We start from the raw sequence: 56,920 nt of genomic DNA, 5'->3' as shown, positions 1-56,920 counted from the left end.
GGATCGTTTTTCCAGCAGAGCTGCCGGCTAGCTGCGACAGTCTGTGCACCGGAAGGGCGTCACTCGCCGCGCTCACGGTCGAGCGCCTCAGTACGTCGACGGCGGAGGCGGAAACGCTGCGGACGCCGGGCGGAAAATTGCTGTGTGCTACCGCGTCACCCAATTGACGTTGACGTAAACGTGATGTAGTCGGAGCGCATGGCTTCGTCTCCCGCTTATGCGATGATCGAACATCGCCACGACCGCGACCATTTCACGATCTCGGATCTGTCCGAGGAGTTCGGCGTCACCGCGCGGGCGCTCCGCTTCTATGAAGATGAAGGCCTGATCGCCCCCGAGCGACGCGGCACGCAGCGCATCTATTCGCATCGCGATCGGGCTCGTCTCGCCTGGATCCTGCGCGGCAAGCGCGTGGGGTTCAGCCTGAGCGAAATTCGCGAGATGATCGACCTGTACGATCTCGGCGACGGGCGCCGCGTGCAGCGGCAGGTATCGATCGATCGCTGCCGCGCGCGCATCGCGCTGCTCGAACGGCAGAAGCAGGACATCGACGCCGCCATCGCCGAACTCACCGAATTCGTGGAGGTCGTTTCGGCCGTCCACAACACCGAACAGCAAGGATAATCGGATGCCCCAGTATACGCCCCCCGTCCGCGACACCCGCTTCCTGCTGGAGCATGTCGTCGGCTTGCAGAACTACAGCAACCTGCCCGGCTTCGATGCCGCCACCCCCGACGTCGTCGAGGCGGTGCTGGAAGAGGGCGGCCGTTTCGTTGCCGAGGTTCTGTTCCCGATCAACCAGTCGGGCGATCAGGAAGGCTGCACCCGCCACGAGGACGGCAGCGTCACGACGCCCAAGGGCTTCAAGGAAGCCTATAAGCAATATGTCGAGAGCGGCTGGGCGACGCTGGGCAACCTGCCCGAACATGGCGGGCAGGGCATGCCGCACGTCGTGTCGATCGCGTTCCAGGAATATATGATCTCGTCGAACATGGCCTTCGCCATGTATCCGGGCCTCACCCACGGCGCGATCGCCGCGCTGATCGCCAAGGGCAGCCCTGAGCAGCAGGCGATGTACGTCCCCAAGATGGTGTCGGGCGAATGGGGCGGCACGATGAACCTCACCGAGCCGCAGTGCGGCACCGACCTGGGCCTGATCCGCACCAAGGCGGAGCCGCAGGCGGACGGATCGTACGCGATCACCGGCACCAAGATCTTCATCTCGGCCGGCGAGCACGACCTGACCGACAACATCATCCACCTCGTCCTGGCCAAGACGCCGGGCGCGCCGGACAGCTCGAAGGGCATTTCGCTGTTCGTGGTGCCGAAGGTGCTGGTGAACGACGACGGTTCGCTGGGCGAGCGCAATGCCGTCACCTGCGGCTCGATCGAGCACAAGATGGGCATCCACGCCAATTCGACCTGCGTGATGAACTATGACGGCGCGAAGGGCTGGCTCGTCGGCGAGGAAATGAAGGGCCTTGCCGCGATGTTCATCATGATGAACGCGGCACGCCTCGGCGTCGGTCTGCAGGGTCTCGCCATCGCCGAAGTCGCCTACCAGAACGCCGTGCAGTACGCCGGCGACCGCCGTCAGGGCCGCGCGCTGACCGGCCCCAAGGAGCCGGGCGAAAAGGCGGACACGCTGTTCGTCCACCCCGACGTGCGCCGCATGCTGATGGAGGCGAAGGCCTGGACCGAAGGCCTGCGCGCGCTGTGCCTGTGGGGCGCGCTCCAGGTCGACCTGGAGCATAACGCCGGCACCGAGGAAGAGCGCGAGATGGCGGGCGACCTGATCGGCCTGCTCACGCCGGTCATCAAGGGCGTCGGCACCGACAAGGGCTATGAGATCGCGACCAACGCGCAGCAGGTGTACGGCGGCCACGGCTACATCCAGGAATGGGGCATGGAGCAGTACGTCCGCGATGCCCGGATCGCGATGATTTACGAAGGCACCAACGGCGTGCAGGCGATGGACCTCGTCGGGCGCAAGCTCGCCACCAAGGGCGGTCGCGCGGTGCAGGCGCTGTTCAAGATCGTGACCGAGGAAACCGCGGCGGCCGAGGGCGTCGAGGCGACCGCCGGCATCGCGGCAGCGCTGAAGAAGGCGTTGGGCGAACTGCAGGCGGCGACGATGTGGTTCATGGCCAATGGCATGAAGAACCCGGAAAACGTCGGCGCGGGCGCAGTGCCCTACATGCACCTGATGGGCATCGTCGCGACCGGCCTGATGTGGCTGCGCATGGCCAAGGCGGCCGCCGAGCAGAGGGCGGCGGGCGAGGGCGATGCGGCCTTCCTCGACGCCAAGCTGGTCACCGCGCGCTTCTTCGCCGAGCGCATCTGCCCAGACGCCGGCGCGCTGCGTCGCAAGATCGAAGGCGGCGCAGAGAGCGTGATGGCGCTGCCGCCCGAAATGTTCCGCGCAGCATAACCGCGTTTTCCTCCCGCGGCGCAGCCGGGGGAGGGGGACCGTTCGGCGCCAGCCGAATGGTGGAGGGGGCGTTTCCGCAGTCACTGAGGGCGCGGTATCGTCCCCTCGGTCAACGCCCCAGTGTTGCCAACTCACTTTCGCGGGGAAGGCTTGATCTACGGCAGGCGGTCCGCCAGTGCGCGGATCGCCTGTCCTTCCAAGGCGGCGACCGTCTCGCCGTCAATCACGACGGCGTGTTCCGGCCGCAACACCGCTTCGTTCTGCAAGCCGTTGTCCAGCGCCAGCCAGGCTCGCACCGCTTGCTCCAGACTGGTCACCTCCGCCAGTTCCGAGCCGCCGCGGTCGACATTCGCCAGCACCGCACTCATTCGCCAGTCGATGCCGCTCATGCGAGATCATTCTCGCTGATCACCACCAGCGCCTGATCGGGATCACGCGCCAGCGCGTCGGCGGCGAGCGTCTGGATCCGCGCGCGGTGGCGCTGGAACAGCGGCAGGGCGTCGAATGTCGCATCGCCGGCCAATGCTTCCAGCACGTCATAGCGCAACGCGAAGGCATAACGCTCGCCGCTCGCCTCGCCGGCAAATTCGACCTGGCGGTCGGCGGTGTTGTCGAACACGCTCACCGTATCGATCGTGACTCGGTCTTCGGCCATCATCCAGTCCTCGCATCGGGGGTAAGCCGCCGACGGCGGCGATAGAGCAGGGCGCCGATCCCGGCCGCGGCCATCGCGGCGGTCGCGGTGATCGCCGGGTGCAGCGCTGCGTTGGTATACGTGCTCGTCTGGCGCGCCGCGGGGTGCTCGCCGGACCGCACCCGGCCGGTATCGGTTGAGGCAAACAGATTGGCGGGAGCGGGCTGCGGCTTGGCCAAATCGACAAAGCTCTTCGCTGCGATCGGCGCGAGACGTTCGAACAGACGGGGAAAATGCGCGGCGAACAGCGCCTGCGCCCGCCCGGCGCCGCCGACGGTAATGTCGCGCCGCGGATGCGTCGCGCAGAACAGGATTGCGCGCGCCACGACCTCCGGTGCGTAGACGGGCGGTGGGATCTGCGCCTCGCCTGCCTCGTGGTTCACCGCATGCTGTGCGATCGGGGTGTCGATCCCCGACGGCTTCACCAGCGTGACCGTGATCGGTACGTCGTCCGCGGACAGTTCGATCCGCAGCGCCTCGACATAGGCTTTGATCGCATGTTTGCTCGCCGCATAGGCGCCCATGATCGGGCTGGGCAGATCGGAAGCGATCGATCCGATCGTGATCAGGGTCCCGCCGCAGTCCCGTAGATAGGGGATCGCCGCCTGACAGCCGTTGACCACGCCGAAGTAATTCGTGTTGAACAGCGCGCGATGTTCGTCGAGGGGCAATCCGGCAAGCTTGCCATAGATCGCGCTGCCCGCCGCATTCACCCAGGTATCGATCCGCCCGAAGCGCTGCTGGGCATGTGCCGCTGCGGCTCGCACCGCGCCGGCATCGGTGACGTCCGCGGCATAGCAATCGGCGGTGCCGCCAGCCGCAGTGATCGTCCGCACGATCTCGCGCAACGACGCGTCATCGCGCGCGACCAACACGACCCGTGCACCCTGTTCCGCCGCCATCCTGGCGGTGGCGAGGCCGATCCCAGAGCTTGCGCCGGTAAGAACGATCACCTGGTTGGCTAAGGGTTTGGGCGTGGCGGCCACGATGGTGTTCTCCTGACGGGGCCTATGAACACCAGCCGATCCCGCGTGGTTCCGTTAACATTATGTCATGATGGGCGTATTCCTCGGCGCCTGCGGGGAACTCCGGCCATGTGCGGCGGGTTCGCGCCGACATGACCGATCAGGACCGCCAGACCGCCGCGAGCAAATATCCCTTGCTCGCTCATCCCCATATCCAGCTGCACGGGACGGTCGACGACATGATGTACGCCCGTTTCAAGACGCAGCTGGCCGAGGCGCCGGTGGACGGGCCGCTCGTCGTGTCACTGACCACACTGGGCGGCGATCCTGAAATGGGGCGCGCCATGGGGGACGATATCCAGCTGCTGCGCGACTATACGGGGCGCGAGACGCTGTTTCTGGGCAAGGTCGCGGTCTATTCGGCGGGCGCCACCTTCATGGCGGCCTTCCCGGTAGAGAAGCGCTTTCTCACCCGCGGCACGCGCCTGATGCTGCACGAACGGTTGATGAGCAGCAGCGTTCAGCTCTCCGGTCCGCTGACCACGCTGCCCGCCGTGCTGAAGGCGAAGCTGCATGAGATCGAAGAGTCGATCAAGATTCAGGAGGAGGGCTTTCGCGAGATCGTGCGCGGATCGTCCGTCTCGTTCGAGGAGCTGTGCGAAAAGGCGCCATCCAACTGGTATATCGAGGCGGAAGAGGCACGAAGCCGTGGCCTGGTGCTCGACATCATCTGACGGTGCCAAAGGGGTTGCGTCCGCGGGCCGACAGGCATAACCGCAATCGCAGCATTTCGAAGGAGCGTCACGGCGATGGCCGAGTTCACCCTGCCCAAGAACAGCAAGGTCAAGGCGAAGGGCAAGGTCCATAAAGCGACCGGTGACGCCAAGCGGATCAAGACGTTCAAGGTCTACCGCTACGACCCCGACACGGGAGAAAACCCGCGCTACGACACGTTCGAGATCAACCTCGATGAGTGTGGCCCGATGGTGCTCGACGCGCTGATCAAGATGAAGGCTGAGCAGGACAGCTCGCTCACCTTCCGTCGCTCGTGCCGCGAAGGCATTTGCGGATCGTGTTCGATGAACATCGATGGCCGCAACGGCCTTGCCTGCACCACGGCGATCGAGGACGTGAAGGGCGAGGTGAAGATCACCCCGCTGCCGTCGATGGACGTGATCAAGGATCTCGTCCCCGATTTCACGCACTTCTACGCGCAGTACAGCTCGATCAAGCCGTGGATGCAGACGGTCAGCCCGCCGCCTTCGGGCAAGGAGCGGCTGCAGTCGCCGGAGGATCGCGCGAAGCTCGACGGCCTGTACGAATGCATCCTGTGCGCCTGCTGCTCGACGTCGTGCCCCAGCTATTGGTGGAACGCCGATAAGTTCCTCGGCCCGGCGATCCTGCTCCAGGCCTATCGCTGGCTGGCCGATAGCCGTGACGAAATGACGGGTGAGCGCCTCGATCAGCTGGAAGATCCCTTCCGCTTGTATCGCTGCCACACGATCATGAATTGCGCGAACACCTGCCCCAAGGGTCTGAACCCGGCCAAGGCGATCGCCGAGGTCAAGAAGATGGAAGCCGAGCGCATCCTGTAAGGATCGTGGACGCGCCGGAACCCCCCGTCTTCTCGTTCGACGACGATCCCGAGCTGCCCGGCTGGAAACGCTGGCAGCTGCGCGACGGGGGGCGGTTCAATTCGACATTCGATCCGCTCCACGTCCGGGTGGAAGATGGTATCGCGCGCGTGCGCACGACGCCGCGCCGAGAGCATTCGAACATGCGCGACCATGTTCATGGCGGCGCGCTGTTGGGGTTCATCGACATTGCGTTGTTTGCTGGCGCGCGTGGATTGGGCGTGTTGCAGGCAGGCGGGGCGGTGACGCTCGATCTGTCGGCGCAGTTCATCGGCGGCAGCGCAATTGGCGAGCCGCTGGAGGCACGGATCGAGCTGCTCCGCGAAACCGGCCGGATGCTGTTCCTGCGCGGGCTGGTCGTGCAGGACGGCTGGCCGACGGTCGCGAGCTTCACCGGCACCCTGCGCAAATCGACCCCGCCGCCGTCGTTGCGGTGATTTGCTATAACGTCGGTACTTCTCTCTTCGTCACCCCGGACTTGTTCCGGGGTCCACTCCGCGGCGAGGGGATTGGCTAGAGGCTCTAGCGCTACGCCCGCGGCCCGGTACATCCTTGAATACGTCCGGCGCGACGGTGGAGCGAATGGCCCGCGCAAAGACCATCACGAAAGCCTGACATGACCCAAGTCCTCGCCGCCTATGACGCGCTGATCGCCGCAGGCGAATTGCGTCCGGATGCAGAGCAACGGGCGGCCGCCGTGCGTCTCGATACGCTGGCCACCGAACTCGAAGCGCCGAAAAAGGCCGGCCTGTTTGCCCGCCTCACCGGTCGCAGCGGCATGGCCCCGCGCGGCGTCTATATGTTCGGCGATGTTGGACGCGGCAAATCGATGCTGATGGACCTGTTCTTCGCGAACGTGGCAGTCGAGCGAAAGCGACGGGTCCACTTCTCTGAATTCATGCTCGAGGTCCACGGGCGCATCGCGATCGAGCGGCGCAAGGAAACCGGCGATCCGATCGCCCCCGTCGCCGCGGCGCTCGCCGAGGAAACGCGGCTGCTCGCCTTCGACGAGATGATGGTCACCAACTCGCCCGATGCGATGATCCTCAGTCGTCTGTTTACCGCGCTGATCGAGGCGGGCGTGACGATGGTCACGACCTCCAACCGTGCGCCCGGCGATCTCTACAAGAACGGTCTCAATCGCGAACACTTCCTGCCCTTCATCGCGCTGATCGAAGGGCGGCTGGACGTCGTGACGCTGAACGGTCCGATCGACTATCGCCGCGATCGGCTTGGCCAGCAGAATACCTGGCTGGTGCCGAACGGGCCGGAGGCGACCGCGAACCTCTCCGCCGCCTTTTTCCGCCTTACCGACCATGAGGTGACCGAGCCGATCCCCTCGGAAGATCTGGCAGTGCAGGGGCGTACGCTTCACGTGCCCAAGACGCTGAAGGGTGTCGCCGTCTTCTCTTTCAAGAAGCTGTGCGGCGAGGCGCGGGGCGCAGCCGACTATCTCGCCATCGCCCGCCGCTATCACACGGTGATCCTCGTCGGCATTCCGCGGCTGGGCCCCGAAAATCGCAACGAGGCGGCGCGCTTCGTCCAGTTGATCGACGCGCTGTACGAACATAAAGTGAAGCTACTCGCCGCCGCAGACGCCGAACCGGATGCGCTCTACCCCGAAGGCGATGGGCGTTTCGAATTCCAACGCACCGTCAGCCGCCTCGAAGAAATGCGATCCGAGACCTATCTAGCGCAGGGGCATGGCAGCGCGGGAGATCCGGCGTAACGACCCCTCCATTGCGAAGTGCGCCACTTGCGCCGCGCTGGTAACTATGGACGCTGAACAGACAAGACGGGCGGGTCGAGATGTTAACGACCTCCCGTTACGCGTGTCGCAATGGCCCGGCCCCGCGACCGCATGCTCGACGTTATCCGCGGCGCGGCGATCCTTTTGGTGCTGGTCTTCCACCTGCGCGTCGCGACCGGTGTCGAGGCGATTGACCTTCTGATCCGACCGGTCATCGACGTCGGTTGGGTCGGCGTCGACCTGTTCTTCGTCTTGAGCGGGCTGCTGATCGGCGGGATCGTGCTGGATCAGATCGATTCCCCCGGAGGCTTTTCGCGCACGCGCTTTTTCGGGCGGCGCGCGCTGCGATTGTGGCCCGTGCTTTACCTCTACCTTGGCACCATGCTCGTAATCGGCGGGGCGGAGGCGTGGGGGATGGTGCTGCCGGTCACGCTCCACGTTCAAAATTACGCAGTGGATATTCCCAGCCACCTTTGGTCGCTTGCGGTCGAGGAGCACTTCTATCTGCTTCTCGCTTTTGGCCTACCTTGGGTATGGCGGCGGGGAGGTCCCCAGCTTTTGGGGGCGGCGCTGATCGTGCCGATAGTCGGATGCCTGCTGCTGCGGCTGGCGGCGCTCGATCGGGGCGTATTGCCGGTCGAGGTGCAATGGCAAACGCCGTATCGGATCGATGCCCTGGCGGCAGGCGTGCTGCTCGCTTTGACGGAACGGTACCGGCCCACGGTTTTTCTGGCTCTTCAAGCGAAGCGGGGGCTGTGTCTTGCGGGGGCTGCGATTGGATTTGCGTGGCTGGCGACACATACCGATTTGCGGCTGCGTTACGGGCTCGGCTTGACGGTCGCTTGGATCGCAGCCGCGCTCGTCATCGTCGCGCTGCGGGGCCATCGGATTTCACACGGGGCCGCGCCCGCACGACTGCTCATGTGGCTCGGCGCCATCTCCTACCCGGCCTATGTTTGGCACGTCAGCCTGGGACGACTTGCGGACGCCATCGCAGAACCGCTGATCGACGTGCCGCTCGCGCTGACCGCATGGCGATATACGATGGTGCTTGGCGGGGCGGCGGCGATCACGGCTTGCGTGGAGCGACCGTTCATGCGGCTGCGCTGGCCGGAGGCGCGCCGCGATCTTACTCAGGAAATCTCGCCAGCGACGCCTTAATGCTATTGCGAACGGTTATCGTCAATTATCTTAACAATCGGCCGTTATGCGGTTGTGCCCTCGCCCCAATGGGCCTATGCGGCATGACCAATTCATGCCCTCATCACGGAGAAGGATTGGATGGCTCGCAAGAAGATCGCGCTGATCGGCGCCGGTAACATCGGTGGCACGCTCGCGCACCTCGCCGCCCTGAAGGGGCTGGGCGACATCGTCCTGTTCGACGTTGTTGAGGGTGTTCCCCAGGGCAAGGCGCTCGACCTGTCGCAGTGCGGCCCGGTCGAAGGCTTCGACGCGAATATCAAGGGTTCCAACGACTACGCCGATATCGCGGGCGCCGATGTGATTATCGTCACCGCCGGTGTCGCGCGCAAGCCCGGCATGAGCCGTGACGATCTGCTCGGCATCAACCTGAAGGTGATGAAGGCGGTCGGCGAGGGTATCGCCGCCAACGCGCCTGACGCCTTCGTGATCTGCATCACCAACCCGCTCGACGCGATGGTCTGGGCGCTGCGCGAGTTCTCGGGTCTGCCTGCGAACAAGGTCGTCGGCATGGCGGGCGTTCTCGACTCGGCGCGCTTCAGCCACTTCCTCGCCGAAGAGTTCGGCGTGTCGGTGAAGGACGTGAACACTTTCGTGCTCGGCGGCCACGGCGACACGATGGTCCCGGTCCTGGAATATTCGACCGTCAGCGGCATTCCGGTCAGCGACCTGATCGAAATGGGCTTCTCGACCAAGGAAAAGGTCGACGAGATTATCAAGCGCACCCGCGGCGGCGGCGGCGAGATCGTCGCGCTGCTCAAGACCGGCTCGGCCTATTACGCGCCCGCCACCAGCGGCATCGCGATGGCCGAGGCGTATCTCTACGACCAGAAGCGCATCTTGCCTGCCGCGGCGCACCTGTCGGGTGAATATGGCATCGACAACCTCTATGTCGGCGTCCCCGTCGTGATCGGCGCCGGTGGCGTCGAGAAGGTCGTCGAGGTCAAGCTGTCGGACGAGGCGAAGGCCAACCTCCAGGTCTCGGTCGACGCGGTCAAGGAACTGCTCGTCGCCTGCAAGGGCATCGACAGCAGCCTGAACTAAACGCTTCCGGCGCGGGCGACGTGATGTTGCCCGCGCGTTTTCTACCCCTTGCCTGCGGCGGGGGTGTTTCCATGTCTGGAGCCTTCATGAGCATCCTCGTCAACAAGAACACCAAGGTCATCACGCAGGGTATGACCGGTGAGACCGGCAGCTTCCACACCAAGGCGGCGCTGGATTACGGCACGCAGATGGTCGGCGGCGTGACGCCGGGCAAGGGCGGTAGCGAGCACCTGGGCCTGCCGGTGTTCAACACCGTCGCTGAAGCCAAGTCGAAGACCGGTGCAGACGCATCGGTCATCTACGTCCCGCCGCCCTTCGCCGCGGATTCGATCCTGGAAGCGATCGACGCGGAGATCCCGTTGATCGTCGCTATCACCGAGGGCATTCCGGTCCTCGACATGGTCAAGGTGAAGCGCGCCCTGTCGGGTTCCAAGTCGCGCCTGATCGGTCCGAACTGTCCGGGCGTGCTGACGCCGGGCGAGTGCAAGATCGGCATTATGCCGGGTTCGATCTTCAAGAAGGGTTCGGTCGGCGTCGTGTCGCGCTCGGGCACGCTGACCTATGAGGCGGTGTTCCAGACCTCGAACGCGGGCCTCGGTCAGACGACCGCGGTCGGCATCGGTGGCGACCCCGTCAACGGCACGAACTTCATCGACGTGTTGGAGCTGTTCCTGGCAGACGACGAGACCCAGTCGATCATCATGATCGGCGAGATCGGCGGCGACGCGGAAGAGCAGGCGGCGCAGTTCCTGATCGACGAAGCGAAGCGCGGCCGTAGCAAGCCGATGGCGGGCTTCATCGCGGGTCGCACGGCGCCTCCGGGCCGCCGCATGGGCCATGCCGGCGCGATCGTGTCGGGCGGCAAGGGCGATGCCGAGAGCAAGATCGCAGCGATGGAAGCGGCCGGCATCAAGGTCGCAGCTTCGCCGAGCGAGTTGGGGTCGACCCTGCTGCAAGTGCTGAACGGCTAAGGCGTATCTCCCTCTCCCATCGGGGGAGGGAGGGAGCCGTCCGCAGGACGGCGGAAGGGTGAGGGCATTGCGCCCACTCACCCTCATCCTCCCACCCGCTACGCGGGCGGGCCCCTCCTTCTCCCGGTGGGAGAAGGGCATAGGAAGAAGACCATGGGCTACGAAGGTCAGGATTTCGGCGATATCGCGGCGGGCGTCAGCCCGGCGTTCATCGAAGCGCTCTATGCCAAGTATCAGGCCGACCAATCGTCGGTCGATCTGGGCTGGCGCAGCTTCTTCGAGGGCCTCGAGGCCGGAACCGGCGGTCCCAGCTGGACCAACAAGCGCTGGCCCCTGACCACGACCGACGACCTGACCGCGGGTCTGGACCCGACGCAGATGGAGCCGGCCCCCAAGCCCGCGAAGGGCGGCAAGCCCGCGCCGGCCGCTGGCGTTGCCCCGTCGAAGGAAGACATCATCAAGGCGGCGGGCGATGCGATCCGCGCGCAGCTGCTGATCCGCACCTATCGGGTTCGCGGCCATCTTGCCGCCAATCTCGATCCGCTCGGTCTGTCGCACCGCGACATGCCGGAGGATCTGCGCACCGAATATCACGGCTTTACCGACGCCGACATCGATCGTCCGGTCTACCTCGGCGGAACGCTTGGTTTCGAATGGGCGACCGTACGCGAGCTGGTCGATACGCTGCGCCGCAATTACTGCGGCAACGTCGGCCTAGAATATATGCACATCGTCGATGTCGAGGAGCGCCGCTTCCTGCAGGACCGCATGGAGGGCAAGGACAAGGCGATCGAGTTCAGCGTCGACGGCAAGCGCGCGATCCTGAGCAAGGTCATCGAGGCCGAGCAGTGGGAAAAGTTCCTCGGCAAGAAGTATGTCGGGACGAAGCGCTTCGGTCTCGATGGTGGCGAGAGCATGATCCCGGCGCTGGAAAGCGTCATCAAGTATGGCGGTCAGGCCGGCGTGCGCGAGATCGTGTACGGCATGGCGCACCGCGGCCGGCTGAACGTGCTCGCCAACGTCATGGCGAAGCCGCTGCGCGTGATCTTCCACGAATTCGCTGGCGGTTCGGCACAGCCCGACGAAATCGGCGGTTCGGGTGACGTGAAGTACCACCTCGGCACCTCGACCGACCGCGAGTTCGACGGGCACAAGGTGCATATGTCGCTGGTCGCCAACCCGTCGCACCTTGAGGCGGCGGACCCGGTCGTGCTCGGCAAGACGCGCGCGATCCAGACGATCGCGAACGACCTTAAGGAACACAGCGCTTCGCTGCCCGTGCTGATCCACGGCGACGCGGCCTTCGCAGGCCAGGGCATCGTGTGGGAATGCCTCGGCTTCTCCGGTATCCGTGGCTACAACACGGGCGGCTGCGTCCATTTCATCATCAACAACCAGGTGGGCTTCACCACCTCGCCGCAGTTCGCGCGCTCGTCGCCCTATCCGTCGGACGTGGCCAAGGGAGTTCAGGCGCCGGTCTTCCACGTCAATGGCGACGATCCCGAAGCGGTGACCTTCGCCACCAAAATGGCGATCGAGTTCCGTCAGAAGTTCCACCGCGACATCGTGATCGACATGTGGTGTTATCGCCGCTTCGGCCACAATGAAGGCGACGAGCCGGGCTTCACCCAGCCGCTGATGTACAACAAGATTCGCTCACACCCCGGTGTCAGCGAAATCTATGGCAAGCGGCTGATCCAGGAAGGTGTGATCGACCAGGCGTGGATGGACGAGAAGGTCCATCAGTTTACGACGCTGCTGGAAGGCGAGTTTGAGGCGGGCGCGAGCTATAAGCCGAACAAGGCGGACTGGTTCGCCGGTCGCTGGACCGGCCTGTCGGCGCCGACCGATGGCGGTACCGAGCGTCGCAACGTAGAGACGGGCATCGAACTGAAGCTGTTCGACGCGCTCGGCCGCACGCTGACGACCGTTCCCGAGGGCATCCAAATCCACAAGACGTTGGGCCGCGTGCTCGACGCCAAGCGTCAGATGTTCAAGACCGGCGAGAATTTCGACTGGGCGACGGGCGAAGCGCTTGCGTTCGGATCGCTGCTGTCGGAAGGCTATGGCGTCCGCCTGTCGGGTCAGGACTCGGGTCGCGGCACGTTCAGCCAGCGTCACGCCGTGTGGGTCGATCAGACCGACGAGCACAAGTATGTTCCGCTGACGACGGTCGAGCATGGCCGGTTCGAGGTGCTGGACAGCCCGCTTTCTGAATATGGCGTGCTCGGCTTCGAATACGGCTATGCGCTGGCGGACCCCAAGACGTTGGTGATGTGGGAGGCGCAGTTCGGCGATTTCGTCAACGGTGCACAGATCATGATCGACCAGTTCATCGCCAGCGGCGAGGCCAAGTGGCTGCGCGCCAACGGCTTGGTGATGCTGCTGCCGCACGGGTATGAAGGGCAGGGGCCCGAGCATAGCTCGGCGCGTCCCGAGCGCTTTCTGCAGCTGTGCGCGCAGGACAATATCCAGGTCGCGAACTGCACCACGCCGGCGAATTACTTCCACCTGCTGCGCCGGCAGATGCATCGCAACTTCCGCAAGCCGCTGATCGTGATGACGCCCAAGTCGCTGCTCCGCCACAAGCTGGCGGTGTCAACCGCGGCTGAGTTTCAGGGTGACAGTCACTTCAAGCGCATCCTGTCCGACACCAACGGCGCGGCGGATGCCGAGACGACGCGGCTGGTGCTGTGCACGGGCAAGGTCGCTTATGACCTGATCGAAGCCCGCAATGCGGCGGGCGATACCGGCACGCAGATCGTGCGCATCGAGCAGCTTTACCCGTTCCCGGGTGATGCGCTCGCCCGCCGGATCGCGCGCATGCCGAACCTAAAGGACGTGGTCTGGGCGCAGGAAGAGCCGAAGAATAACGGTTACTGGTTCTTCGTCGAGCCGCTGATCGAGGAATCGCTCGCGCAGGCGCAGTGTGCGGTGAAGCGCGCCCGCTACGCCGGTCGCGCTGCGGCGGCTTCGCCGGCAACGGGTCTGATGAAGCGGCACACCGCCGAGCAAGGCGCGCTGGTGGCCGATGCGCTCGGTCATAACGTTCGCGAGGAAATCCGCCGGACCCGCAGCGAGGGCTCCACCACCACCGCCCGGCCGACCCAGTCCCCGAGCAGCTAACCACTTTCCCCGTTGAAGACCCCCTCCCCGGGGAGAAGGATGCAAGAGATGGCAACCGAAGTCACTGTTCCCGTTCTGGGCGAATCGATCACCGAAGCCACCGTCGGCGAATGGCTGAAGCAGCCCGGCGACCCCGTGAAGGCCGATGAGCCGATCGCGAGCCTTGAGACCGATAAGGTGTCGGTGGAAGTGCCGTCGCCGGTCGCGGGCGTGATGGGTCAGCACGCGGTGCAGGTCGGCGATACCGTGCAGGTCGGCGCGATGCTCGCGACGATCGAAGCCGGCGGTGGTGCGGCCGCAGCGACTGCCGCTGCGCCGGCTCCGGCAGTGACGCCAGCGGCGCCTGCTCCGGCTGCGGCTCCTGCTCCTGCTCCTGCTCCTGCTCCTGCTCCTGCTCCTGCTCCTGCTCCTGAGGCATCGAGCGACTCGCCGGCGGCACTGTCGCCATCAGTCCGTCGTGCCGTGCTGGAATACGGCCTCGACCCCGCGTCGATCACCGGCACCGGCAAGGACGGCCGCATCACCAAGGAAGACGTGGCCGCGGCCGCCGCTGCGAAGCCGGCCGCGACCGCCCCGGCACCCGCTTCTGCTGCTCCGGCTGCCGCCCCGGCGGGGGCGCGCAAGGAAGAGCGCGTCAAGATGACGCGCCTGCGTCAGACGATCGCCAAGCGCCTGAAGGAAGCGCAGAACACCGCCGCAATGCTGACGACGTTCAACGACGTCGACATGACCGCGGTGATCGAAGCGCGCGCCAAGTATAAGGACCTGTTCGAGAAGAAGCACGGCGTCCGCCTGGGCTTCATGGGCTTCTTTGTGAAGGCCGCGACGATGGCGCTGAAAGACATTCCGTCGGTCAACGCGTCGATCGAGGGTGACGAGATCGTCTATCACGATTATGCCGACATCTCGGTCGCCGTCTCGGCGCCGAACGGCCTGGTCGTTCCGGTCATCCGCGATGCGCAGGACCTGACGGTCGCGGGCATCGAGAAGACGATCGGCGACTTCGGCAAGCGCGCCAAGGACGGCACGCTGAAGATGGACGAGATGAAGGGCGGCACCTTCACCATCTCGAACGGCGGCGTGTTCGGCTCGCTGATGTCGACCCCGATCATCAACCCGCCGCAGTCGGCGGTGCTGGGCCTCCACCGTATCGAGGAGCGTCCGGTCGTGGTGAACGGCCAGGTCGTGGTGCGCCCGATGATGTATCTGGCGCTCAGCTATGATCACCGTCTGATCGACGGTCGCGAGGCAGTGACCTTCCTCGTCGCGCTGAAGAATGCGATCGAGGATCCGACGCGTATCCTGATCGACCTGTAAGTATCTATATAGACACGTCACCCCGGCGCAGGCCGGGGTCTTTCGCGGGGAGCATCGCTTCCTGCCGCACGAGATGCCAGCGTCCGCTGGCATGACGGTTGGAGGAAATGATGGCAGACTACGACTATGACGTCCTCGTGATCGGTGCGGGCCCCGGTGGCTATGTCGCGGCGATCCGCGCGGCGCAGCTGGGGCTGAAGACCGCATGCGCCGAGGCGCGCGAGACGCTGGGCGGAACCTGCCTCAACGTCGGCTGCATTCCGTCGAAGGCGATGCTGCACGCGTCGGAATATTTCGATGCGGCAGCAAATGGTGCGATGGCCAAGATGGGCATCAAGGTAACGCCGGAGCTGGACCTCGACGCGATGCACGGCCAGCGCCGCGATGCGGTGAAGCAGCTGACGGGCGGCATCGAATATCTGTTCAAGAAGAACAAGGTCACGTGGCTTAAGGGCCATGCGCGCTTCACCGGCAAAGACAGCGTCGAAGTCGCCGGCCAGACGGTGCGCGCCAAGAACATCGTGATCGCGACCGGCTCGTCGGTGACGCCTCTGCCGGGCGTGACGGTCGACCAGAAGGTCGTCGTCGACAGTACCGGCGCGCTGGAACTGCCGAAGGTGCCTGAGCACATGGTCGTCATCGGCGGCGGCGTGATCGGGCTTGAGCTGGGCAGCGTGTGGCGCCGTCTGGGTGCGAAGGTGACGGTGGTCGAGTATCTCGACCAGATCCTGCCGGGCTTCGATGGCGACGTGCGCAAGGAAGCGCAGAAGATCTTCAAGAAGCAGGGCATGGAGTTCAAGCTGTCGACCAAGGTGACGGGCGTCACCGTGTCGGGCGAGAGCGCGACCCTGACCGTCGAGCCCGCCGCCGGTGGCGCAGCCGAGACGATCACCGCCGACGCGGTGCTGCTCGCGATCGGTCGTAAGCCGAACACCGACGGCCTGAACCTCGAAGCCGCAGGCCTGTCGGTCAACAGTCGCGGACAGGTGGAGATCGATCACGACTTCGCGACCAGCGTGCCCGGCATCTGGGCGATCGGCGACGTCGCGCCGGGCCTGATGCTCGCGCACAAAGCTGAGGACGAGGGCATTGCGGTTGCGGAGAACATCGCCGGCCTGACCGGCATCGTGAACCATGACGTGATCCCGAGCGTCGTCTACACGATGCCCGAATTCGCCGGTGTGGGCCTGACCGAGGAGGCTGCGAAGGCGAAGGGCGAAATCAAGGTCGGCAAGTTCCCGATGATGGCGAACAGCCGCGCCAAAACCAACCACGAGCCGGACGGCTTCGTGAAGATCATCGCCGACGCCAAGACCGACCGTGTCGTCGGCGTCTGGGCGATTGCCAGCGTCGCCGGTACGATGATCGCGCAAGCGGCGCAGGCGATGGAATTCGGCGCCACCAGCGAGGACATCGCCTATACCTGCCACGCCCACCCCACGCATTCCGAGGCGATCAAGGAAGCGGCGATGGCGGTGACGGGCAAGCCGATCCATATCTGATGTCGGACGGCGGGGGAGCAGAGCGTTCCCGCGCCGATCTGGAGGCCGAATGGCTGGAGCTGACGCGCGGGATCCTACCGGGTCTCGCGCGTTCGCGTGTCTGGCCGGTGCGGGCGGATCACTGCTTCCAGCGGATTTTGCTCGACGCGGTGGTAGGCGGGGTATGGTATGATGCGGTCGCAGGACGGCCGGCGTATCGGTATATCGATGGTGGTCTGCTGGCGCGGGCGGTGGCGCTGGGGCACGACGTCGCGGAGGGGCGGGTCGATTTGGGGGAGCTCAACCGCCGATCGCTGGCATGGCGGCGGGTACGGAAGGACAGCTCCCCACGCTCCGTCACTCCGGACTTGTTCCGGAGTCCACCGGGTCGCGGGGGCCGCGTTTGAGCCTCTTGCCACCCCGTCGCCGCGGTGTGGATCCCTAGAATACGTCCGGGTGACGTGGTGTGTGGGGCGGTCGCTCAGGCCGCCAGCCGTTTGGCGCCCCCGCCCCGGATCATATCTGCCGCTTTTTCAGCGATCATGATCGTCGGCGCATTGGTGTTGCCGCTGACAAGGTTCGGCATCACCGACGCATCCACCACGCGCAGGCCTGCGATCCCGCGCACCCGCAGCTGAGCATCGACTACCGCCGAGGCGTCGCCATCTGCGCCCATCTTGCAGGTGCCGATCGGGTGATAGATCGTCTCCGCCGTCTGGCGGACCCAGGCGTCGATCGCGGCATCGCCTCGCACCTCCGGCCCAGGCGCCAGTTCCGCGTCGCGGTAGGGATCGAGCGCCGCTTGCGCTGCCACGTCGCGGCCGATCGTCACGGCCTCGCGTAGGACGCGGCGGTCTTCGGGCGTGCTAAGATAGTTCGCCTCGATCAGCGGATCGTCCAACGGGTCGTCCGACACCAAACCGATGCGCCCACGGCTTTCTGGACGGAGCTGGCAGAGGTGGAGTGAGAAGCCGTCTTCGGTCGCCTTCACCTTGCCGTGGTCGCGCATGATTGCCAGGACGGCGTGGATCTGGATGTCCGGGTGGTCGAGGCCCTCGCGCGACGGGATGAAAGCACCGGCCTCGAGAAAGTTCTGACGCCCCACGCCCTTGCCGGTCAGCGCATAGCGGAGGCCTACGCCGAGCTGGCGTAGGCCCTTCACTTCGCTGAACACCGTGCGCAGTCCGCGGCTCCGCCAGTTCATGATGACGTCGAGATGATCCTGCAGGTTGCGCCCGACACCTGGCAATTCATGCACGGTCTTGATGCCAACGCCGCGCAGATGCGTGGGATCGCCGATGCCCGATAGCTGAAGCAGTTGCGGAGACTGAACCGCGCCCGCGCACAGCAGGATTTCGCCGGAGGCCGTCGCCCGGCGACGCTCACGACCGACCAGATAGTCGACCGCCACCGCCCGGCGGCCCTGCACGTCGATACGCGTAGTGCGGGCATCCGTCGCGATCGTAAGGTTCGGCCGGGCCAGGGCGGGGAACAGATACGCCTCCGCTGCGGTCCAGCGCCGGCCATTGGCGATGGTCAGGTCATAGGGACCGAAGCCCTCGGGATGCGCGCCGTTGAAGTCGTCGGTGATCGGATAGCCGGCCTGTCGCCCCGCCGCGATGAAGGCGGCGTTGAAGGGACTGTCGCTTTCGCCTGCCGAGACGCGCAGCGGACCCTCGGTCCCGTGCAGCGGCCCGCTGCGATGGTGCCCCTCCAGCTTGCGGAAATATGGGAGGACATCGTCCCAGCCCCAACCGGCGAGGCCGGATTGCGCCCAGCGATCGTAATCGCGCGGATGGCCCCGCGAATAGATCATGCCGTTGATCGCCGAACTGCCGCCTAGTCCCTTGCCACGCGGCCACCACAGGCGGCGGTTGTCGAGATGCGGTTCCGGCGCGGTCCAGAAGCCCCAATTGTGCTTGCTCTTGGCCTTGATCAATTCGCCGACCCCGGCCGGCATGCGGACGAGCAGGTCGCGGTTGTGGCCACCGGCTTCTAGTAGCAAAACGCGGACCGCGGGGTCTTCGGACAAGCGCGCCGCCATGACACAGCCGGCCGAGCCGCCACCTATGACGATATAGTCGAAGCCTTCGTCTGCCATGCTCTCTCCTCCTGCGCGGCCGTTGCGACCGTCGCATCCGTGGGTGTGCAGAGGAGCGCGATCAGCTCCTCCATCAGTGCGGGCCGATCCAGATCGGGCGCGTGGACCTTGCCGAGACCTAGCGTCATCAAGGCATAGCCACGTACGCGTGCCTGATGCGGCGTCAGGCCATTCGCCTCGAGGCAGTGCGACAAGAAGGCGAGGACCTGCGCGTCGTTGCGTTCGACCGCAGCCTGCGCACGGGGATCACTCTCCGCCCAAGCGCGCATCGCGATCGACAGGCGGAACAGCCCACGGCGGCGGACGATCTCGGCGAGCAGGCGGATGCGATCGACGGGGTTCCGTTCCGCCTTCATGATCGTGTCGAGAATGCTGGCGAGATGCTCCCCGGCAAAATAGTCTGCGAGCCGGCCCTGATAGGCGTCGAAGTCGGTGAAATGGTGATAGAAGCTGCCAGTCGAAACGTTCAGTTCCGCGGCGAGCGGGCGCAGCTTCAGCGCCCGCAGCCCGCCCCGGCGGAGCAGCGACTGCCCCGCCTCCAGCCAATCGCGTGGGGTAAGGTCGGTCGCGCGGAGCGTCCGGTCAGGGGCGGCGGTAGCCATAACCAATGTTATGCAGCTAGTGCGCTGCCGTAAAGCCCTTGGCGATCAGTGCGCGGGTGACGCCGTTGGTCCAGCCAAATCCGTCCTGAAGCGGATATTCGCCACCACCGCCGGGCAGGCGCCGTACAACATTGTACTTTTCGAGCAGCTTGCCGCTGGCGTCATATTCGCGGGTCACGCTCGCCAGCCAATGGGCGGCGATCCGGCGGGCGAGGGCGGTCTCACCATAGCGTTCGAGCCCTGCGATCGCGATCCATTGCAAGGGAGCCCAGCCGTTGGGATCATCCCATTGCTGCCCGGTGTCGACCAGCGTCGTGCGCAACCCGCCCTCGCCGATCAGCGGGGTTAGCGCCTGCGCAGTGGCTCGTGCGCGATCGGGCGTCGCGATGCCGACGAACAGGGGGAAGGCCATCGCCGCGGTGCGGCCGTTGGCGACGGTGCCGGCGTCCAGGTCATAATCGGCATAATAGCCGGCGCCGTTCCAAAGATGGCGGTTGATCGCGACCGCGCGTGCGTCTGCCGCGTTGGTGTAGCGGCTGGCGCAAGGATCGTCGCGCAGCGTCCGGCAGTTCGTCGCGATGCTGCGTTCGAGCCCGTAGAGCAGGCTGTTGAGATCGACGGGGACGACCCGCGTCGTGCGGATCGTTGCCAGCGTCTTGCCATCGGCAAGCCACCGCGAGCTGAAGTCCCATCCGCTCTCCGCGCCCGCGCGCAGGTCGCGATACAGCACCTTCGCATCGCGACCCGGATTGGCCTGAGCGAGCAGCGCGTCCTCGCGATAGCTTTCGTCGCGTGGATCGTCGCGGTCATCCCAATAGCGGTTGAGCAGGCTGCCGTCGTTCAGGCGTACGACGCGCGCGCTGCTCTCGCCGGCACGGAGGCGGTCGGCGCCACGCATCCAGAAGTCGTGCTCGGCCCGCAGCCAGCGCGTGCGCTGCGCCAGCGTATCGGCGCGCTTCGACATGCCGGCGATCAGGTAGAAGAAGGGGGGCTGCGAGCGGCTGAGATAATAGGTGCGCGTGCCGTTGGGGATGCGGCCGTAGCGGTCGAGCAGGCTGCCGAAGTCGACGATCATGTCCTCGACCAGATCTTGCCGGCCTGAGGCTTGCAGGCCCAGCATCGTGAACCAGCTGTCCCAATAATACATTTCGCGAAACCGGCCGCCGGGGACGACGAAGCGTTTCGGCAATGGGAGCGCCGACGAACCCGCGCCGACGCTCGGCAAGGTGCGGGTGAGCTGCGGCCACAGTGCGTCGATATGCGCGGTGAGCGACAGTTTGCCCGAAGGTGGCGGTACGGTAGGCGTGATCGGCAGCGTGAAATTCGCCTGCACGAAGGCTTCGAGCGCCGCGCGATCCTTGCAGGCGCACCGGCGATAGGCGTCCATGATCGCGGCATCGCTGCGGCGCGGTTGGGCGTCGGCGAAGGTCTTCGAATCGGGGAAGACGCGCTGCATCTGCACATCGCGGAAGAGCGCGCCGAAGCGCTGTGCGGGCGACAGCGGCGTGGCGGCGACAAGCAGCGTCGACAAGGTAAGCAGCAGCGGGCGGATCATCATCGGCTCTCCACGATGGTTCTACGGCTCAGCGAGACGCGGCGGGTATGCCGATCGATACGCAGCGCGATCTGATCGTCACCGTCGGCCAGCCGAAGTTCGAAACCGGGCGCGTCGTGCCAGCGGTCTGGCGTCATGACCTCGCCATCGAGCGCGCGCCAATCGGCGTCTGCATAGGCGGTGACCGCGTCCAGCTCGTTGGCCGCGCGAAAGGCGGCGAGGGCGGCGACGAAATCCTCGAGATCGCGATCACGATCCTGCCAGTCGACCCAGCCGATCGCGTTGTCCTGCGCGTAGGCGTTGTTGTTGCCCTGCTGCGTGCGGCCGAATTCGTCGCCGGCCGTCAGCATGATCGTACCGCGCGAGGCGAACAGCGTGGCGAGTAGCGCACGCAGGTCGTCGCCGCGGCGCTGGCGGAGGGTTGGATCGTCGCTCGGCCCCTCGACGCCGTTGTTCCAGCTGAGATTGTCGCCATGGCCATCGCGATTGTCCTCGCCATTGGCGTAATTGTGGCGCTCGGCATAGCTGACGAGATCGGCGAGGGTGAAGCCATCGTGCGCGGCCAGGAAGTTGACGGTGCGCGTGTCGCCGGGGCCGAAGAAGTCCGCTGATCCTGCGATACGGGTGGCCAGGTCACCTGCGCTGCCGTCGCCGCGCCAGAAGCGGCGGACGTCGTCGCGGTAGCGGTCGTTCCACTCCAGCCAGTGCTTGGGGAACTGGCCGAGCTGATAGCCGCCGGGGCCGATGTCCCACGGCTCGGCGATCATGACGCGGCTGGCGAGCAAAGGGTCGGCGGCGATCTCCGCGAAGATCGGCGCATGGGGATCGAAGCCGGGGCCGCGTGCGAGGATCGTCGCGAGGTCGAAACGGAAGCCGTCGACCCCGCACCGGGCGAAATGGCGCAGGCTCTCGAGGATCAGCGCGCGGACCTCCGGTCGGCTGCAATCGAGCGTGTTGCCTGTGCCGGTGTCGTTGACGAGGCTGCCGTCGGGCGCGTGCGCGTAATAGAGCGCCTCATCGAAGCCGCGCAGCGACAGCGTCGGGCCGAGGCGGTCGCTCTCGCCTGTGTGGTTGAAGACGAGGTCGAGGATCACGCCGATCCCGGCGCTACGGAGGGCGGCGACCGTCTCGACCAGTTCGGCGACGCCGCCGGGGGCGAGGCGGGGATCGATCGCCATCGGTACGACCGGATTATAGCCCCAGCTGTTAGTAAGGCCGAGCGGCGGCAGGTGGCGTTCGTCGATCCATGCGACGATCGGCATCAGCTCGATCGCGGCGACCTTCAGCTTCGTGAGATGCGCGATGACAGCGGGATGGGCGAGCGCGGCGATGGTGCCGCGCTGCTGCTCCGGCACGTCCGGGTGCCGCATGGTGAAGCCGCGGACGTTGAGTTCGTATATTAGGCCGCCGGGGGTAAAGAGGGGCGGGGCGACAGGTACGGTAGGGGGCGGCGTGACAACGGCGCGCGGGACCAGCGCGGTCGTATCGATCCCCGGCTCGCCGAGGCGTGGGTCGTAGCGGAACGGCCGGTCGAGCTGGATCGCATAGGGATCGACCAGTAGTTTGGCCGGATCGACCGCCGCGCGATAGCCGTATCGGGTGCCGGCGCCGACGCCTTCGACCTCCGTATGCCAAACGCCGTCCGCACCGGACATGGGTATCCGCCGCTCGCCGGCATCGTCGAACAGGCAAAGCGTAACCGGGGTCGCGCTGCGCACCGCAAACTGGGTGCCGCCGTCCATGACCTCGGCGCCGAGCAACACGCTCACGTGATGACGTCGGGCTCGGTCCGGCCGGTGTGGCGGACGATCCCGGCGATCGCATCCGCCGCAGCGACGATATCGGCCAGCATCTCGCCGGTGTCGCGGTCAAGATCGCCGTCGGCGGGTTCGTAGCGTTCGAGGTAGACGCGCAACGTCGCACCGCTGGTGCCCGTCCCCGACAGGCGGAAGACGACGCGGCTGCCGCCGTCGAACAGGATGCGTACGCCCTGATTCCGGCTGATCGACCCGTCGGTCGGGTCGGTATAGGCGAAGTCGTCGGCCCCAGACACGCGCAGGCCAGCGACCTCAGTGCCGGCAAGCGTATCAAGCTTGCCGCGCAGCTCCGCCATCAGTGCATCGGCGCGATCGCTCTCCACGCCTTCGTAATCATGACGCGCGTAATAGTTGCGGCCGTAGGTCGCCCAGTGATCGCGCGCGATCGCATCAACCGATTGGCCGCGGACAGCGAGGATGTTGAGCCACAGCAGCACCGCCCACAGGCCGTCCTTTTCCCGCACGTGGTCCGACCCGGTGCCCGCGCTTTCCTCACCGCAGATCGTCGCCATGCCGGCGTCGAGCAGATTGCCGAAGAATTTCCACCCCGTGGGCGTTTCGAAGATCCGCAGCCCCTTGGCCGCGGCAACGCGATCGGCGGCGGCGCTGGTCGGCATCGATCGGGCGATGCCCTTCAGCCCCGCAGCATAGCCCGGCGCGAGGTGCGCATTGGCGGCGAGCATCGCGAGGCTGTCGGACGGCGTCACGAACCGGCCGCGGCCGATGATGAGGTTGCGGTCGCCGTCACCGTCCGACGCGGCGCCGAAATCGGGCGCGTCGGGTGCCATCATCGTCTCGTACAATGCGTGGGCGTGGACCAAATTGGGGTCGGGGTGGTGGCCGCCGAAATCCTCCAGCGGCGTGCCGTTGCGCACCGTGCCCTTGGCGAAGCCCAGGCGGTTTTCGAGGATTTCGGTCGCGTAGGGGCCGGTGACGGCGCTCATTGCGTCGAATGCCATGGTCAGGCCGGCGGCACGGATCGCATCGAAGTCGAACAGTCGCTCCATCAGGACGGCATAATCGGCGACCGGATCGACGATCTCGACGGTCATATTGCCGACCTGCGTTTCGCCGATCGTGTCGAGGTCGACGTCCGCCGCGTCGACGGTCAGCCAGCGGTCGATGACCTTGGTGCGCTGGTACAGCGCCTCGGTCACGCTTTCGGGCGCGGGGCCGCCATTGGCGATATTGTACTTGATCCCAAAATCCTCGGTCGGGCCGCCGGGATTGTGGCTCGCGGAAAGCACGAGGCCGCCCAGCGCCTTGCGGATGCGGATCATGTTGCTGGCGGCGGGCGTCGACAGGATGCCACCGCGGCCGATCACCGCCCGGCCGAAGCCATTGGCGGCGGCGATGCGGATCGCCTTCTGGATCACCTCGCGATTGAGGAAGCGGCCGTCGCCGCCGATCACCAGTGTCGCGCCTTGCTTGCCGTCGATGACGTCGAACACCGACTGGACGAAATTCTCGGCGTAATTGGGTTGCTGGAACACCGTCACCTTTTTGCGGAGGCCCGAGGTGCCGGGCTTCTGGTCGGTGTAGGGCTGGGTCGGGCAGGTGCGGATCATGCGTGTCCTGTCAGGGTCTTGTAGAGGTCGGCGTAACGGCGGCCGCTTTGGCCCCATGAGAAATCGGCGCGCATCCCGTTGCGCTGGAGGACGCACCATAGATCGGGGCGGGCATAAGCGGCAATCGCGCGGCGGATCGCGTGCGCAAGCGTATGATAGCCGGTCTCGCCATGCTGGAAGCCGGTGGCGACGCCGGCGGCGAGGGCCGCTTCGTTGGCATCGATGACCGTGTCGGCAAGACCGCCCGTGCGGGAGACGATCGGCACGCACCCATAAGCGAGGCCGTACAGCTGGGTCAGGCCGCAGGGTTCGAAGCGCGACGGGATCAGAATGGCGTCGGCACCACCCTGCAGCAGATGCGACAGCGGCTCGTCATAGCCGATCTGCACGCCGACTCGGCCGGGATACCGCGCGGCGGCGGCGAGGAATGCCGCCTCAAGATGCGCGTCGCCCGATCCGAGCAGCGCCAACCGTCCGCCGAGCGCGACGATTTCGTCGAGGCATTGCGTCAGGACGTCCATGCCCTTCTGCCACGTCAGGCGGCTGATGACGGTAAACAGGGGGCCATCCCCCGCTTCCAATCCGAATACGCCCTCGATCGCACGCTTGTTCGCCTTCCGCCGGCCCAGCGCGCGGGCCGTGTAGCGGCTGGGTAGGGCGGTGTCGGTTTCCGGGTTCCAAACCGCGGGGTCGATACCGTTGACGATGCCATGGACGCGGTCGCGCCGGGCTTCGATCAAACCTTCCAGCCCCATGCCGAAGCGGCCCTCGCGAATTTCGGCCGCATAGGTCGGGCTGACGGTGGTGATCGCGTCGGCGGCGGCGAGGCCTGCCTTCAGAAAGCCGACGCCGCCATAATATTCGACGCCGTCGATCGCATAGGCCATCGCGGGCAGGCCGAGGTCGGCAAAGACCTCCGCTCCGAACTGGCCCTGGAAGGCGATGTTGTGGACGGTCATCACGCTCGCCGGGCGGTGATCGGCGTGGAGGAAGCGGAGATAGGCGGGCGCCATGGCCGCCTGCCAGTCATGGGCGTGGAGCAGATCGAAGCGATAGCCGGGGATCACGCCCGCTGCGATTTCGGCGGCCGCGAAGGCGAACGCCGCGAACCGCTGCCAGTCGTCGGTCTGGCCATACAGGCCGCCGGGTCGTGCGAACAATTCGGGTGCGTCGAGCACCAGCAGCGGATGCTCGCCGATGTGCGACGCCAGCAGTCGCGCTTCAACGCCGAGCAGGTCGGGCCAGCGGTGAGCGACCGTCGCACCTTTCACCGCCTTGGCGAGCGCGGGATAGCCGGGCAGCAGGGTGGTCGTCGCGATGCCGTGTGGGCTAAGTGCGTCGGGCAGCGCGCCAACGACGTCCGCCAGCCCGCCGGTCTTCACCAGCGGGTAGGCTTCCGACGCGACCGAGAGGACCGATAGGGTCACAGCGCCAAGCGGTCGATCATCGGTTGGGTGATCAGGCAGATGCCCTTGTCGGTCCGGCGGAAGCGACGGCTGTCGAGTTCCGGATCCTCGCCGACGATGAGCCCGTCCGGAATGACGACGCCACGATCGAGCACCACGCGCTTCAACCGGGCGCCCCGGCCGATGTGGCAATAGGGAAGGACCACGGCCTCGTCCAAAGCAGAGAAGCTGTGCGCGCGCACGCCCGTCGACAACAAGCTGCGATGGATCGACGAGCCCGACACGATGCAATTGCCCGACACCAAGCTCGATACCGCCGACCCGCGTCGGCCCTCCTCGTCATGGACGAACTTGGCGGGCGGCGTGATCTCCGAATAGGTCCAGATGGGCCATTCGTGATCATAGACGTCGAGCTGGGGAATAACATCGGTGAGGTCGATATTTGCCTCCCAATAGGCGTCGACCGTTCCCACGTCGCGCCAATAGGCGGCGGGTTCTTCGCTCGTCCGGACGCAGCTTGCCGAGAAGCGATGCGCCTGCGCCTTGCCATGCTGGACGAGGTAAGGGATGATGTCCTTGCCGAAATCGCGCGCGGAACCGGGCGTATCGGCATCGCGGCGCAGCTGTTCGATCAGGAACTTGGTGCGGAAGACGTAGATGCCGAGGCTGGCAAGCGCGATGTCGGGCTGGCCGGGGATCGACGGCGGATCGGCGGGCTTTTCGACGAAGTCGATGATCCGGTCGGTCTCATCGACGTGCATCACGCCGAACGCGACCGCCTCCATCCGCGGCACCTCCATGCACGCGACGGTGACGTCGGCGCCACTGTCGCAATGCTGCTGGAGCATCACCTCGTAATCCATCTTGTAGATGTGATCGCCGGCCAGGATCACCATATACTCGACGTCATACGCCTCGATGATGTCGATGTTCTGATAAACCGCGTCGGCGGTGCCTTCATACCATTGGAACTCGCTGATACGCTGGCTGGCGGGCAGGATGTCGAAGCTCTCGTTGCGTTCGGGGCGCAGGAAGTTCCAGCCGCGCTGCAAGTGGCGGATCAGCGAATGCGCCTTATACTGTGTCGCGACGCCGATGCGACGGATACCCGAATTGATCGCGTTCGACAGCGCGAAATCGATGATCCGGCTCTTGCCACCGAAATAGACCGCGGGCTTCGCGCGCGTGTCGGTCAGCTCCATCAGCCGGCTGCCGCGCCCGCCCGCCAGCACATAGGCCATCGCATCGCGCGATAGCGGCTGTCCTCGTCTGTCTACCACCGGCATCCTCCTATTCTTTGTGACGTCGATCGTCCTGCCCCTGGATCGGTCAACCGTCGTATTGCAGCATGATCGTCGCAAGCGGCGGCAACGTGACCCACGCCGCGCCATCCTTCGCGTCGACACCTCCCATATTGCCAAGGCCAGAGCCCCAATATGGGTGCGCGTCGGAATTGATGATCTCGCGCCAGCGCCCGTCGTTTGGGAGCGGCACGCGATAGGGTGCGCGCGCGACCGGCGTCAGGTTAGCGATCACCGCCACGGGCTTCTCGCCCGGCGCCTTGCGCAGCCAGGCGAAAACCGAATTGGCGGCATCATCGCCGATCAGCCATTCGAAACCCTCGCCCTCGCAGTCGCGCGCATGCAGCGCGGGTATCTCGCGATACAGGCGGTTGAGGTCGCGGACGAGATTGCGAATTCCCTCGTGCGACGACGAACAGCGCAAATGCCAGTCGAGCGCACGATCCTCGCTCCACTCCTGTCGCTGCGCGAACTCCTGGCCCATGAACAACAGCTTCTTGCCGGGATAGCCCCACATGAAGGCGTAATAGGCGCGCAGGTTCGCGAACTGCTGCCAGTCGTCGCCGGCCATCTTGGCGAGCAGCGACCCCTTGCCGTGAACGACCTCGTCGTGGCTGAGCGGCAGTACGAAATTCTCGTCGAAGGCATAGACCAAGCCGAAGGTAATCTCGCCATGGTGGTGCCGCCGATGGATCGGTTCGCGCGCGAAATACTGGAGCGTGTCGTGCATCCAGCCCATGTTCCACTTGAAGCCGAAGCCTAGATTGGTGCGCGGCCCGTCGTCGAAAGCGGGGGTGGAGACGCCCGGCCAACTGGTCGATTCCTCGGCGACGGTGAACACGCCGTCACGCTTGCCGTACACTGCGCGGTTCATGTCGCGCAGGAAATGCACGGCCTCCCAATTCTCGCGGCCACCCTCGTCGTTCGGGATCCATTCGCCGGCCTTGCGGCTGTAGTCGCGGTACAGCATGGAGGCCACGGCATCCACGCGCAACCCGTCGACGTGATAGCGTTCGGTCCAGAACAAGGCGTTGTTGATCAGGAAGCTGCGCACCTCGCGCCGCCCGAAATTGTAGATCGCGGTGTTCCAATCGGGGTGGAAGCCCAGACGCGGATCTTCGTGTTCGTATAGCGCGGTGCCGTCAAACCGGGCGAGGCCGTGGACGTCGACGGGGAAGTGGGCCGGCACCCAATCGAGCAGCACGCCGATACCCGCCCGGTGCGCACCATCGACGAAACGCGTGAAGCCGTCCGGGTCGCCGAAGCGCGCGGAGGGCGCATATAGTCCGGTGGTCTGGTAACCCCATGACGGATCATAGGGGTGTTCGCTGATCGGCATGAATTCGATGTGGGTGAAACCCATGTCGACGACATAGGGGATCAACCGATCGGCCAGTGCATCCCACGAGAGATACCAACCGTTTTCGTCACGATCCCAGCTGCCGGCGTGGACCTCATAGATGCTCATCGGCACGCGCCGCGGGTCGAGGCTCGACCAGCCGTCGCGATGCGCGGTGTCGCCCCAGGCGTGCGTCAACGGCGCGGTGGTGATCGACGCGGTCTTCGGGCGCAGCTCGGACTGGAAGGCGAAGGGGTCGGCCTTCAGCGGTTGCAGTATGCCGTCCGGCCCTATGATCGCGAACTTGTAGCTGCGGCCCGCACCAATATCGGGCAGGAAAATCTCCCACACGCCGATGTCGGCGCGGCGACGCATGACGTGGCGGGTGTCGTTCCAATCGTTGAAGTCGCCGACGACCGAGACGCGCTGCGCATTGGGAGCCCAGACGGCGAAGTGCATGCCGCTCGCTCCCTGATGCTCGATCAGATGCGCGCCCATCTTGTCGTAGAGGCGGAAGTGCGAACCCTCTGCGATCAGATAATCATCGGTGGGGCCGAGCACGGGGCCGAAGCTGTACGGGTCCGTCACCCACCATTCGGCGCCATAGCCCTGCGCCCTGTACTTCACCGGCTGAGGATCGCCGTTGATCGCGCCTTCGAACAGGCCGGCGTCATCGACGCGCTGCACATCGCCGAGCGACGTGCCCGACAGGTCATACGCCTCTGCCGTTTCCGCGCCGGGGATCAACGTGCGCGCGAACGTGCCGTTCGGACCGGCGAAGACACCCAGCAGCGAAAAGGGATCGTCGTGGCGCCCGGCGAGCAGGGCAGCGATGGCGCCACGCGGCGGCTTCACATCACGTTCCAGATGTCGCGCGCATATTCGCCGATCGTGCGGTCGGACGAGAACCAGCCCATGTTGGCGACATTGAGCACGGCCGACCGGCCCCATGCCGCGGGATCGCTCCAGCGCGCGTCGACTATGCGTTGCGCGGCAGCATAGCCGTCAAAGTCGGCGGCCAGCATGAACCAGTCGTGATCGCGAATGCCGTCCATCAGTCCCCCGTAACGATTTGGATCGTCTGGAGAAAACACACCAGAGGCGATTGCGTTCACCGCCTGCGCCAATTCGCGCGACGCACCGATGGCGTCATTGCCGCGATAGCCGCTGGCACGCTTTTCGGCGACCTCCTCCGCCGTGAGGCCGAAAATGAAGATATTGTTCGCGCCGACATGGTCGCGGATCTCGATATTCGCGCCGTCGAGCGTGCCGATCGTCAGCGCGCCGTTGAGCGCGAACTTCATGTTGCCGGTGCCGGATGCCTCCATGCCCGCGGTCGAAATCTGTTCGGACAGGTCGGCCGCCGGGATGATGCGCTCGGCAAGGCTGACGTTGTAATTGGGGACGAACGCGACCTTCAGCAGATCGCCGACTGCGGGGTCGGCGTTGATCCGCTTGGCAACGTCGTTCGCCAGTTTGATGATGAGTTTGGCGTTGTGATAGCTCGACGCGGCCTTGCCGGCGAACAGCTTGACGCGCGGCGTCCAGTCGCGCTCCGGGTGGCTGCGGATCTGGTCGTACAGCGCGACAGTCTCGACGATGCCGAGCAACTGGCGCTTGTATTCGTGGATGCGCTTGATCTGCACGTCGAAGATCGCATCGGGATCGAGCTTCAGCTCCATCGTGTCATGCAAATACTGACTGAGCGCCACCTTGTTCGCGCGCTTCACGGCGGCAAAGCGTTCGCGGAAGCCTGTATCGTCGGCGAATGGGGCCAGCGCGGTCAGCGCCTGCGCATCGTCGCGGAAGTCGCCGCCGATCGAACTTTCGATCAGATCGGTCAGTCCGGCATTGCACTGCTGCAGCCAGCGGCGCGGGGTGATGCCGTTGGTCTTGTTGTTGATCCGATCGGGGTAGAGACGGTGGAGGTCGGCGAAGACCGTCTTCTTCATCAGATCGGTGTGCAGCGCCGCGACGCCGTTGACGCTGTGGCTGCCCGCAAAGGCGAGGTTCGCCATGCGGACGCGACGCTCGCCGCCCTCATCGATCAGGCTGATCGCGGCGATCGCGTGATCGTCGGCACCGCTTTCGCGTGCCTCGCGCAGCAGCTTGGCATTGATCGCATAGACCAATTGCATGTGCCGCGGCAGCAGCCGTTCGAACAGCGGCAGCGGCCAGCTTTCCAGCGCCTCGGGCAGCAACGTGTGGTTCGTGTAGCCGAAGGTCTTGCGGGTGATCTCCCAAGCCTCGTCGAAGGTCAGGCCGTGGAAATCCTTCAGCAGCCGCATCAGTTCGGCGACCGAGACCGCGGGGTGCGTGTCGTTGAGCTGGATTGCCGCCTTGTCCGGCAGCGTGCGGATGTCGCCGAAATATTGGACGTGGCGCCGGACGATGTCCTGGATCGAGGCGGACGAGAAGAAATATTCCTGCCGAAGCCGCAGTTCCTGGCCCGCGGGCGTGCTGTCGTTGGGGTAGAGGACGCGGGTCAGCGTTTCCGCGCGAAGCTGCCCAGCCAGCGCGCCTTCGAAATCGCCGGCGTTGAACTGGTCGAGCTTGATCGGGTCGAAGGCGCGGGCGTTCCATAGCCGTAGCGTGTTGACGCGCTTGCCTCGCCAGCCGACCATCGGCGTGTCGAAGGCGACCGCCTCCACCGCTTCGGCGGGCGACCAGTGGCTGCGGCCGTCGGCCAGCGCCGTCACCTCGCCGCCGAAGCCGACGAAATAGGCGCTTTCCCGCCGCTCGAACTCCCACGGGTTGCCGTGCGCGAGCCAGGTTTCGGGCAGCTCGACCTGCCAGCCGTCGTCCAGCCGCTGGCGGAACATGCCGTTCACGTAGCGGATGCCATAGCCATAGGCCGGCAGGTCGAGGCTCGCGAGGCTTTCCATGAAACACGCGGCCAGCCGCCCGAGGCCGCCGTTGCCGAGTGCCGCGTCGGGCTCGATCTCTTCGATCACCGCAAGGTCTACACCGAGCGAATTGAGCGCCTGCGCGACCTCATCATTGTGACGCAGGTTTGACAGCGCATCGCGTAGCAGCCGACCGATCAGGAATTCGAGGCTGAGATAATAGACCCGCTTCGCACCCGCCGCATGCGCTTCCTTTGTGGAGCGCATCCAGCGTTCGATGATCTCGTTACGCAGCGTGAAGATCGTTGCCGCCAGCCAATCGTGCGGGCGGGCGGCCTGCCTGTCCTTGCCGATGCGATGGACGAGAGTATCGACGATTTCGTTAGCGAGGTCGGGGGCAAGCGCATGGGTCTGCGCAGGGGTCGGTGCGGCAGCTGGTTCGGTCACGATCGATCCGGGGAAGAAGAGGGATACGCTGCCGTAACTAAACGATAGGCGCCGACGAAAGTCACCCTTTAAATGGCCGAAGTGGCATCACAGCATGCCAACCAGCAGCGTCAGGTTGAGCCCGATGATGATCGCAGCGATGAACCAAGCGAGCAGGCGCAACCAGCGCGGGCTGACGAAGCGGCCCATGACGCGCGACTGGCCGGTAAACATGACCAGCGGCACGACGGCGAAGGGCAGTTGCAAGCTGAGGATCACCTGGCTCAGCACCAGCAGCCGGGTCGCGCCACCGTCTCCGCTCGCGCCGACGACGATCACCGCCGGCACGATCGCGAGTAACCGCGTGACGAGGCGGCGCAGCCAGACGGGCAGGCGGAGTTGCAGGAAGCCCTCCATCACGATCTGCCCGGCGAGCGTGCCGGTGACGGTGGAATTCTGGCCCGAGGCCAGCAGCGCAATGCCGAATACGACGCTCGCCGCACCGACGCCCATCATAGGGGCGAGCAGGCGATAGGCCTCGTCGATCTCGGCGACTTCGGTGCGGCCCGCCGTGTGGAAGACCGCCGCCGCGGTCACGAGGATGGCAGCGTTGATGAAGAAAGCGAGACCCAGCGCGATCGTGCCGTCGATGGTCGCCATTCGCGCCGCCTCGGCCTTGCCGGCGTCGGTGGGCTCGAAGGCGCGCGTCTGGACGATCGAGGAATGGAGGTAGAGGTTGTGCGGCATCACCGTCGCGCCAAGGATGCCGATCGCGAGGTACAATTTGGTTGGATCGGTGACGATCCCGGGGCTGGGGATGAGCCCCGCGAGCATCGCGCCGACGTCCGGCTTTGCATGGAACAGCTCAAACGCGAAGCAGCCCGCGATGATGACGAGCAGCGCGATGATAAACGCTTCGATCTTGCGGAAGCCATAGCGTTGCAGCGCAAGGATCAGGAACACGTCGAGCGCGGTCAGGATCACGCCCCAGACCAGCGGGATACCGAACAGCAGCTTCAGCGCGATTGCCGTGCCCAGCACCTCGGCCAGGTCGCAGGCGATGATCGCGACCTCCGCCAAGGCCCAGAGCGCGAACGACACTGGCCGGCTGAAATAGGCCCGGCATGCCTGTGCGAGATCGAGGCCAGAGGCGACGCCCAGTCGTGCCGACAGCGCCTGCAACACGATCGCCATCAGGTTCGACAGCAGAATGACCGACAGCAGGGTATAACCGAAGGCCGAACCGCCCGCGATGTCGGTCGCCCAATTGCCGGGGTCCATATAGCCGACGGCGACGAGGAAGCCCGGCCCCATGAACGCCGCCAGCCGCCGCCAGCCTGATCCACCGGTGGGCACCGAGACGCTGCGATGGCTGCCGATCAGCGACGGCGAGGGCGAGGTGGCGGGGGGCGTCATCCCCGCGGTCTGTGCGGCAACCGCGCCACGACCGCAAGTGTCGCACGCGATGTGAAAAAATTCGTCGCTCGCCCGCTCGGCGATCGGGTCAGACGGCCTTGATCGTCAGGTAGACCAAGGTTTGGGTCAGCAACATATAAGCGATCTCACCGAACGACATCGGCCCGGCGACATCCCCGGTGCGCTTCCCCGCAAGACCGGCATAATTGTAATTGAGGATGCAGTTACAGGCGAAGGCCAGCGTGTCCTGCCCTTCGCCGAGCTGCTGCACGAACAGCGTCTCATAATCCCCGATCGGCTTGGCGAAGCGATAGGTGATATGGGGGAATACGGGCGCGAAGAAGGTGACGTGCCCGGTGTCTGGCGCGATGCTGGCCGTCGCGACATTGATCATCGCGCCGTTATAGTCGGCGACGAGCGGCAGCCGGGTGTCGATGCCATGCTCCGCGATATGATCGACCAGCCGCTTGCGAACGCCATCGACGTGAACGTGTTCGACGGTGAAACCGGTATCGCCGCCCTCGTTATCGCCGAAGGTCAGCGCGGGTCCGTCACCGGGTTCGAACAGGTTGACGATATCGACGTCGGCATAATGGCTACCTGGTAGCGCGACGTGCATGACCACGGCGTCCGTGCCTGACATCTGCCCGGTGGCGCCATCGAACACTTTGGGACTGTCGGTGTCGAGACGATCGAGCGCGGCTCCCGTGACCCAGCCCACGAGAGGGCGGCGGAACACTCCGGGCCATTCCCCACTGCGCAGCGCGAACGCCTGATGCGCCGGGCTCTGCGACGGCAGCAGGATGACGGTAAAGCCGTTGTCGGGGCCGTCGTCCGCCAGCGTCGACAGCGCGTCGGTCGGCAGCATGTGTTGCGCATGAACGTCCGCCATGTCCGGCAGGCGTTGCACGAAAATGCGGTCGCGATCGAAGGTGCCGCCGTCTTCATGCGTCATGAAATAGGGGATGGTGCCGCCGATCCACCGGCCCCGCGGCAGCGCGGCGAGCAGGTGCTCCTCACCGGCCAGCAGCAGTGCATCGCCAGCGGCGATCATGGCGCCAACCTCGTCGACGCTGTGCAGCGAGCGGGGGGCGGCTGACTGATGCAGGCTATCGGTCATCGCGCGCTCGCCTCTGCGATGGTGTCGTAATCGGGGCCGGCGAACCGGGCGTTGTCGCGGAAAAAATTGCGCAATTCGTCGATGATCGTCGCCTTTTCGGCGGACCCGTCCTGATACGCGTGGCTCAACCGGATCATCAGGATCCTCAGCGCGAGACAGCGGTAGCTCGGCTTGATCTCCCCAGACAGCAACCGGTGCCAAAGGGGATCGGTCGCCGACGCAATGTCGACTGCTGTTGTCATCAGACTGCTCTCACGCATCGTGCCTCTTGCCCGGCAGCCCTATATTGATGTGGGTTAATATTCAGTAGTCGGCCGATCGTGTCCGGCAGGCACGCCCTTACACCGGCGCGGCATCGACATCCGGTCCGGCGCCATAATGGTGCCAGGTGAAGATTGCGAGCGCGCCGCGATGCGGTCGCCAAGCCTCCGCAAGCGCGCGGACCTGTTTTTCGGACGGGCGGGCGTCATGACCCAGCAGGCGCCCGACCTCGATCTGCACGGCCAGATCGCCGGCGGGCCAGATGTCGGGGCGTCCCTCCGCAAACAGCAAATAGATTTCGGCCGACCAGCGCCCGATCCCCTTTACGCGGACGAGTTGCGCGATCGCCTCCTCGTCATCGTCGGGCAGCGCGTCGAGGTTCAGCCGGCCGCTCGTTACCTCTTCGGCCAGGCTGCGGGCATAGCCGGCCTTCTGGCGCGACAGGCCGGCGGCGCGCAGCGTCTCGTCGCTGGCGGCGAGGATCGTATGCGGATCGCCCGGATCGCCGACCAGTGATTCCAGCTTTCGGTACACGGCGTTGGCCGACGCAACGCTGACCTGCTGGCCGAGGATCGTGCGCAAGAGCGTGATATAGCCCCGCGCCCGCAGGCGCGGTGGCGGATAGCCGACGCGCGCAAGCCCTGCGGCGAAGGCGGGTTCGGCAGCGGCAAGGGCGTCCATGCTCGCGCGGATTTGCTCGGCGCTCAGGCCCATGCTTGATCCTGGGGCGGTGGCGAGGCATGGCCCGCGGCAACTCTAGGGGAGATTATCATGCCCAAGCTTATCGTCGTCACGCGCGAGGGGGAAGAACGCGAAATCAACGGCGAGGCCGGTTTGTCGGTGATGGAGGTCATCCGCGACGCCGGTATCGACGAATTGCTGGCGCTGTGCGGGGGCTGCTGCAGCTGCGCAACCTGCCACGTGCATGTTGATCCCGCCTTCGCCGAGCGGCTGCCGGCGATGAGCCCGGACGAGGACGACCTGCTCGATTCGAGCGACGAGCGCAACGCGACCTCACGCCTGTCGTGCCAGCTGCCGTTCACCGATGCGCTCGATGGCCTGAAGGTGACGATCGCCGGCGAGGATTGAGGAGCACGGCATCCCAAAGTCGTCATTCCCGCGCAGGCGGGGATGACGACATTCAAATGGCCTTACCGTGCCGCGACCGCGTACAGCGCGATCGCCGCGGCATTCGAGACGTTCAGGCTCTCCACCTTGTCGCTGATCGGCAGCGTGGCGAGTTCGTCGCAATGCGCCTCGGTATTCTGGCGCATGCCTTCGCCTTCCGCGCCGAGCACGATACAGATGCGCTGCGTGCCCATCGCCTCGGCCAGCGTCTGATCGGCGTGGCCGGTCAGGCCGATGCGCCAGAAGCCGGCTTCGGCAATCTCTTCCAGCGCGCGCGCCAGATTGACGACGCGGCACCACGGCACCATCTCCAGCGCACCTGATGCCGAACGGGCGACCGTGCCGCTTTCGGGCGGCGCGTGCCGGTCCTGCGTCACGATACCCAGCGCGTCGAACGCCGCTGCCGAGCGCAGGATCGCGCCGACGTTGTGCGGGTCGGTGACTTGGTCGAGCACGATCAGCGGGCGATTGTCGTCCTTGCCCTCCATCAGCAGGTCGGCCAGCCACATCTCCTCAAGCGGCTCGACCTCGGCGACGAGGCCCTGGTGCGGCGCGTCCGATGGCACCAGCCGGCCGAGGTCCGCGGCGTCGGCATAGACGACCGGCATCGCGGGCGGCAGATCCAGCGACGACAACGCCTCGCGGGTGCCCCAGATTTTGCGCACGGTGCGGTTGGGGTTGGCGAGTGCCGCCGTCACCGGGTGGCGGCCCCAGAATTTGGGGCGATTGGCGGTGCCCGTCGACGGGCGATGGCCGCGGCGCGCCATCAGCGCATACCGCCGCAAACGGAGAGGAAGGGGGCGTAAGTCATCGCCGGCCTGCTAGGCCGCGACGGCGGAGCACGCAAGCTGGTGTAGCTTATGCACAGTTTTGTGGGCAAAGCGGCGTTGACAGGCGCGTCGCCCCACGCCAATAGGCCGCCTCGCTTCGGCGAAGCTCCCATCTGGACAGGTGGCCGAGTGGTTAAAGGCAGCAGACTGTAAATCTGCCCGTGCAAGCGTACGCTGGTTCGAATCCAGCCCTGTCCACCACCTTCCCCAGACGGGGAAGGCCGATCCCGCCGCCGGATCACGCCTCATCATCTATCGATACATTGTGCGTCACTGGATGCCGGCGACGTCTCTCGATGCGCCGAAAAGCGACTTATCTAGTTGAATCTACGGGCGTAACGACTGGAACGCTGCCTGACAGGCAGGGTTGGTGCCCCTCTTCACGAGGGAGCTGAGGATGACCTATCCACGCGACGACGCGCCACCGACGACGTCGAAACATGGCGATGCCACCCACGCTGCAACCGAATCGCTCATCGATGCCAAGGGCTCATCCGCGATCGCATCGGCGGTGACGATCAATCGGCCGGTGGCCGAAGTGTATGCCTACTTCCGCGACTTCGCGAACCTGCCGAGCTTCATGGAGAACGTCATCTCGATCGAGGTGACGGACGAGAAGACGTCCCACTGGACGGTGAAGGCACCGGCGGGGGCCACGGTGTCTTGGGACGCGCGGATCACTCAGGAAGAGGCGGACCGACTGATCGCCTGGACGTCCGAACCCGGCGCCGAAGTGCCCAATTCCGGCCGTGTCACGTTCCGCGATGCCGGCCCCCGCGGAACGGTGGTCACCGCGACGATCGCCTATGATCCGCCCGGCGGGGTGATCGGTAAGGTCATCGCAAAGATGTTCCAGCGCGAACCCGCGATCCAGGCGCGACGCGATCTCGCGCGGTTCAAGCAGCTGATGGAGGCGGGCGAGATCGCCACCCCGGCCATGACGCTCAAGCAATTCGAGGAGATGGGGCTGTGAAAGCGCTCGCATGGCACGGCAAGCATGACGTCCGCATGGATACGGTCGACGATCCCGAAATCGTCAACCCGCGCGATTGCATCATCAAGGTAACCTCCACCGCGATCTGCGGATCGGATCTACACCTCTACGATGGCTATATTCCGACGATGAAGGCGGGGGACGTCCTGGGCCATGAGTTCATGGGCGAGGTGGTCGAGGTCGGCGCCAAATCGACGCTGAAGAAGGGGCAGCGCGTCGTCGTGCCCTTCACCATCGCCTGCGGCAGCTGCTTCCACTGCGGCAAGCACCAATATTCGGCTTGCCCCAATGGCCTGCCCGCCGACAATCAGGATATTGCGCGCGAGCTGTACGGGCATGAGATGTCGGCGCTGTTCGGTTACAGCCACATGACCGGCGGCTATGCCGGCGGCCAAGCGGAATACGTCCGCGTGCCGTTCAGCGATGTTGGCCCCATAGTCATCCCCGACGGCGTCGACGACGACAAGGTCCTGTTCCTGAGCGATATCCTGCCGACCGGGTGGCAGGCGGCCGAATACGCGCAGATCGAACCGGGCGACACGGTCGCGGTATGGGGGTGCGGCCCGGTCGGGTTGTTCGCGGTCCAGTCGGCGTTCCTGATGGGTGCCGAGCGGGTCATCGCGATCGATCATTTCCCCCGCCGCCTCGAACTCGCCAAGCGCTTCGGTGCGGAGACGATCAATTTCGAGGATAGCGCGACGTACGACGCGCTGATGGAAATGACCGGCGGGATCGGTCCCGATGCGGTAATCGACGCCGTGGGCCTGGAGGCGCACGGGATGTTCGTCGACAACGTCATCGATCAGATCAAGGCGTCGACCTTCCTTGGCACCGATCGGCCGCATTCGATCCGCCAGGCGATTATCGCCTGCCGCAAGGGTGGGCGCGTGTCGATGCCGGCGGTCTACGGCGGCTTCGTCGACAAGTTTCCGCTCGGCGCGTTCATGGAAAAGGGGCTGACGCTGAAGACCGGCCAGACCCACGTCCAGCATTACATGCCCGCCCTCCTCAACGCGATCATGGAGGGCAAGATCGACACTGAATTCCTGATCTCGCACCGCATGCCGCTGATGGACGCGCCCAAGGGCTACAAGATGTTCAAAGACCAGCAGAACGAGACGACCAAGATCGTGCTGAAACCCGGCATGACGGCCACCGCATAAGGAACGCGACATCATGGCAAATCCATTTGCGATCATCACCGGTGCCTCGACCGGCATCGGCTTCGAACTCGCCACGCTGGCGGCGAAAAACGGGTACGACATCTTGGTTGTCGCGGACGAACCGCTCATCGAGGCGGCGGCGGAGGACTTCCGCCAGTTCGGCGCCGAGGTGCGCTCCGTCGAGGCGGACTTGTCGACGCTTCAGGGCGTGGATGATTTGCTCTTGGCCGCAGAGGGGCGGCAGGTGGACTTGCTGTGCGCCAATGCCGGCCGCGGGCTGGGCCATGCGTTTCTCGACCAACGCGTCGAGGATTGGCGCCGCGTCGTCGACACCAACATCGTCGGCACCAGTTATCTGCTGCAAAAGGTGCTGGCCGACATGGTCGCGCGTAATGCGGGCAAGGTGCTGGTGACCGGCTCGATCGCTGGCTACATCCCCGGCGCTTTCCAGGCCGTCTATAATGGCACCAAGGCCTATGTGGACAGCTTCGTCGCCGCGATCCAGAACGAGATCAAGGACGCGAACGGCGTCACGCTTACCAACTTGATGCCCGGCCCCGTCGACACGGAATTTTTCGCTCGCGGCGACATGTTGGATACGTCGGTCGGCAGCGATCCGAAGAAGAGCGACCCCGCCAACGTCGCGCGCGATGGCTGGGACGCGCTGATGGCCGGCAAGGCACAGGTCGTGTCGGGCTGGAAAAACAAGATCCAGTCGGCCGTCGCCAACGTCACGCCGAACGCCGTACTCGCGGAACGCCACCGCGCCATGGCCGAGCCGGGGACGGCGAAGGACTAAAAGGGAGACGCTCGCGCCCATCACGCCGGGTCGCAACCGGCATGATGGGCGGCGCATGAGGAGGGATGGAGCGGGTAACGGGAATCGAACCCGTGTATTCAGCTTGGAAGGCTGCTGCACTACCATTGTGCTATACCCGCATGACGCTGGCAGCGGAGCCTGAGGCCCGGCAATCGTCGCGTGGGGGCCTATCTATCGTCGCCCTTCGTGCGGTGCAAGCGGCAGCGTGGTTCATGGCTTGATTACCGTTCGCACGGTAGAAGTGTGCCATGTCTGTCGACCCTGTACCAAGCTGCGCGTTCTTGCCCGATCATCGCCCGCCGTCGGCGGTCAGCCATGGCGTGGGGCTCGCGGGCCTTGCGGGGTTGGGCGCGTGGCTGGTCTATGCGGGCAGCATCGGGATGGATGGGCCGTATGCGGCGTTGGTCGCGCTGGTCGCCTGTGCTGCGCCGATGATCCTGTGGTCGCTGCTCGTCGACAAGGTGCATCGCCATGCCACGACGGGGATCGACTGGGGCAGTCCGCGGCCGTTCGCCGAGACGCGGGAAATCAGCCTGACCAAGCTTGCGGGCTTGTTCGCGACCTGGGCGGCGATCGGCATCATTTACGGCATGGGGCGCTTCTACTGGGAGGGGAATTTCGCCTTTGCCATGTGGTGCTTCAGCTGGGGTATGCCGATCGTCGCGCTGCTGGCGGTGCCCTATGTCCTGTGGCTGGACCGCTATCTGGAGCAACCGCGCGACGGCAGCTGGCATGTCGGCGCGTGGCTGACCGGGCAGGCGGGCGTCGATCGCGAGGCGATCTGGGGGCATATGCGCAGCTGGGCGGTGAAGGCGTTCTTCCTCGCCTTCATGCTGGCGGTGGTGCCGGGCAACTATGGCAGCTTCATCCGCAGCGACCTGACCCGGCTCGGCGATCCGGTGATGCTGGCGAGCTGGCTGATCGCGCTGATGTTCGTCATCGACGTCAGCTTCGCGACCGTCGGTTATATCCTGACGTTGCGGCCACTCGATTCGCATATCCGCAGCGCCAACCCGTTCGCGGCGGCGTGGACTGCGGCGCTGATCTGCTATCCGCCATTCATCATGATGGAGACCGGCGGACCGCTCGACTATCATCCGGGGACGCAGGAGTGGAGCAGCTGGTTCGCCGGGCATTCGGTGCTGCTGTGGCTGTGGGGCGCAGCGCTTGTTGCCCTGACGGCAATCTATGCCTGGGCGACGGTGGCGTTCGGCCTGCGCTTTTCCAATCTCACGCATCGCGGCATCCTGACCCACGGGCCCTATGCCTGGTCGCGCCACCCGGCCTATCTGTCGAAGAACCTGTTCTGGTGGCTGTCGACCCTGCCGCTGCTGACCACCGGATCGCTGGTGGATGCAATGCGTGCGACGCTGCTGATGGCGGTGGTGAGCGGCGTCTATTACTGGCGGGCGAAGACCGAGGAACGGCATCTTGGCCTCGACCCGACGTACCGCGACTATAGCGACTGGATGGCGCGGCGCGGTGCGGTGCCGCGGTTCGTCCGCTGGCTGCTCGGCACCCCTGCACCGGCACCGGTCGATGCGCCTCAGGTGGCGGGATGATCCTTCGCCCATAAGGCGTCGATTCGCGCCTGATTGCCGCCGGTTTCACGCAGGCGGAGGTCGATCAGCTCGACCACGCGGCCGCGCAGCGGGCGGCCATGCGTTTCCCATACCAGATCATAGACCGCCTGCCGCGTCGTCGGCTGATCGTCGGTGAAATAGGTATAGCGGATCAGCACGGGCAACCGACCACTCTGCGCGTCAGGGCCGCCATCGGTCGCCTTGCGCAGCGCCTTTTCGAACCAGCTCGCCTCGATCGTCTGGTCGACAGCATCCTGCGGACCGACGTCGAGCGCAGTGGGGAAGGTGACGTGCACGTCGCCGAGCGGATGCGCCTCTGTCTTGGCGAGGACGATCTGGCTCTTGTCCTTCGACGGCGTGCCGCGGAGCACGAAGCGGGTCTTGTCGCGCGTCGCGCTTGCCGCCTCGACCGCCTTGTCGGCAGCGGCGTCGCGGCGTTCCTGCCAGTTGTTGTACAGCGTCAGCGCGGCGATGATGACGCCGGCAACGGCCACCACCTCCGCCAGCGTGATCCAGCGGCGGCGCGTCTGCGCCTGATCGGGCGTTTCGCTGCCTCCGCCGGTGCCGCTCATCGTCCGCCGGCCTCCAGCAGGCGTTCGGGCGCGGCCAGTTCCCAGCTGTGCGCGATGCGATCCTCGATCAGCGTCCAGTCGGGGTCGCCGCCCAGCGTCATGCCGATCCACGGCTCGGGGCCGAGATCGTCGGCCGGTTCGTAAGCGTCGGGATCGCTTTCAAGCGCGTCGGCCTGCTCCTCTGCATCGGCAGTGCGCACGCAGACGGTTTCGTCGTCAGTTAGCTGCGCGAAGGGGACGTCATCGACGACGAAGACGGGGAGGCCCCCCTCGTCGCGTTCTTCCGCCTCCGGCAGCAGCAAAGCGATTGCGCGGACGCGGTCGAGGGGCGTGGCGGCGCCGGTCGATTCCGGGGTCAATTCGGGGGTCATCGGCTGGCGAACTCCTTGAGCACCTGCGGATACAGGCGATGTTCGGCGACGAGAACGCGCGCGGCGAGCGTATCGGGTGTATCGTCGGCAAAAATCGGCACCTCGGCCTGGCCGAGCAGGGCGCCTGCGTCCAGTTCCTCGGTGACGATGTGGACCGAACAGCCCGCCACCGCATCACCGGCGTCGATCGCGCGTGCGTGCGTATCGAGGCCCTTGTATTTGGGCAGCAGCGAAGGGTGGATGTTGACGATGCGATCGCGCCAGCGCGCCACGAAATCGTTCGACAGCAGCCGCATATAGCCAGCGAGCGCGACGATCTCGCACCCCGCCTCGCGCAACGCGGCGTCGACCTGTTCCTCATAGGCCGCCTTGCCAATCCCCTTGGGTGACAGCGCGAAGGTCTTGAGCCCCCGCTCGCGGGCCCAGGCAAGGCCCGCGGCATCGGGCTTGTCGGATGCGACGAGGCCGACCGGCACGCCCGATTCGACCAGCGCCATCATGTTAGAACCGCGGCCCGAGATCAGGATGCCGACGGTCTTCATCGCCCCATCAGCCATGGTTGTGGGTGGCGGTCCAGTCGGCGCGCGCGCTCCACGTCTCGGTGCTGCCGCGCACCGTGCAACCGCGCGGACCGGCATCGATGCGGCCGATCGTGTGGACGGTTTCGCCGGCCGCGGTCAGCGCTGCGGCAACCGATTCCGCCTGGTCCGCCGCGACGACCACCGCCATGCCGATGCCGCAGTTGAAGGTGCGGGCCATTTCCTCCGGCTCGATCGCGCCCTGCGACTGCAGGTACGCCATCAGACGCGGCTGCTCCCACGCATCGGCATCGACCACGGCATGCGTGTCCTCGGGCAGGACGCGCGGGATGTTTTCGAGCAGGCCACCGCCGGTGATGTGGGCAAGGCCCTTGATCCGGCGCTCGCGCAGCAGCGGCAGCAGCGACGCGACATAGATGCGCGTCGGCGCCATCAGCGTGTCGATCAGCAGCCGGTCGGCATCGAACAGCGCCGGGCGGTCGAGCTTCCAGCCGCGATCCGCGGCAAGGCGGCGGACCAGCGAGAAGCCGTTCGAATGCACGCCCGACGAGGCGAGGCCGAGGATGACGTCGCCGGCTGCGATCGTCTGGCCGGTCAGCACGGCATCGCGCTCGACCGCGCCGACGCAGAAGCCGGCGAGATCGTAATCGCCCTCGGCATACATGCCGGGCATTTCGGCGGTTTCGCCACCGATCAGTGCGCAGCCGGCTTGGCGGCAGCCCTCCGCGATCGAGGCGACGACGCGTTCGGCAATGCCGTTGTCGAGCTTTGCGGTGGCGTAATAGTCGAGGAAGAACAGAGGCTCTGCGCCCTGCACGATCAGGTCGTTGGCGCACATCGCGACGAGATCCACGCCGACGCCTTCATGCCGGTCCCATTCGATCGCGAGCTTCAGCTTGGTGCCGACGCCGTCGTTGGCCGCGACCAGCAGCGGATCGGTGAAGCCCGCCGCGCGCAGATCAAACATGCCGCCGAACCCGCCGAGGTCGGCGTCGGCGCCCGGTCGCCGCGTCGCCTTGGCCAGCGGCCCGATCGCGCGAACCAGCGCGTTGCCAGCGGCAATCGATACGCCGGCGTCGGCATAGGTGTAGGACTGATCGGCGGGGGAGGATGGCTCGGTGCTCATCCGGCCAGCCTGCTACGATCTGTCCGGCGCGGTGGCAATGCCGAACCGGCACCGGGCGCAAGGGCAGGCGATTCGGGTGGGGCGGACGGACTGGGATCGCCGAAATTCGCGCGCGGAAGTGGACGAAGTGGACGATACGTATCGTTCGAAACGCGCACCCCGCCTGCCCCTACGTCGCGATGGATGGGGTAGGCGCCGGCCCAGCACATGATGCCGATGTAGGGAGTGATCGGCGTGTAGGACAGGGGGGAGATGGCGTGACCGCTGAGGTTCGTCAGTCTGCGCGATTGGGTTTTCCTATCGGCCAAGGCATTTCATCTCGATCTTTCCCGGTTCTCCGTCTCGTTCGGGCCATTTTGAAAATATGCGATCGGGAACGGGTTTCGGGAATGCGTCACCCCCGGTGGTGCCCGTCCACGCGATCGGTCCGGGCAAATTCTCGTTGCGGGTTCGTCTTTGGGAAAGTTGAAGAGGGGGCGGAGATGACGCCCCCTCCTCGTTGGTCAGGCCGTAATAACCGGGCGATCGTAATTTTTGGCGTAGGCATTTTCAACGCCGGTCAAAATCTCCACGATATCGAAATAGCGATCCCAGAAGGCCGTTTCGCGCAGGTCTTCCACCAATAACTGGTAGGAATGATGGTCCGCTGCGTCCCACATCCAGATGTCGGTGATGCGGGTCGAATAGAACTCCACGTCGAAAAAGCGTAGCGAGACATTTGCGGCATGCTTTTTGAGGATCGGAGTGAACTGCTCTGCCAGGAGCTCAAAGCGGCGATCGACGGGGAACCCAAGCCATTCAGGCGAGGTCTTGACCAGCATGAAGACGGTGACGGCTGGTTCGAAGGGCATTTGCGTAGTAGTCATCGTATATCCTTGCATCATCATGTGCAGGACATAGAATGCGAGCTTAACCTCATATCTGGCTACTCGCTTTCGATCCATGAAAGAGACGACGACTTCTCAGCGCCCGCGCCCTCGGAAAATGCCACGTCAAGGCCGCTCCGCCGAAACGGTGCGGGCGATCATCGAGGCCGCTGCTCGCATTCTGGAACGAGATGGACTCGGCGCGTTCACTACGAACGCGGTCGCCGAGCGGGCTGGCGTCAGCATCGGCTCGCTCTATCAATACTTCCCCGGCAAGGAGGCGCTCATTGGAGCCTTGATCGTGCGCGAAACATCGCTGCTGATCGCCGAGTGCGAGGCGGCGGTCGCCGGTGTGAGCGGTCGAGAGGCATTGAAGGGGATAATCGTGGCGGCGGTGATTCACCAACTGCGCCGACCCGCGCTGGCCAGACTATTGGATTTGGAAGAGGCGCGACTGCCGTTCGATGAGGATACCCGGCGCGTCACCGACCGGCTGAGATTGATCCTTTTGTCGGTCCTGGTGCGCGCTGATCTCCCAACGCAACTCGATCCCGATGTGGCCGCGCAGGACGTATTGGCAATCATCAAGGGCATGGTGGACGCCGCCGGAGAACGCGGCGAACAGGATCGGGACGCTCTTGGTTCGCGCGTGGGCAGAGCCGTCTACGGTTACTTGGACAATGCCGCCTGACGGATTGGGTGATCCTGTCGCCAACAGCGCGCATGACAGCTTTCCTGATATTCGATCGTAAACGGGACGGCCCTGGTCGTCTCGCTCGCTGTTCGTTTTTGGACAGCCTACGGATCAGTCGTCCCATTCAAATACGATGGGGGCGTCGATCCCAAGCGCGTTGTGAACCGGACAGGCGTGCGCAGCTGCTTCCAATTTCCGACGCTGCCGCGCGTCGAAGTTGCCCGGGATTCTGACGACGACCGACAGGTGCGCGAAGCGGCGAGGCGCGTTCGCCATTTCCTTGGCGATGGTTGCGGTGGCTCCGGGGATGTCGATATCCATCGACCGGGCGGCAATGCCCATGATGCCAAGGATGCAGCCGCCTAGCGATACTCCGAGGAGATCGCTTGCCGAAAACCCTTCTTCCAGACCGCCGAGCTCCTTGGGCGCGTCCATGACGATGACGCTACCCGAGTCACCATGCTGAGCTTGCGATCGCAGATTGCCTTCATACGATACGACGGTGTGGCTCACTGGTCCGCATCCTTGATGGTGTTCGACTTCCGACCGCTTTGGTCGGCATGTTCCAAATTACCTCGCCGAGCCTCGACAACCGTGCTTCGCCCAGCTTCTAGCTGATCTGGCGGTGACGATAGCGTGGACCCCGATTTTCGACAAACGAACGACCAATGAAACGCTCCGCGCCATTTCATATGGGATCGGTTGCGGAAGATGCAGTCTAACCGCCACGCCCCGACCGCCCTCTGCGTCTACCCCCACGGCGCCACCCGATCATATCCCGCTTGGCTTACCGCCCGCGCTTCGCCAAAAGGCGGGCACGATGCGTGTCCGTACCCTGTTCTCGTCGCTGGCCGGTGCCGCACTCCTCTTTGGCGCGGGTGCGCTTGCGCAGATCGAGGGCGGGCGCGGGGTGGCGCCAGTCGACAGTTCGGGCGATTTCGAGGTGAGCGGCGTTGCCGTCGACGTCGCGGCGAAGACGGCGGACGCCGCGCGCCTGGGCGGATGGCGGCTGGCGCAGCGCAAGGCGTGGGTGCAGCTGTCGCGCCGGCTGGGTGGCGACGGTGCGCTGATTTCGGACAATGCGCTCGACCAGATCGTGTCCGGCATCGTCGTCGAGAACGAGCAGCTGGGTCCGACGCGCTATATCGCCAAGCTCGGCGTGCTGTTCGACCGCGGCCGGGCCGCGTCGATCCTGGGCATCAGTGCATATTCCGATCGGTCGCGCCCGATGCTGCTGGTGCCGCTCCAGATATCGGGCGGCGTCGAGACGGTGTTCGAACAGCGGAACGACTGGCAGGGAGCCTGGGCGCGCTTCCGGACCGGCAACAGCACGATCGATTACGTCCGCCCTTCGGGCACGGGTGCCGATTCGCTGCTGCTGAACGCGGGCCAGATCGGGCGGCCGGGGCGCGGCTGGTGGCGGACGATCATCGACCAATATGGCGCGTCCGATATCCTGATTCCGGTCGTGCGCCTGTATCGCAGCTATCCGGGCGGGCCGATCATCGGCGTGTTCCAGGCGCGGCATGGGCCGGACAATCAGTTGCTCGGCAGCTTCACGCTGCGCGTCGGTACGGCGGCGGGCCTGCCGCAGTTGCTTGATGCTGGCGTGACGCGGATGGACGGGCTGTTCCAGCAGGCGCTGCGGAGTGGCGCCTTGGGCCTCGACCCCACGCTGTCGCCGCCGCCGGAGCCCGAACCCGTCGTCGATCCGACGACCGAGGATGCGAGCGGCGAGACGCTGGCCGAGATCGTCGGCGACACTGCGCCCGCGAGTGCGGGCATCGCGATCACGCTGCAATTCGATACGCCGAGCGCCAGTGCGGTGGCGAATACCGAAGGGCTGGTGCGCGGCATTGCTGGCGTGCGCTCCGCCTCCACCACCAGTCTTGCGCTGGGCGGCGTATCGCTGATGCGCGTCACCTATGATGGCGATCCCGATGCGTTGCGCGCGGCGCTGGAGGCGCGCGGGTTGCAGGTGACGGGCAGCGGCCAGACGCTGCGCATCCGCCGTGCGCCGCAATTGCTGCCGCCGAACCTGCCGGCCGACACCAACCCGGCAGGCTGACGCGATGACCAACCAGCTTGCGTTGCCGTTGGGGTGGCCTGCCGACCCCCGCGACGACGCGTTTCTCGTGACGCCCTCCAACGCCCGTGCCGCGCACACGCTCGAACATTGGGCGACGTGGCCGGTGATGGCGGCGGTGCTGACCGGTCCCCGCAAGTCCGGCCGCAGCCTGCTCGCGCGCATCTTCGCCGCCAAGAGCAACGGCACGATCATCGACGATGCCGAGAATGTGCCCGAGGCGCAGATCTTCCACGCCTGGAACCAGGCGCAGGCGGAGCGGAGGCCGCTGGTGATCGTCGCCGATGCGCTGCCGCCGCTGTGGGCGGTGCGTCTGCCGGACTTGCGCTCGCGCCTTGCCGCCAGCCCGCATGCGGCGATCCAGCCGCCCGATGACGAATTGATCGCGGCGCTGCTCGACCATCTGTTCCAGCGCCGCGGCCTGGATGCGCGGCCGGATCTCGTCACCTGGCTCAGCACGCGGATCGAGCGCAGCCATATCATCGTCCAGCGCGTCGTCGATGCGCTGGACCAGGAGGTGCTCGAAAGCCGCAAGCGGTTGTCGATCCCGCTCGCCCGCACGGTTTTGACTGCGGCCGGGATCGTCACGCAACCGCAACCGTTGCTGCCTATGACCTGACACGATCATGACACGCCCAGCTCATCTCTCGCATCTGTCGGCAGCGGACGACGATCCCTTCGTCCCCGAAGTCAACGACCGCTATTTCAATCGTGAGCTGTCGTGGCTGGCGTTCAACCGGCGAGTGCTGGAAGAGGCGTGCAACGGATCGCATCCGCTGCTCGAACGGCTGCGTTTCCTGTCGATTTCGGGCACCAACCTCGACGAATTCTTCATGGTGCGCGTGGCCGGCCTCAAGGGGCAGCAGCTGAAGGACGTCGACCGTCGCTCGACTGACGGCCTGACGCCCGCGCAGCAGCTCGCCGCGATCACCGCAGAGGCCGATTCGCTGATGGCGAGCCAGCAGGCGGTGTGGGGCGACCTGCGCACCGCGCTGGACGATGCGGGCGTTCATGTCCTGCGCCGCGACGAAGTGGATGCCGAGGCCGCGGTGTGGCTGGAACAGCATTTCCGCGAGCAGATTTTCCCGATTCTCACCCCTCAGGCGCTCGACCCGGCGCATCCCTTTCCGTTCATCCCCAATAAGGGGCTGTCGGTGATGTTCGACGTCGTCCGCGATTCGGATGGCGAGCCGGTGCGCGAGCTGGTGATGATTCCCGCCAGCGCGCCCCGCTTTGTGCGGCTGCCCGGTGAGGTCGCACGCTATGTCTCGATCGAGGCGTTGTTGAAGCGCTTCGCCTATGTGCTGTTTCCGGGATACACGCTGGTCGGCGCCGCCGCGTTCCGCGTGCTGCGCGACAGCGACATCGAGATCGACGAAGAGGCCGAGGATCTCGTCCGCTACTTCGCCAATGCGATCAAGCGCCGCCGCCGCGGCCGCGTAATCCGGCTGGAGCTGGAAACGGGCATGCCCGATGCGCTGGCCGACGTGCTGCGCAACGAATTGGGCGGTGCGGACGCGATCGTCACCGAAAGCGGCAATCTGCTGGGCATCGGCGACCTCGACATGGTGATCGACGAGGACCGGCCGGACCTCAAGTTCCTGCCGTTCGTCCCGCGCTTTCCGGAGCGTATCCGCGAATTCGGTGGCGATTGCTTCGCGGCGATCCGGGCCAAGGACATCATCGTCCACCATCCGTACGAAACCTTCGATGTCGTACTCGCCTTCCTGAAACAGGCGGCGGCGGACCCGGATGTCATCGCGATCAAGCAGACGCTGTATCGCGCGGGCAAGCAGCCCGCCGTCATCAACGCGCTGATCGCTGCGGCGGAGGCGGGCAAGTCGGTGACGGCGGTGGTCGAGCTGCGCGCGCGCTTCGACGAAGAGCAGAATATTCTGTGGGCGAGCGCGCTGGAACGCGCAGGCGTGCAGGTGGTCTACGGCTTCCTGGAATGGAAGACGCACGCCAAGGTTTCCATGGTCGTCCGGCGCGAGGGCGGGCAGTTCCGCACCTATTGCCACTTCGGCACGGGCAATTACCACCCGGTGACGGCGCGTATCTACACCGATCTCAGCTTCTTTACCGCGGATGCGCGGATGGGGCGGGATGCGGCGCAGATGTTCAATTACGTTACGGGATATGTCGAACCGACCGATATTACGAAGCTGGCGCTGTCGCCGCGCGACCTGCGCAAGACGCTGCTGGAGCAGATCGACGTCGAGATCGCCAATGCCCGCAGCGGCAAGCCGGGCGCGGTCTGGGCGAAGATGAATAGCCTGGTCGACCCAATCATCATCGACAAATTGTACGAGGCGAGCGGCGCGGGCGTCGCAGTGGAGCTGATCATTCGCGGCATCTGCTGCCTGCGGCCCGGCGTGCCCGGCATGTCGGAGAATATCCGCGTGAAGTCGATCATCGGCCGGTTCCTAGAGCACAGCCGCATCTTCTGCTTCGGCAACGGCGCGGCGCTGCCCAACGACAATGCGCATGTGTTCATCTCGTCCGCCGACTGGATGCCGCGCAACTTCGACCGGCGCGTCGAATATATGCTGCCGATCGAAAATCCGACGGTGCACGATCAGGTGCTCGACCAGGTGATGGTCGCCAACCTGATCGACACCGAGCAGAGCTGGGAGCTGGAGGCGGACGGCCGTTACGTGCGCGACGAGCCGGGCGACAAGCCGTTCAACCTGCATCGCTATTTTATGAACAATCCGTCGCTGTCCGGGCGCGGTGCGGCGCTGGCGGAAAGCAATGCGGTGCCCACTTTGGCGCTTCGGCGGCGGCGATAGGGTTGTTGCCGGACGGTTTGCTCGCCATCACTCCACGGATGGATCGTACGCGCTCACCCCATGTTTGTCGTCACCCCGGACTCGTTCCGGGGTCCACTGCGCGGCGAGGCGGAAGGCATGAGGCTCCGACGCCCCCCTTGCGGGTCGGTGGACCCCGGAACGAGTCCGGGGTGACGGACGTGTGGGGCGAAGGCCTCGCTCGCCCATGAGCCGCGCTTTCCCCCGCACCGGGATCATCGACATCGGTTCGAACTCGGTTCGGCTGGTCGTGTACCAGGGGCACCCGCGCGTGCCGGCGACGCTGTTCAACGAAAAGGTCATGGCGGGCCTCGGTCGCAGCCTTGCCGCGACGGGAGCGATCGACGCCGATAGCATGACCCTCGCGATCGGCGCACTGCGGCGATTCGCGGCGGTGGCGCGCGAAATGGAGGCGACGGTGCGCACTGTGGCGACCGCAGCGGTGCGCGATGCGTCGAACGGCGGGGACTTCATCGCCGCCGCGCGCGATCTCGGCCTCGAGGTCGAGCTGCTGAGCGGCGAGCAGGAAGCGAATGCGGCGGGCCTGGGCGTCCTGTCCGCCATCCCCGATGCGGACGGGATCGTCGGCGATCTGGGCGGCGGTAGCCTGGAGCTGGTGCGCGTGGTGGCGGGCACGGTCACCGATCGCATCTCGTTCCCGCTCGGCGTGCTGCGCATCGCGGCGCTGCGGCGGGGCAGTCGTCCGGGGCTGGACCGCCATGTCTCGAAGCTGATCCGTGATGCCGGGTGGAACGGGCGGGGCAGGGGCCTGCCGTTGTACATGGTCGGCGGATCGTGGCGTGCGCTGGCGCGGCTCGACATGAGCCTGACGCATTTCCCGCTGCCGATCATCCACGGCTATGCGCTGGCGCCCGAGACGGTGGCGCGCCTCGGCCGGAGTATCGCGCACATGTCCAAGCAGCGGCTGCGCGAAATTCCCGGCATGTCCGCAGGAAGGGCGTCCCAGCTTGGCGACGCGACCGCCTTGCTCGGCATTGTGCTGCGCGAACTGGGATCGTCCAGCGCGGTCGCCTCCAGCTTCGGCTTGAGAGAGGGGCTGTTGTACGGCGCGCTCGACCGCCAGACCCGCAGCCTCGATCCGCTGATCGTCGCCGCCCGCGAAGAGGGGCGGCTGCTCGGCCGCTTCCCCGAACATGGCGATTTGCTAAGCGATTGGATCGCGCCGTTGTTTGCCGCCGATCCGCCGCATCTCGCGCGGATTCGCCATGCCGCCTGCCTGCTGGCCGACGTAGGCTGGCGTGCGAACCCCGAGTTTCGCGACGAGCGCGGGTTCGAGATCGCTCTGCATGGCAATTGGGTGGCGATCGAAGCGTCCGAACGCGCGATGCTGGCGCAGGCGCTGCATACCAGCCTGGGCGGCAGCACGACCCCCCACCCGCTGCTCGGCGGCCTGGCGAGGGATACGCAGATCGCCTGTGCGATCCGCTGGGGGCTGGCGATCCGGTTGGGGCAGAGGTTCAGCGGTGGGCTGGCGGGGCCGTTGCAGCGATCCGCGCTCTCGATCGATGCCGGGCAGGTGACGCTGGCGCTGAAGGATACGGATCGCGCTCTGTACGCCGAAACGGTCGAGCGGCGGCATGCCGCGTTGGCCGCGGCGCTGGGTCGGAAATCGGTGGTTCACTGGAGCGGGTGACGGGGGGCTTGGCCGGCTGGCGGCGACGCGAGGGGCGATTCTGCTAACGAAGCGCTACTCTTACCGCCCCCTCCGTCATGCCTGCGGCATGCCACCTCCCCCTGGCGGGGGAGGACTTTGGGATGGGCCGTTTATCGGCTCAGCCGCATCTCAGGCCGCTGATCTCGTTCAGATCGTCGAGCAGGATGTTCAGGCGGTCGGGCCGGAAATCCATCGTCGCGGCATCGCCGGGACGCAGCACGCGGGACATGCGCGAGTGGGTTTCGTATTCGATGGCATCGCGCATGCGTTCGCGGAACTTGACGCCGGCGTAGCGGATACGCGCCTCTTCGGTCACGACGCACGGGCCGGCGGGCGGCGGCGGGGGCGCCATCGTCATGCAGCCGGAAAGACCGATCGGCAGCAGCGCCGCCAGCATCCAGACCCGTGTCGTCATCCCGCTTCCTCCGTCCGCGTCATCGTGAGCTTGCCGCCCTGTACGGCAAAACCCAGTCGACCTTCGACAAGATCCAACGCATCGCGACCGAATTGGTCGAATCGCCAGCCTTCCAACATCGGCAGGCCGGTGCGGATGCCGGCGGCGAGCGCTTCGAGTTCCTCGGATCGGGCCAGCAGGCGCGAGGCGACGTCGATGTCGCGCGCGCGGATCTTCAGCAGCAGCTTCAGCAGATCGGCGACCAGCGCGCCGTCCTTGCCCAGGCCCGGCTTGCGATCGTCGCGCGGCGGCAATTCGTCCGCCGATAGCGGCGCTGCGCTCTCCAGCGCCGCCATCAACCGACCGCCGATATCGTTCGAGGCCCAGGTCGCCGACAGGCCGCGCACCTTGGCGAGGTCTGCCTGCCGACGCGGCGGATGGCCGGCGAGGTCGCCCAGCGTTTCGTCCTTGACGATACGGCCGCGTGGCAGGTCCTTGCCCTGCGCCTCCAACTCGCGCCAGCGGGCGAGCGCCTTCAGCCGGCCGAGCACGTCCGGCTTGCGGCCGGAGATGCGCACGCGCTTCCACGCCTGATCGGGGTCGTTGGCGTAATTGGCGGGATCGGCGAGCCGCTCCATCTCCTGGTCCAGCCATACGCCGCGGCCGGTCTTGCGCAGCCGTTCCAGCATCTTGGGGAAGATCCGCGCGAGGTGCGTGACGTCGCCGATCGCATATTCGATCTGGCGCGCATCCAGCGGCCGGCGCGCCCAATCGGTGAAGCGCGCGCCCTTGTCGACCTGAATGCCGAGCCAGCTGTCGACGAGGTTCGAATAGCCGATCTGTTCGCCCTGACCCAACGCCATCGCCGCGACCTGCGTGTCGAACAGCGGGTGCGGCGTCTTGCCGGTCAGATTGTAGATGATCTCGATATCCTGCCCACCGGCATGGACGACCTTCAGCACATCTTCGTTGTTCGTCAGCAGATCGAGCAGCGGCGTCATGTCGAGCCCCGGCGCCATCGGGTCGATCGCGGCGGCCTCGTTCACGTCGGCGATCTGGATCAGGCACAGCTCGGGATAATAAGTGCTCTCGCGCATGAACTCGGTGTCGACCGTGATGAAGTCGGCCTGGGCGAGGCGATGGCAGAGATTGGCGAGGGTCGCGCTGTCGGTAATCAACGGGTGGATATGCATCGGGGCAGTTACCATCATGCTGCCGCCCGCGCCAAGCCTCTCGTCGTACGCTACGCCGAACGCCGCCATCGCAATGACATGGGATAGAGAATCCGCCCTGTCCAACATGGATTTGTAAGAAATAAATACCTGTAAATAAACGAAACATTGGCGATCGGCAGGCGTCTTTTGGGTCCCCATCGACGGGGTAACCCAAGGAGAATGATCATGGCTGACAGCAATGGTGGCGGGGGCAAGGACAACAATCCCGGCAATTTCGCCAACGATCGCGAAAAGGCATCGGAAGCCGGCAAGAAGGGCGGGCACGAGAGCAGCGGCAACTTCGCCAACGACCCCGAGCGCGCGTCCGAAGCGGGCAAGAAGGGCGGCGAGGCGAGCCACGGCGGCCGCTGATCGCTGATGCCCGAAGGCATGGCGCGCTTGACAAGTTCCCGCAGAGCGCTTGTTAGCGCGCCATGCATTCCTATCGCACTCACACCTGCGCCGCGCTCGGCGCGTCTGCCGTCGGCGAGACGGTCCGCCTGTCGGGCTGGGTCCATCGCAAGCGCGACCATGGCGGCGTCCTGTTCGTCGATCTGCGCGATCATTACGGCATCACCCAGATCGTCGCGGACAGCGATTCGCCGGCCCTGCCGATCCTGGAACAGGTGCGCGTCGAATCGGTCGTGACGATCGACGGCACCGTCAAGGCGCGCTCGGCGGGGACCGTGAACGCCAATCTTTCGACCGGCGAGATCGAGGTGTTCGCGCGCGGCGCCACCGTGCTGTCGGCCGCGGACGAGCTGCCGATGCCGGTCGCCGGCGAGCAGGAATACCCTGAGGACATCCGCCTGCGCTATCGCTTCCTCGATCTGCGCCGCGAGACGCTGCACGCCAATATCGTGCGCCGTACGAAGGTGATTTCGGAAATGCGGCGTCGGATGGAAGGCGTCGGCTTCACCGAATATTCGACGCCGATTCTTACCGCCTCGTCGCCCGAGGGCGCGCGCGACTTCCTGGTGCCGAGCCGCATCCATCCGGGCAAGTTCTACGCTCTGCCGCAGGCGCCGCAGCAGTATAAGCAGCTGCTGATGGTGGCGGGCTTCGATCGCTATTTCCAGATCGCGCCCTGCTTCCGCGACGAAGACCCGCGCGCCGACCGTCTGCCGGGCGAGTTCTACCAGCTCGACCTCGAAATGAGCTTCGTCACGCAGGAAGAGGTATGGGAGACGATGGAGCCGGTGATCGGCGGCATCTTCGAATCCTTCGCGGACGGCAAGAGCGTGACGCCGAGCGGCCAGTTCCCGCGCATTCCGCACGACGAAGCGATGCTGAAGTACGGCAGCGACAAGCCCGATCTGCGCAACCCGCTGATCATCACCGACGTGTCGGCCCATTTCACGAGCTCGGGCTTCGGCCTGTTCGAGAAGATCGTCGCCGGTGGCGGCGTGGTCCGCGCGATCCCGGCGCCAAAGACGGCGGACAAGAGCCGCAAGTTCTTCGACGAGATGAACGAATGGGCGCGCGCCGAGGGGCATGCGGGCCTTGGCTACGTCACCCGTAAGGGCGGCGAGTTCGGCGGGCCGATCGCGAAGAACCATGGCACCGAAGGCATGGAGGCGATCTATGCTGCGCTCGGGCTCGGCCCCGACGACGGCCTGTTCTTCGCGGCCGGCAAGGCGGACGCCGCGGCGAAGCTCGCCGGTGCCGCACGCACGCGCGTGGCGGACCAGCTCGGCCTGATCGAGCAGGGCGCGTTCCGCCTGTGCTGGATCGTCGACTTCCCCTTCTACGAATATGACGAAGACGCGAAGAAGGTCGAATTCGCGCACAACCCGTTCTCGATGCCGCAGGGCGGCATGGATGCGCTGGAAAACCAGGACCCGCTGACGATCAAGGCGTATCAATACGACTTGGTCTGCAACGGGTACGAGATCGCGTCGGGTTCGATCCGCAACCAGTCGCCGGAACTGATGGTGAAGGCGTTCGAGCTGGTCGGCCTCAGCAAGGCGGACGTGGAAGAGCGCTTCGGTGGCCTCTATCGCGCGTTCCAATATGGCGCGCCGCCGCATGGTGGCATGGCCGCGGGCGTCGACCGGATCGTCATGCTGGTCTGCGGCGCGCAGAACCTGCGCGAAGTGTCGCTGTTCCCGATGAACCAGCGCGCCGAGGACCTGCTGATGGGGGCGCCGTCGCCCGCGTCCGTGCAGCAGCTACGCGAACTGTCGATCCGTCAGGCGACCCCGCCGCAGCCGACGGTCAACGTCGACAAGGCGGTGGCGCCCAGCGCGGGGTAAGCCGACAGGGCTCCTGTCTCGTCATTGCGAGCGAAGCGCGGCAATCCAGAGCCGGATTAGGACGCCCTGGATTGCTTCGCTGCGCTCGCAATGACGGGTCGAAAAGTGGGAGGGGGCTGAGACAATCGCTTAGTCGTTGCCCCCGACCCAATCGCCGAGCCCGCCGAGCACGGACCCCTCGCCGCGGTTTTGGCCGCCGCCGTTCGCCGCCGCCATCATCCGGCCCGCGAGGCGCGAGAAGGGCAGCGACTGGATCCAGACCTTGCCCGGTCCGCGCAGCCGGGCGAAGAACAGGCCTTCGCCGCCGAACAGCGCGCTGCGCACGCCGCCGACCGTGACGAGGTCGAACTCCACCGACGGCGTCATCGCCGCGAGACAGCCGGTGTCGACGTGCAGCTCCTCGCCCGGTGCCAGCTCGCGCTCGACGACGGTACCGCCCATCTGGACGAACACCCAGCCATCGCCGGTCAGCGACTGCATCACGAAACCTTCGCCGCCGAACAGCCCCGTCATGACCCGCCGCTGGAAATAGATGCCGAGCTGCACGCCCTTCGCCGCCGCGAGGAACGCGTCCTTCTGGCAGATCAGTTGCCCGCCCAGGTCCGACAGCCGCAGCGGCACGATCGAGCCGGGGGTAGGCGAAGCGAAGGCGACGCGCGCCTTCCCATAGCCTTCGTGCGTGAAGACGGTGGTGAACAGGCTCTCGCCCGTCACTAATCGCTTCCCCGCGCCGAGCAGCTTGCCCATGAAGCCGCCGCCGCTCGCGCCGCTGCCGTCGCCGAAGACGGTGGTCATCGCGATGCTGGCATCCTTCCACACCATCGCGCCGGCCTCTGCGACCGCGCTTTCGCCGGGGTCGAGCTCGATCTCTAGGAATTGCAGCTCCTGGCCCTTGATCTCATAGTCGATCTCGTCCGCCACGCTCGATCGGCGCTGCTGCTGCCAGGGACTTTCATAGGGCATGGGTCATCGTCCTCGTGAAGGTGATGCAGCGCTCTACCACACCTGCAAAAGCCAATGCGAGCAGCAAGCACGCAAATCCGTCGCTTCCCTCGCTCCGTTAACCATGTCACTAGGCCCCCGGGGTTAAACGTGGGGGGTCATGTTAGACGATCAGTTGCTTCCGGCACGGCCGGCCCCGCTCGTCCGCAGTCTCGGTGTCATGGGTGTCCTGTTCCTGACCTTGTCGGTGGCGACGCCGGCCTCGTCGGTGTTCGTCATCATTCCGGGCATGTTGCAGGTGGCGGGAACGGGGACGATCTGGGCGCTGATCCTGGCGGGGATCGTCTGCGTCGCGACCGCATTCGTCTATGCCGAGCTGTCGAGCGCCTGGCCCGTCGCGGGCGGCGAATATGTCGCCGTCGCAAAGACGCTGGGGCCGCTGTCCGGATTCGTGATGCTGGGCGTCAACGTCTTCAACAATCTGTTC

52 protein-coding genes and 2 tRNA genes (2 of these 54 running past the window's edge) are annotated in these 56,920 nt (G+C 65.6%); 27 read left to right on the top strand and 27 right to left on the bottom strand.

From position 1 onward, the window contains the following. The 3 genes in view from ACGVWT_RS02825 to ACGVWT_RS02815 are tightly spaced (at most 31 nt apart) and all read left to right on the top strand, a layout consistent with a single transcriptional unit that may run on beyond the window. On the top strand, positions 1–167 hold the final stretch of the coding sequence (locus tag ACGVWT_RS02825; RefSeq protein ID WP_315461141.1) for a hypothetical protein. It extends 340 nt beyond the left edge of the window; the window shows 167 of its 507 coding nt (coding positions 341–507); its start codon lies beyond the left edge, outside the window; the stop codon is at positions 165–167. Positions 168–198: 31 nt separating this feature from the next. Next, a complete protein-coding gene (locus ACGVWT_RS02820; RefSeq protein ID WP_116461085.1) occupies positions 199–624 on the top strand; it encodes a MerR family DNA-binding transcriptional regulator in 426 nt (141 codons plus the stop codon). A 4-nt stretch (positions 625–628) separates the two neighbouring features. After that, positions 629–2,431 carry an acyl-CoA dehydrogenase C-terminal domain-containing protein gene (locus ACGVWT_RS02815; protein ID WP_315461142.1) on the top strand — a complete coding sequence of 601 codons (1,803 nt, stop codon included), beginning with the start codon at positions 629–631 and terminating at the stop codon, positions 2,429–2,431. A gap of 155 nt (positions 2,432–2,586) precedes the next feature. On the opposite strand, the gene ACGVWT_RS02810 is transcribed toward ACGVWT_RS02815, so the two are convergent. From ACGVWT_RS02810 to ACGVWT_RS02800, 3 genes are read right to left on the bottom strand one after another with little or no spacing between them, the layout of a single operon-like run. Then, entirely contained in the window at positions 2,587–2,820 is a 234-nt protein-coding gene (locus tag ACGVWT_RS02810; RefSeq protein ID WP_315461143.1) for a hypothetical protein, read from the bottom strand. Then, a complete protein-coding gene (locus ACGVWT_RS02805) occupies positions 2,817–3,086 on the bottom strand; it encodes a DUF1488 family protein (protein WP_315461144.1) in 270 nt (89 codons plus the stop codon). Before ACGVWT_RS02805 ends, ACGVWT_RS02810 begins: the two co-directional genes overlap by 4 nt. After that, positions 3,086–4,111: an SDR family oxidoreductase gene (locus ACGVWT_RS02800; RefSeq protein ID WP_315461145.1), complete on the bottom strand. Its 1,026-nt coding sequence runs from the start codon at positions 4,109–4,111 to the stop codon at positions 3,086–3,088. Before ACGVWT_RS02800 ends, ACGVWT_RS02805 begins: the two co-directional genes overlap by 1 nt. A 131-nt stretch (positions 4,112–4,242) precedes the next feature. On the opposite strand from ACGVWT_RS02800, the gene ACGVWT_RS02795 reads away from it, so the two are divergent. The 10 genes from ACGVWT_RS02795 to lpdA all read left to right on the top strand — a co-directional run bounded on the left by ACGVWT_RS02795 (position 4,243) and on the right by lpdA (position 16,634). Beyond that, a complete protein-coding gene (locus tag ACGVWT_RS02795) occupies positions 4,243–4,824 on the top strand; it encodes a ClpP family protease (protein ID WP_017978723.1) in 582 nt (193 codons plus the stop codon). 75 nt (positions 4,825–4,899) lie between these two features. Beyond that, the gene (locus ACGVWT_RS02790) at positions 4,900–5,685 is read left to right on the top strand and encodes a succinate dehydrogenase iron-sulfur subunit (RefSeq protein ID WP_043059011.1); all 786 of its coding nucleotides are present in this window, start codon (positions 4,900–4,902) and stop codon (positions 5,683–5,685) included. A 5-nt stretch (positions 5,686–5,690) separates the two neighbouring features. Further along, positions 5,691–6,161, top strand: a complete 471-nt coding sequence (locus ACGVWT_RS02785; protein WP_315461146.1) for a PaaI family thioesterase — start codon at positions 5,691–5,693, stop codon at positions 6,159–6,161. Between the two features lie 179 nt (positions 6,162–6,340). Beyond that, positions 6,341–7,453: a cell division protein ZapE gene (zapE, locus tag ACGVWT_RS02780; protein ID WP_315461147.1), complete on the top strand. Its 1,113-nt coding sequence runs from the start codon at positions 6,341–6,343 to the stop codon at positions 7,451–7,453. Positions 7,454–7,585: 132 nt separating this feature from the next. After that, entirely contained in the window at positions 7,586–8,635 is a 1,050-nt protein-coding gene (locus ACGVWT_RS02775) for an acyltransferase (protein ID WP_315461148.1), read from the top strand. 120 nt (positions 8,636–8,755) lie between these two features. Beyond that, complete coding sequence (mdh, locus tag ACGVWT_RS02770; RefSeq protein ID WP_315461149.1) at positions 8,756–9,718, top strand: malate dehydrogenase; 963 nt, start codon at positions 8,756–8,758, stop codon at positions 9,716–9,718. A gap of 86 nt (positions 9,719–9,804) precedes the next feature. Further along, the gene (gene sucD / locus ACGVWT_RS02765) at positions 9,805–10,689 is read left to right on the top strand and encodes a succinate--CoA ligase subunit alpha (protein ID WP_315461150.1); all 885 of its coding nucleotides are present in this window, start codon (positions 9,805–9,807) and stop codon (positions 10,687–10,689) included. 153 nt (positions 10,690–10,842) lie between these two features. After that, positions 10,843–13,815, top strand: coding sequence for a 2-oxoglutarate dehydrogenase E1 component (locus tag ACGVWT_RS02760; RefSeq protein ID WP_315461151.1), 2,973 nt, complete (start codon positions 10,843–10,845; stop codon positions 13,813–13,815). Positions 13,816–13,863: 48 nt separating this feature from the next. Further along, on the top strand, positions 13,864–15,132 hold the full coding sequence (gene odhB, locus ACGVWT_RS02755) for a 2-oxoglutarate dehydrogenase complex dihydrolipoyllysine-residue succinyltransferase (protein ID WP_315461152.1): 1,269 nt from the start codon (positions 13,864–13,866) through the stop codon (positions 15,130–15,132). Positions 15,133–15,242: 110 nt separating this feature from the next. Next, the gene (lpdA, locus tag ACGVWT_RS02750; RefSeq protein WP_315461153.1) at positions 15,243–16,634 is read left to right on the top strand and encodes a dihydrolipoyl dehydrogenase; all 1,392 of its coding nucleotides are present in this window, start codon (positions 15,243–15,245) and stop codon (positions 16,632–16,634) included. Positions 16,635–17,094: 460 nt separating this feature from the next. Here lpdA and ACGVWT_RS02745 read toward each other — a convergent pair whose 3' ends face one another. The 13 genes from ACGVWT_RS02745 to ACGVWT_RS02685 all read right to left on the bottom strand — a co-directional run bounded on the left by ACGVWT_RS02745 (position 17,095) and on the right by ACGVWT_RS02685 (position 35,085). After that, on the bottom strand, positions 17,095–18,714 hold the full coding sequence (locus ACGVWT_RS02745) for a choline dehydrogenase (protein WP_315461154.1): 1,620 nt from the start codon (positions 18,712–18,714) through the stop codon (positions 17,095–17,097). After that, complete coding sequence (locus tag ACGVWT_RS02740; RefSeq protein ID WP_315461155.1) at positions 18,681–19,316, bottom strand: TetR/AcrR family transcriptional regulator; 636 nt, start codon at positions 19,314–19,316, stop codon at positions 18,681–18,683. The genes ACGVWT_RS02745 and ACGVWT_RS02740 overlap by 34 nt, the downstream gene beginning before the upstream one ends. A gap of 16 nt (positions 19,317–19,332) precedes the next feature. Beyond that, positions 19,333–20,874, bottom strand: a complete 1,542-nt coding sequence (gene treA, locus ACGVWT_RS02735; protein WP_315461156.1) for an alpha,alpha-trehalase TreA — start codon at positions 20,872–20,874, stop codon at positions 19,333–19,335. Next, on the bottom strand, positions 20,871–22,640 hold the full coding sequence (gene glgX, locus ACGVWT_RS02730) for a glycogen debranching protein GlgX (protein ID WP_315461157.1): 1,770 nt from the start codon (positions 22,638–22,640) through the stop codon (positions 20,871–20,873). Before glgX ends, treA begins: the two co-directional genes overlap by 4 nt. Beyond that, a complete protein-coding gene (locus ACGVWT_RS02725; RefSeq protein WP_315461158.1) occupies positions 22,637–24,256 on the bottom strand; it encodes an alpha-D-glucose phosphate-specific phosphoglucomutase in 1,620 nt (539 codons plus the stop codon). Before ACGVWT_RS02725 ends, glgX begins: the two co-directional genes overlap by 4 nt. Beyond that, positions 24,253–25,683, bottom strand: coding sequence for a glycogen synthase GlgA (gene glgA, locus ACGVWT_RS02720; RefSeq protein ID WP_315461159.1), 1,431 nt, complete (start codon positions 25,681–25,683; stop codon positions 24,253–24,255). The genes ACGVWT_RS02725 and glgA overlap by 4 nt, the downstream gene beginning before the upstream one ends. After that, on the bottom strand, positions 25,680–26,942 hold the full coding sequence (glgC, locus tag ACGVWT_RS02715) for a glucose-1-phosphate adenylyltransferase (protein ID WP_257785364.1): 1,263 nt from the start codon (positions 26,940–26,942) through the stop codon (positions 25,680–25,682). The genes glgA and glgC overlap by 4 nt, the downstream gene beginning before the upstream one ends. A 49-nt stretch (positions 26,943–26,991) precedes the next feature. Further along, the gene (gene glgB, locus ACGVWT_RS02710) at positions 26,992–29,157 is read right to left on the bottom strand and encodes a 1,4-alpha-glucan branching protein GlgB (protein WP_315461160.1); all 2,166 of its coding nucleotides are present in this window, start codon (positions 29,155–29,157) and stop codon (positions 26,992–26,994) included. Next, positions 29,154–31,595 (bottom strand): glycogen/starch/alpha-glucan phosphorylase, encoded by a 2,442-nt coding sequence (locus tag ACGVWT_RS02705; RefSeq protein ID WP_315461161.1) that lies wholly within the window; start codon positions 31,593–31,595, stop codon positions 29,154–29,156. The genes glgB and ACGVWT_RS02705 overlap by 4 nt, the downstream gene beginning before the upstream one ends. Before the next feature lie 87 nt (positions 31,596–31,682). Further along, a complete protein-coding gene (locus tag ACGVWT_RS02700; RefSeq protein WP_315461162.1) occupies positions 31,683–32,990 on the bottom strand; it encodes an Nramp family divalent metal transporter in 1,308 nt (435 codons plus the stop codon). Between the two features lie 88 nt (positions 32,991–33,078). Beyond that, positions 33,079–34,110: a DUF6976 family protein gene (locus tag ACGVWT_RS02695; RefSeq protein ID WP_315461163.1), complete on the bottom strand. Its 1,032-nt coding sequence runs from the start codon at positions 34,108–34,110 to the stop codon at positions 33,079–33,081. Then, positions 34,107–34,352 (bottom strand): hypothetical protein, encoded by a 246-nt coding sequence (locus tag ACGVWT_RS02690; protein WP_315461164.1) that lies wholly within the window; start codon positions 34,350–34,352, stop codon positions 34,107–34,109. Before ACGVWT_RS02690 ends, ACGVWT_RS02695 begins: the two co-directional genes overlap by 4 nt. A 97-nt stretch (positions 34,353–34,449) precedes the next feature. After that, on the bottom strand, positions 34,450–35,085 hold the full coding sequence (locus ACGVWT_RS02685) for a DNA-3-methyladenine glycosylase (RefSeq protein WP_315461165.1): 636 nt from the start codon (positions 35,083–35,085) through the stop codon (positions 34,450–34,452). A gap of 57 nt (positions 35,086–35,142) precedes the next feature. Between ACGVWT_RS02685 and ACGVWT_RS02680 the strand changes: the two genes are divergently transcribed. After that, a complete protein-coding gene (locus tag ACGVWT_RS02680; RefSeq protein ID WP_315461166.1) occupies positions 35,143–35,460 on the top strand; it encodes a 2Fe-2S iron-sulfur cluster-binding protein in 318 nt (105 codons plus the stop codon). 62 nt (positions 35,461–35,522) lie between these two features. Here the strand turns inward: ACGVWT_RS02680 and rlmB are convergent, their stop codons facing one another. Next, positions 35,523–36,266: a 23S rRNA (guanosine(2251)-2'-O)-methyltransferase RlmB gene (gene rlmB, locus ACGVWT_RS02675; RefSeq protein ID WP_315461167.1), complete on the bottom strand. Its 744-nt coding sequence runs from the start codon at positions 36,264–36,266 to the stop codon at positions 35,523–35,525. A 178-nt stretch (positions 36,267–36,444) separates the two neighbouring features. On the opposite strand from rlmB, the gene ACGVWT_RS02670 reads away from it, so the two are divergent. The 4 genes from ACGVWT_RS02670 (at position 36,445) to ACGVWT_RS02655 (ending at position 39,285) form a co-directional block, all read left to right on the top strand. After that, positions 36,445–36,530 (top strand) — tRNA-Tyr (locus ACGVWT_RS02670). Between the two features lie 196 nt (positions 36,531–36,726). Further along, positions 36,727–37,302 (top strand): SRPBCC family protein, encoded by a 576-nt coding sequence (locus tag ACGVWT_RS02665; RefSeq protein ID WP_315461168.1) that lies wholly within the window; start codon positions 36,727–36,729, stop codon positions 37,300–37,302. Continuing rightward, positions 37,299–38,486 (top strand): zinc-dependent alcohol dehydrogenase, encoded by a 1,188-nt coding sequence (locus ACGVWT_RS02660; RefSeq protein WP_315461169.1) that lies wholly within the window; start codon positions 37,299–37,301, stop codon positions 38,484–38,486. Before ACGVWT_RS02665 ends, ACGVWT_RS02660 begins: the two co-directional genes overlap by 4 nt. Before the next feature lie 13 nt (positions 38,487–38,499). Continuing rightward, entirely contained in the window at positions 38,500–39,285 is a 786-nt protein-coding gene (locus ACGVWT_RS02655) for an SDR family oxidoreductase (protein WP_315461170.1), read from the top strand. A 66-nt stretch (positions 39,286–39,351) separates the two neighbouring features. Here ACGVWT_RS02655 and ACGVWT_RS02650 read toward each other — a convergent pair. After that, a tRNA-Gly gene (locus tag ACGVWT_RS02650) sits at positions 39,352–39,425 on the bottom strand. 129 nt (positions 39,426–39,554) lie between these two features. On the opposite strand from ACGVWT_RS02650, the gene ACGVWT_RS02645 reads away from it, so the two are divergent. Further along, on the top strand, positions 39,555–40,868 hold the full coding sequence (locus ACGVWT_RS02645) for an isoprenylcysteine carboxylmethyltransferase family protein (RefSeq protein ID WP_315461171.1): 1,314 nt from the start codon (positions 39,555–39,557) through the stop codon (positions 40,866–40,868). Here ACGVWT_RS02645 and ACGVWT_RS02640 read toward each other — a convergent pair. The 5 genes from ACGVWT_RS02640 to ACGVWT_RS02620 form a co-directional block, all read right to left on the bottom strand. Next, positions 40,853–41,461, bottom strand: a complete 609-nt coding sequence (locus tag ACGVWT_RS02640; protein WP_315461172.1) for a hypothetical protein — start codon at positions 41,459–41,461, stop codon at positions 40,853–40,855. The genes ACGVWT_RS02645 and ACGVWT_RS02640 overlap by 16 nt on opposite strands. Then, positions 41,458–41,832, bottom strand: coding sequence for an MmcQ/YjbR family DNA-binding protein (locus ACGVWT_RS02635; RefSeq protein ID WP_315461173.1), 375 nt, complete (start codon positions 41,830–41,832; stop codon positions 41,458–41,460). The genes ACGVWT_RS02640 and ACGVWT_RS02635 overlap by 4 nt, the downstream gene beginning before the upstream one ends. Further along, a complete protein-coding gene (gene purN / locus ACGVWT_RS02630; protein ID WP_315461174.1) occupies positions 41,829–42,374 on the bottom strand; it encodes a phosphoribosylglycinamide formyltransferase in 546 nt (181 codons plus the stop codon). Before purN ends, ACGVWT_RS02635 begins: the two co-directional genes overlap by 4 nt. A gap of 7 nt (positions 42,375–42,381) precedes the next feature. Then, entirely contained in the window at positions 42,382–43,497 is a 1,116-nt protein-coding gene (purM, locus tag ACGVWT_RS02625; RefSeq protein WP_315461175.1) for a phosphoribosylformylglycinamidine cyclo-ligase, read from the bottom strand. 503 nt (positions 43,498–44,000) lie between these two features. Then, positions 44,001–44,363 carry a darcynin family protein gene (locus tag ACGVWT_RS02620; protein WP_315461176.1) on the bottom strand — a complete coding sequence of 121 codons (363 nt, stop codon included), beginning with the start codon at positions 44,361–44,363 and terminating at the stop codon, positions 44,001–44,003. Positions 44,364–44,439: 76 nt separating this feature from the next. On the opposite strand from ACGVWT_RS02620, the gene ACGVWT_RS02615 reads away from it, so the two are divergent. Continuing rightward, on the top strand, positions 44,440–45,054 hold the full coding sequence (locus tag ACGVWT_RS02615; RefSeq protein ID WP_315461177.1) for a TetR/AcrR family transcriptional regulator: 615 nt from the start codon (positions 44,440–44,442) through the stop codon (positions 45,052–45,054). A gap of 114 nt (positions 45,055–45,168) precedes the next feature. Here ACGVWT_RS02615 and ACGVWT_RS02610 read toward each other — a convergent pair whose 3' ends face one another. After that, the gene (locus tag ACGVWT_RS02610) at positions 45,169–45,570 is read right to left on the bottom strand and encodes an OsmC family protein (RefSeq protein ID WP_315461178.1); all 402 of its coding nucleotides are present in this window, start codon (positions 45,568–45,570) and stop codon (positions 45,169–45,171) included. Positions 45,571–45,877: 307 nt separating this feature from the next. Here ACGVWT_RS02610 and ACGVWT_RS02605 point away from each other — a divergent pair, with 307 nt between their 5' ends. The 4 genes from ACGVWT_RS02605 (at position 45,878) to ACGVWT_RS02590 (ending at position 51,607) form a co-directional block, all read left to right on the top strand. Further along, on the top strand, positions 45,878–47,125 hold the full coding sequence (locus ACGVWT_RS02605; protein WP_315461179.1) for a heavy-metal-associated domain-containing protein: 1,248 nt from the start codon (positions 45,878–45,880) through the stop codon (positions 47,123–47,125). Between the two features lie 4 nt (positions 47,126–47,129). After that, positions 47,130–47,762 (top strand): DnaA ATPase domain-containing protein, encoded by a 633-nt coding sequence (locus ACGVWT_RS02600; protein ID WP_116461121.1) that lies wholly within the window; start codon positions 47,130–47,132, stop codon positions 47,760–47,762. Positions 47,763–47,769: 7 nt separating this feature from the next. Further along, positions 47,770–49,935: an RNA degradosome polyphosphate kinase gene (locus tag ACGVWT_RS02595; protein ID WP_315461180.1), complete on the top strand. Its 2,166-nt coding sequence runs from the start codon at positions 47,770–47,772 to the stop codon at positions 49,933–49,935. A 205-nt stretch (positions 49,936–50,140) separates the two neighbouring features. Then, complete coding sequence (locus tag ACGVWT_RS02590) at positions 50,141–51,607, top strand: Ppx/GppA phosphatase family protein (protein WP_116461123.1); 1,467 nt, start codon at positions 50,141–50,143, stop codon at positions 51,605–51,607. Between the two features lie 139 nt (positions 51,608–51,746). Here ACGVWT_RS02590 and ACGVWT_RS02585 read toward each other — a convergent pair whose 3' ends face one another. Together ACGVWT_RS02585 and rnd are read right to left on the bottom strand one after the other, a co-directional pair. Beyond that, on the bottom strand, positions 51,747–52,025 hold the full coding sequence (locus ACGVWT_RS02585; protein ID WP_315461181.1) for an I78 family peptidase inhibitor: 279 nt from the start codon (positions 52,023–52,025) through the stop codon (positions 51,747–51,749). Between the two features lie 14 nt (positions 52,026–52,039). After that, a complete protein-coding gene (gene rnd / locus ACGVWT_RS02580; protein WP_315461392.1) occupies positions 52,040–53,215 on the bottom strand; it encodes a ribonuclease D in 1,176 nt (391 codons plus the stop codon). Positions 53,216–53,422: 207 nt separating this feature from the next. Here rnd and ACGVWT_RS02575 point away from each other — a divergent pair, with 207 nt between their 5' ends. Further along, positions 53,423–53,608 carry a general stress protein gene (locus ACGVWT_RS02575; RefSeq protein WP_315461182.1) on the top strand — a complete coding sequence of 62 codons (186 nt, stop codon included), beginning with the start codon at positions 53,423–53,425 and terminating at the stop codon, positions 53,606–53,608. Between the two features lie 62 nt (positions 53,609–53,670). Further along, positions 53,671–55,491: an aspartate--tRNA ligase gene (aspS, locus tag ACGVWT_RS02570; RefSeq protein WP_315461183.1), complete on the top strand. Its 1,821-nt coding sequence runs from the start codon at positions 53,671–53,673 to the stop codon at positions 55,489–55,491. A 129-nt stretch (positions 55,492–55,620) separates the two neighbouring features. Here the strand turns inward: aspS and ACGVWT_RS02565 are convergent, their stop codons facing one another. Further along, positions 55,621–56,454 (bottom strand): TIGR00266 family protein, encoded by an 834-nt coding sequence (locus ACGVWT_RS02565; RefSeq protein ID WP_116461126.1) that lies wholly within the window; start codon positions 56,452–56,454, stop codon positions 55,621–55,623. Positions 56,455–56,593: 139 nt separating this feature from the next. On the opposite strand from ACGVWT_RS02565, the gene ACGVWT_RS02560 reads away from it, so the two are divergent. Beyond that, positions 56,594–56,920, top strand: the 5' portion of a protein-coding gene (locus tag ACGVWT_RS02560; protein ID WP_315461184.1) for an APC family permease. 1,065 nt of this gene lie beyond the right edge of the window; the window shows 327 of its 1,392 coding nt (coding positions 1–327); it begins with the start codon at positions 56,594–56,596; its stop codon lies beyond the right edge, outside the window.

This window comes from Sphingomonas sp. S6 (assembly GCF_043498045.1).
In the GTDB taxonomy this organism is placed as follows: Bacteria; Pseudomonadota; Alphaproteobacteria; order Sphingomonadales; family Sphingomonadaceae; genus Sphingomonas.
Note: the sequence above shows the minus strand (reverse complement) of the source record. Positions and strands in the feature narration are given on the sequence as shown.

Coding starts and splice junctions, on each gene's coding strand:
- ACGVWT_RS02820 (WP_116461085.1), top strand. CDS start 199: ATGGCTTCGTCTCCCGCTTATGCGATGATCGAACATCGCCACGACCGC.
- ACGVWT_RS02815 (WP_315461142.1), top strand. CDS start 629: ATGCCCCAGTATACGCCCCCCGTCCGCGACACCCGCTTCCTGCTGGAG.
- ACGVWT_RS02810 (WP_315461143.1), bottom strand. CDS start 2,820: ATGAGCGGCATCGACTGGCGAATGAGTGCGGTGCTGGCGAATGTCGAC.
- ACGVWT_RS02805 (WP_315461144.1), bottom strand. CDS start 3,086: ATGGCCGAAGACCGAGTCACGATCGATACGGTGAGCGTGTTCGACAAC.
- ACGVWT_RS02795 (WP_017978723.1), top strand. CDS start 4,243: ATGACCGATCAGGACCGCCAGACCGCCGCGAGCAAATATCCCTTGCTC.
- ACGVWT_RS02790 (WP_043059011.1), top strand. CDS start 4,900: ATGGCCGAGTTCACCCTGCCCAAGAACAGCAAGGTCAAGGCGAAGGGC.
- zapE (WP_315461147.1), top strand. CDS start 6,341: ATGACCCAAGTCCTCGCCGCCTATGACGCGCTGATCGCCGCAGGCGAA.
- ACGVWT_RS02775 (WP_315461148.1), top strand. CDS start 7,586: ATGCTCGACGTTATCCGCGGCGCGGCGATCCTTTTGGTGCTGGTCTTC.
- mdh (WP_315461149.1), top strand. CDS start 8,756: ATGGCTCGCAAGAAGATCGCGCTGATCGGCGCCGGTAACATCGGTGGC.
- sucD (WP_315461150.1), top strand. CDS start 9,805: ATGAGCATCCTCGTCAACAAGAACACCAAGGTCATCACGCAGGGTATG.
- ACGVWT_RS02760 (WP_315461151.1), top strand. CDS start 10,843: ATGGGCTACGAAGGTCAGGATTTCGGCGATATCGCGGCGGGCGTCAGC.
- odhB (WP_315461152.1), top strand. CDS start 13,864: ATGGCAACCGAAGTCACTGTTCCCGTTCTGGGCGAATCGATCACCGAA.
- lpdA (WP_315461153.1), top strand. CDS start 15,243: ATGGCAGACTACGACTATGACGTCCTCGTGATCGGTGCGGGCCCCGGT.
- ACGVWT_RS02745 (WP_315461154.1), bottom strand. CDS start 18,714: ATGGCAGACGAAGGCTTCGACTATATCGTCATAGGTGGCGGCTCGGCC.
- ACGVWT_RS02740 (WP_315461155.1), bottom strand. CDS start 19,316: ATGGCTACCGCCGCCCCTGACCGGACGCTCCGCGCGACCGACCTTACC.
- treA (WP_315461156.1), bottom strand. CDS start 20,874: ATGATGATCCGCCCGCTGCTGCTTACCTTGTCGACGCTGCTTGTCGCC.
- ACGVWT_RS02725 (WP_315461158.1), bottom strand. CDS start 24,256: ATGATCCGCACCTGCCCGACCCAGCCCTACACCGACCAGAAGCCCGGC.
- ACGVWT_RS02700 (WP_315461162.1), bottom strand. CDS start 32,990: ATGACGCCCCCCGCCACCTCGCCCTCGCCGTCGCTGATCGGCAGCCAT.
- ACGVWT_RS02695 (WP_315461163.1), bottom strand. CDS start 34,110: ATGACCGATAGCCTGCATCAGTCAGCCGCCCCCCGCTCGCTGCACAGC.
- ACGVWT_RS02690 (WP_315461164.1), bottom strand. CDS start 34,352: ATGACAACAGCAGTCGACATTGCGTCGGCGACCGATCCCCTTTGGCAC.
- ACGVWT_RS02685 (WP_315461165.1), bottom strand. CDS start 35,085: ATGGGCCTGAGCGCCGAGCAAATCCGCGCGAGCATGGACGCCCTTGCC.
- ACGVWT_RS02680 (WP_315461166.1), top strand. CDS start 35,143: ATGCCCAAGCTTATCGTCGTCACGCGCGAGGGGGAAGAACGCGAAATC.
- rlmB (WP_315461167.1), bottom strand. CDS start 36,266: ATGGCGCGCCGCGGCCATCGCCCGTCGACGGGCACCGCCAATCGCCCC.
- ACGVWT_RS02665 (WP_315461168.1), top strand. CDS start 36,727: ATGACCTATCCACGCGACGACGCGCCACCGACGACGTCGAAACATGGC.
- ACGVWT_RS02655 (WP_315461170.1), top strand. CDS start 38,500: ATGGCAAATCCATTTGCGATCATCACCGGTGCCTCGACCGGCATCGGC.
- ACGVWT_RS02645 (WP_315461171.1), top strand. CDS start 39,555: ATGTCTGTCGACCCTGTACCAAGCTGCGCGTTCTTGCCCGATCATCGC.
- ACGVWT_RS02640 (WP_315461172.1), bottom strand. CDS start 41,461: ATGAGCGGCACCGGCGGAGGCAGCGAAACGCCCGATCAGGCGCAGACG.
- ACGVWT_RS02635 (WP_315461173.1), bottom strand. CDS start 41,832: ATGACCCCCGAATTGACCCCGGAATCGACCGGCGCCGCCACGCCCCTC.
- purN (WP_315461174.1), bottom strand. CDS start 42,374: ATGAAGACCGTCGGCATCCTGATCTCGGGCCGCGGTTCTAACATGATG.
- purM (WP_315461175.1), bottom strand. CDS start 43,497: ATGAGCACCGAGCCATCCTCCCCCGCCGATCAGTCCTACACCTATGCC.
- ACGVWT_RS02620 (WP_315461176.1), bottom strand. CDS start 44,363: ATGACTACTACGCAAATGCCCTTCGAACCAGCCGTCACCGTCTTCATG.
- ACGVWT_RS02615 (WP_315461177.1), top strand. CDS start 44,440: ATGAAAGAGACGACGACTTCTCAGCGCCCGCGCCCTCGGAAAATGCCA.
- ACGVWT_RS02605 (WP_315461179.1), top strand. CDS start 45,878: ATGCGTGTCCGTACCCTGTTCTCGTCGCTGGCCGGTGCCGCACTCCTC.
- ACGVWT_RS02600 (WP_116461121.1), top strand. CDS start 47,130: ATGACCAACCAGCTTGCGTTGCCGTTGGGGTGGCCTGCCGACCCCCGC.
- ACGVWT_RS02595 (WP_315461180.1), top strand. CDS start 47,770: ATGACACGCCCAGCTCATCTCTCGCATCTGTCGGCAGCGGACGACGAT.
- ACGVWT_RS02590 (WP_116461123.1), top strand. CDS start 50,141: ATGAGCCGCGCTTTCCCCCGCACCGGGATCATCGACATCGGTTCGAAC.
- ACGVWT_RS02585 (WP_315461181.1), bottom strand. CDS start 52,025: ATGCTGGCGGCGCTGCTGCCGATCGGTCTTTCCGGCTGCATGACGATG.
- rnd (WP_315461392.1), bottom strand. CDS start 53,215: ATGCATATCCACCCGTTGATTACCGACAGCGCGACCCTCGCCAATCTC.
- ACGVWT_RS02575 (WP_315461182.1), top strand. CDS start 53,423: ATGGCTGACAGCAATGGTGGCGGGGGCAAGGACAACAATCCCGGCAAT.
- aspS (WP_315461183.1), top strand. CDS start 53,671: ATGCATTCCTATCGCACTCACACCTGCGCCGCGCTCGGCGCGTCTGCC.
- ACGVWT_RS02565 (WP_116461126.1), bottom strand. CDS start 56,454: ATGCCCTATGAAAGTCCCTGGCAGCAGCAGCGCCGATCGAGCGTGGCG.